Below are 55,517 nucleotides of genomic sequence, written 5' to 3' on the forward strand. Positions count from 1 at the left end.
GTCGCAGCGTCGCGATGTTCGCCTCGCGGGTGAGGTACATCGAGACGCCGGCGGAGGCGACCAGGGCCGGGCGAGTGGGGTCGAAACCGGCCTCGATCAGTCGCCGCCACCACGCGTCCACCTCGAAATCGACCGGTACCAGCCGCAGCCACGGCGGGATGTCGAAACCGAGTTCGGTCAGACGCCGCCGTTTCCACGCCTGGGGGCCGGGCTGGTCGACCTCGAAGACGGTGAACCGTGCGGCGAGGTCGGGCCTGCGCTGGGCGAAGGTGTCCAGCCCCGCGCCGAGTACGACGTACTGATCCACGCCGCGTTCGGCTTGCTCGGCGAGGAGATCCTCCAGGAAGCGGGCGCGGGACACGATGCCCGCGCGCATCGGCGCGGTGGTCTGCGGATCCATGTCGGGCCGGTGCCGCCAGCCCTCCTCGGGCGCGGCCAGGCGCAGACCGGTGAGATCGTCGAACACGTGCGGGGGCGGGTCGTCCAGGACGTGCAGGGCACGCCACAGTGCCACCCGGACGGCGGTGCTGTCCGGCGTGAGCGTCTCGTGTGTCATTGCCTCACTCCTCGCCCGGCGCCTGCAGGCTCCACAGTCGCCCGTCCGGGTCGCGGACGGTCATCTCCTGGGTGCCGTAATGGGTCGGTTCGAAGCCGGTGACGATCTCCACGCCGTCGCCCGGAGATTCCCGCGAACTCGGAACCTTCAGCACCAGTCGGGTGCGCGATTGCTGCGTCGGCGGGACCTCGGCGACGAAGACGTATGGGCCGTCGCCGTTGCGGAACTGGCCGGAATGGTGATCGGTCTCGAACTCTATGGCGAAACCCAACCCCTGCAGGAACTTCGCCATCCTGCCCCAGTTGTGGGTCTCCAGGAATACGGCCTCGATGCCCTCGGTCGTCATTGTCGATCCTCTCCAGACGGTGACTGCTCGTCGGCGAGGTAGGCGCGCAGCGCGTCGGTGACCAGCGCCGACAACGACATCTCCGACTCGATCGCCCGGTACTTGACCTGCTTGATCAACTCGACCGGCAGATAGACGTTGAACTGCTTCACTTCCTCGCCCATGGGACGATGCTAGCAAGGTAGCATGCTAGCAGCAACTCGGTCGACCGGTCGCACAGCGCCGAGGACGCTGCTGTCAGACGACGGTCAGGCCTGGACCCGGAGTGATGAAGCCTCGCCGACGATCGCGTCTACGCACCCACACGGACCGGCTCGGTTTCCCGGCTCTCGCCGAGGGGTGGCTCGGCGACCGGACGCACTCGATGCAGCGCCGCGTATCCCAGCGCGGCAAGGACAAGGGCGACGAAGATGCCGAGGTTGCTGCTGCCCAGGCCGCTCGCTCGGGCGGCGGGGGTGAACAGATATCCGAGAAGGGGGCCGATGTGCGGATCGGGGGAAGTGATCAGGCCGAACCCGACGATCACCGCCAGGCAGAGGCAGCCGATCCCCGCGCGGTTCACCCCGCCGTAGCCGCCGAGCGGACTGAACAGCGCTGTCCGGTCGTAGCCGACGCGGCGGCGCTGCCAGAGGTCGACCACGAAGATCCCGGACCAGGCGGCCATGACGACCGCCGTGGTGGTCAGGAAGGCTTGGAACGGGGCGAAGAAGCCCGGAGCGGCGAAAACGACATATCCGCCCGCGCAGGCGATCAGAACCGCGTCGATCAGCACGGTGTAGTGCCGAGGCATCCGCACGCCCAAGGTCTGCAACGCGAGCCCCGAGGAGTACAGGCCGATGGTGGAGCCGGACACGAAGCCGACCAACGCCAGGATCAGGTACGGCACCAGGAACCAAGTGGGCAGATGTGCCGACAAGGCGCTGATCGGATCGGTCTCGGCCAGTGCCGCGACTTCCGGATCGCCCGCCGCCAGCAGTGTTCCGAATCCCATCAGCACGATCGCGGGGGCGGTGCCGCCGAAGGTGACCCACCCCACCAGCGCGCGTTTGCTGGTTTCGCGAGGCAGATACCTGGTGTAGTCGGCCGCGCAGTTGACCCAGCTGAGACCGAGCAAGCTGGCGATCAGCAGGACTCCACCCGCGAATGTGCCCAGGCCGCCGTGGCCGTGCGTGGCGAACGAGATCCGGGGCAGAGTCAGAGCGATGTAGACGACGGTAAGGGCGGTGAAGGTCAGGGCGAACCACTTCTGGATCCGCAGAATCACGTGACAGCCGTAGATTCCGAGCACCGTGCTCACCAGGATGACGGTGAGAAGAGTGAAGACCATCAGCGGTCTGGTATCCGCCGCCGGGGCAAGTCGTCGCATCACGGTGCGAGCGGCGAGCGTCGCCAGCACGGCCGAGAAGGTCTCCCACCCGACCAGCGCCAGATAGCTGATCGCGGTCGGGACCTTGTTGCCGTGGAATCCGAACGCCGCCCGACCGGCCACCATGGTCGCGGCCCCGCCTTGCTGTCCGGCCAACGAGACCAGCGCCAGCAGCAGGAAGGAAAGGACCGCACCGATCGCCGCGGCCAGGGCGGCCAGATGCCAGTCGAGACCGAGCGCCGTCACGTACGGACCGAACGAAACCAGGAGCACATTGCAGCTGGTACCGGCCCACGGCCAGAAAAGGGTCCTGGGTTTGCCTCGGCGCTCTTCATCGGCGACCCACTCGGTGCCTTTGCGCTCGAAGGACCAGTCGGAAGGTTTCGCCGGAGCCGCCACCATGTCGATATCCATTCGTCGAGGGCGGCGAACGAGCCGTTCACGCGCACCTGGATAACGTGCCGTTATATAACGGCTCAGTGTAAGCGTGATGTTGATCGCATGGAACCTTCATTGACATGACAAGTTATTCGGCGGCCTGGGGGCGGGTGAACTGCGGTGAAATGGGCGAGGCGAAGGTGATAGCCCACAGGGGGACACCTTCATTCACGTGCCTGGAGGGGTTCCTGCGCACATGTGACCTGTATGGCGAGCCATTGTCTGACGGTGTAGTGCGTCCCGTCACCCGCCTCGAACGACTACCGCGAGATCAAAGCCCGGGGCGGCGTGCACCGCGGCGCCGCGGGCGCAACTGGTACAGGCGGTACCAGGCCAGGGCGAGAAAAACGGCACCGAGGCCGGCGACGACTCCCATATCGAGCAGCCAGGTGCCGAGGGTGTGTTTCCACAAGGGGTCCGGTCCACCATCGTGCGGCGAGAGGGTGTCGAGGTCGAGTGTGGCGGCTCCCGCACCGAACCCCCAGCGGGACGGCGAGATGTAGGACAGTTGCTCGAGCACGGGTGTGCCGGGGAGTCGCACCAGCCCGCCCGTGAGTACGAGTTGCGCCATGGAGAGCACGATCAGCAGCGGCAGCGTCTTCTCCGAGGTGTTCACCGCCACCGACACCAGCAAGCCCAGAGCCAGTGACGCGATGCCGAGCAGCGCCATCGCGAGGATCAGCTCCAGCTCGACGGAGGTGAAAAGCCCTTTCGGCGGCATGCTCACACCGATCGTGCCGACCAACACCAGCACCGCCGCCTGCAAGGTGGTGATCACCCCGAGCACCAGCAGTTTCGACATCAGATATACGCCGGCCGACAAACCCGCGGCGCGTTCTCTGCGGTAGATCGTCTGCTCCTTAACGATCTCGCGAATCGAGTTGCCGGTGCCGACGAAGCAGGCGGCGAAGGCCAGGACCATGAGCTTGGTCGGGGCATCGACGTTGGTTCCCGGCGCCCCGATGAACCCCTCGCCCGATGGCACCGCGGCGATCAAGCCGCCCAGCAGTACGGGCATCACGCCGAGTAGTGCCAGATAGCTGCGATCCGAGGCGATCACCGCCAGATATCGCCTGCACAACGTACTGAGCTGGCTGAACTTGGACTGCGGCGCCGGCGGTGGGGCAGGTGCGTGCACTTCCGCGGGGCCGACATCATCGGTCGGTGCGACCGCCGCGTACTGCTCGAAGCGTGGCGAAGCCCGGAATTCACCGGCCCAGTCGCGCTCCTCGTCACGGTCGAATGCCTGGAAGACCTCGGCCCAGGTGCGCTTCCCGAACTGCTGCAAACCCTCGGCGGGCGGTCCGTAATAGGCCAGTTTGCCGCCGGGCACCAAGACCAGCAGACGGTCACAGGAATCGAGGTTCGCCACGCTGTGGGTGACGACGATGACCGTCCGTCCGTCGTGTGCCAGTTCCGACAGCATCTCCATGACCGTCTTGTCCAGACCGGGGTCCAGACCGGAGGTCGGTTCGTCGAGGAACAGCAGCGACGGTTTGGTCAGCAACTCCAGCGCGACGCTCACCCGTTTGCGCTGACCGCCCGAGAGCTTGTCGATGCGGGTATCCGCGTGCCGTGCCAGGCCCAGTTCTTCGAGCACTTCGTCGACCCGCTGCTCGCGCTCCTCGCGTCCCGTGTCACCGGGGAAGCGCAGCTCGGCAGCGTAGAGCAGCGCGCGCCGCGTCGGAAGCTGGTTGTGCAGGATGTCCTCCTGCGGGACCAGTCCGATCCGGTGCCGGAGCTCGTCGTAATCGGTGTACAGGTCGCGTCCGTCGTAGCGGACCGTCCCTTCGGTCGCGGGCCGCAATCCGGTGACCGCGCCGAGCAGAGTGGACTTGCCCGCCCCGCTCGGCCCGATGACGCCGACGAGCGAGCGCTGCGGGATGGGGAACCCCACCCCGTCCAGGAGCACTTTGCCTTCCGGTGTCCGTACCGTGAGGTTCTGCACCGAAACCGACACCTCACCGGTGTCGACGGACTCGCGCAGCTCGTCGCCGACCAGCCGGAATGTGGTATGCCCCAGACCGATCGAATCGAAGTCGGTGAGGTCGGCGGCCTCGACTCGGGAGCCGTTGACGTAGGTGCCGTTGTGGCTGTCGAGGTCGACGATCCGGTACTTACCCGCGCCGATCGTGCGCAGCTCGGCGTGATGGCGGGAGACCATGAGGTCGGGCGTGACGATGTCGTTGTCGGTGGACCGTCCGATCCGGAGCGTGGGTTCGGTGATCCGGACGACCGCGGTGGGATGGGCGGTCGGAGGCGAAACTCGCCGGGGGAGGCCCGGAAGGAACTTCGTGACCGTGGCTTCGTCGTCGAGGTCGTAGCCGGGATCGGGGACGAGCATCGTGTCTCCACCGGCCTCGCCACCGGACTCGGGTGCGGGCCGCCCGTCTTGTCCTTCCAGAGAACAGGCCAACTGCTCGCCGTCGATCGCGTGACCCAGCTGGAACGTCTCGTCGTGGTCGATCACCATCTCCTCGACGCGGTGACCGTCGAAAAAGGTCCCGTTCAGACTGCCCGCGTCCTCGATTTTCCAACCTTCCGCATCCCGTTCCAGAACGGCATGCAAGGAAGATACGCGCGGATCGGTGACGACGACGTCGGCCTCTGGATCCCTGCCGACGTTATATGCGCCCCCGGCACGTAGCCGATAGACGCGTTCCCTGGTCTGCACCACGAGAACCGGCGCATCGGGAAATTCGGTGGAGGACGATTCATCCGCCATATTGCGAGTATACGACCGGGCCGTGCTACCACCGCAAGAGTTGTTCATCGCCGAGACGTCAGGGCGAGATCGGCCGCATCGGGCATCGTCCGCGCTACCGAGCTATCCCATCGGACCCGGTTCGAACAGCTCATACCCACCGGACGGGCCGAAGAGCTACCCCATCCGTATCGGTGCGAACCCGGCGCACGATCTGGCGTGTTTTCGTCACTCGGCGTTATTCGGCGAAGACGACATCATGCGGGTCTGAAATGCCGACGGGCGCCGAAAGATACGGCTTCGCTGCGAAAGATGGAACCGAACTCGAACCATCGGAAAAATTCGGCACATTGTGCTGAGAGCGGTTCTGCTTCGATAACTCGGCCTATCAGACGCTTCGAAAGAGGTATCGCGCCGCGCATGTCCCTCGAATTCGCCGACGCATCACCCGCCGACGCTTATCGACGATTTCGGGTCGCTCAACGAATTCGTGTTCCGGGGCACTTCGGCTCGGCCGGATCGACCTCCGGTGAGCGCCGTTTCGAGCAAAATCCTTGCGGAGGTGTCTGATACGGCCGGATCGAGACCCGATCCACTGGCGGGAAGATGCCTGCTGTCGCCGTCACGGTAGGAAGTTGCGCAGGGCCTTCATGTGAGTGTCGGTGTCACCGAGCGCTCAGCCGGCGAATGGGGGTAGGGCCGCGAATTCCGGGGCCAGCCGGGCGGTCGGGACGGTGTGTGCGATCCAGCGGCGGGCACGGCTGAGAGGATGGTCGGGAAATTTCGCGTCCCATCGGATGTCGTCGGCCAGGGTGAACGGCAGCCGCCCCCGCACCTCGGGAGCGTAGGGATGCGGCGGATACATGTTGTCGAAACCTATCTCCGTCGCGAGTACGGCCTCGCGCACACCGGTGGTGCCGGACTCGGGACAAAGGATCTGTAGCACCGCGCTGCTGTCGGCCTTCGGGACGATCACGGACGCGGCGAACACCAAGCCTTGCGGCTGGTTCGGCAACGGCAGCTTCTCCATTCGCAACAGCGCGGGCCGAGCGTCCAGCCACACCACGAAAGCTTCGATCAGGCAGCCGTTCTCGGCGCTGCGCTCGGCCAGGCGACGACGCAGGGTCGTCAGGTCCTCGAGCGGTGCGGGCAGGTCCGGGACGAGGCCGAAGTACGTCACGTTCACCATGTCACCGGTACGGGGATCGCGCCAGGTCGCGTTGTCGACCTGCTGCATCCGACCGGTGTCGAACGAAATGGGCACCGGGTCAGCGTATCCGCGACCGGCAGGAACAGGCGTGCGAGCCCGGTGCTAAGGTGGCCGCGTGCTCATCGAGGTCGACAGACTGTAGCCGCCTGTTCGAAGGCGGCGTCTCCGGGTCGGGCGTTCATCACTGCGATGAACCGCCGAGTCGCGCGTGTGCGTATCGCGCGGACACCCTTGTGCGCACCCGCACCATGTCGTCGACAGGTCGTGGAATCGGCCTCGGCGCACGGTGCCCGTCGCCCCAGCCTTCGAAGATCTCATCGCGCGGTAATCGTCCGCGGGCCTGACGTCTCCGATAGTTCCACGGTGATCGTCGCTGCCCGCTGCCGCGTGCGCAGCCCGCAAACCGGGCTTCGAACGCAAAGCTTCCCTCACGGGCACAAGGAGAACCACACATGCCTACATCCACGCATTCGCCGATCACGCTGCACGATCTGTCGTTCGAATGGCCCGACGGCAGCGTCGCGCTGGCGCGGCTCAACGGCGTCTTCGGCGCCGGACGAACGGGACTGGTCGGCCGCAACGGCGCGGGCAAGTCCACCCTGCTGCGCCTGATCGCGGGAATCCTGACGCCCACCTCGGGCCACATCGAGGTCGCGGGCGAAGTCGGCTACCTACCCCAGACGCTGACCCTCGGCCACGGCACCACCCTCGCCGAACTGCTCGGCATCGCGGGTACGCTCGCCGCATTACGCGCGATCGAATCCGGAGACACCGACGAACGGCACTTCGAGGCGGTGGGCGATGACTGGGACATCGAAGCGCGCGCCGACGAGGCGCTGCACGAGATCGGCTTCACCGCAGCGGATCTGGACCGGCGTGTCGACGAGATCTCCGGCGGGCAAGCCGTGCTCGCGGCCGTCACCGGGCTGCGGATCCGCCGCACTCCGATCACGCTGCTCGATGAACCGACGAACAATCTGGACCGGGCGACGCGCGCGCAACTGGGCGCGTTCGTCGACACCTGGCCGGGCACCCTCGTCGTGGTCAGCCACGACCTCGAACTGCTCGAACGCATGGACAGCACCGCCGAACTACACGCGGCGGCGATGGAAGTGTTCGGTGGCCCCTACAGTGCTTGGAAACAACATCTCGAACAGCGACAGTCCGCGGCCGTGCAGGCGGCCCGGACCGCCGAACAGGCACTGAAGACCGAAAAACGGCAGCGGATCGAAGCCGAGACCAAACTCGCGCGCCGCGAGCGCACCGCACGAGCGACGCAGCAGCACGGCGGCATCCCGCGCATCCTCGCCGGCAACCGCGCCAGCAGAGCACAGGCCTCGGCGGGCGCGATGCGCACCGGTCTCGACGCGAAAGTCCGAACCGCTCAGCAACTTCTCGATGACGCCGCGTCTCGCGTACGCCGCGAGGAACACATCCACCTCGACCTGCCCGACCCGGACGTGCCACGCGGCAGGCGCATCGCCGAACTACGCGACGGCGACCACACCCTCGTCATCCAGGGCCCCGAGCGGGTCGCGCTGGTAGGACCCAACGGCGCCGGGAAATCGACGTTGATCGAGAACCTGCTGGGCATCGGGACGCACACGCCAGGGCGCGTGACGGGCGCCCTGTTCACCGACCGCGTCGGCTACCTGCCGCAACGCCTCGACGGACTCATCGAGGACGCCGGCGCGGTGGACAACGTGCACGCCGTCGCCACCACCACCCCACCGGCCACCATCCGCAATCAGCTGGCCCGGCTGCTGCTGCGTGGCGACAGCGTGGACCGGCCGGTGTCGACGCTCTCGGGTGGTGAACGCTTCCGCGTCTCGCTGGCCCGGCTGCTGCTCGCCGACCCACCCGCCCAATTGCTGATTCTCGACGAGCCCACCAACAACCTCGACATCGCCAGCGTCGAGCAGCTCATCGAGGCGCTCGCCGGTTACCGGGGCGCGGTCATCATCGTCAGTCACGACCATCCGTTCCTGGCGCGAATCGGCATCGACACCATCGCCGAACTCGGAGCGGACGGCCATCTGCGGCGGCTCGGCACGCTCGAGGAACTCGGCCGCTGACGAACCGGCCCGGCCACCATGCGCGATACGCGTTGCGCACCACCCATCGGGCGGACCGGCATGGTGGCCGCCGCGGCACCGGCATTCGCCGCCTCTGCGCCGAGGCGCTGATCACAGGGGGCCGGCGTCGATGATCGCCTGGGCGAACGGGTGCGGCGTTTCCTGGCGGAACGTTGTGGCCGATGCTGTAGAGGACTCGGTGCTCGTATTTGCCGACGAACCTGTCCCGGTAGGGCTTTCCGTCTCTGGCCGCACCGTCGAAGTCGCTGGTGTTCGTCTGCGGGCGGCGGCTGGGTGCGAGCCCCCCGGCCGCGCCCATGACGCTAGGCATCGCGGGGTGCTGCCGCGACCGTCGGATGACGTACGCACTGTCCGTCATCCGGCGCGGAGGGGTTATGCGGTGGCGTCGTCTCCGGCCGGTAGGAGTCCGGCGAGATCGGTTCGTGAGCTGACGCCGAGCTTGGGGAAGATCCGGTGCAGGTGGGTGCTGACGGTGCGGTGCGACAGGTACAGCCGCTGCCCGATCTCGCGGTTGGTCAGGCCCTGAGCCGCCAACCGCGCGATGCTCAGCTCGTGCGGGGTGAGCTGCTCGCGGGCGTCCGGGCTCCGGTTGGGGCTCGATTCGCCGGCGCCACGCAGTTCGAGGCGCGCTCGTTCGCTCCAGGCGGCGAACCCCAGCGCGTCGAAAGCCTCTCTGGCCGTGCGCAAATGGGTCCGGGATTCGACGACCCGGCGTTGCCGCCGCAGCCATTCACCGTAGGAAAGGTGCAGTCGCGCGCGTTCGGCAGGCCAGCCGCTCAGGTCCGCCGCCAGCGCACCGGTGAAATGCTCTTCGGCGGTGTCCGTCGCGAGCAGGGCCTGTGCGTAGCGCAATCCGATGTGCAGGGCGGGTGCGGGTGTGGACGCAGCCGCGGGTTCCAGTTCGCGCAGCAGCTCCCGCAGGGCGTCGGCCTGCCCGGCCCGGATCGCGGCATCGGTGAGTTCGGCGAGAAAATACGCGCGCAGGGCCGGCGAGTGGGACGGATCGCCGGGGTCGTGCATCCGCCGGAGATCGGCGAAGGCGTCGTCGAATCGTCCCTCACCGAGGGCTGCGATCCCGCGAGCGAGCTGGACGGTGGCCAGTACCGGCCGTGCGCCGGAGGCGAGGCCGATCCGTTCGGCGTCCGCGCCGAGGGCAGCGGCGTGCGGATAATCCCCGTGCAGTGCCGCGATCTCGGCTTGCACGGCGACGGCCAGTCCGTGCATGAAGGGTTGTCCGGTCTCGCGGGCGAAGGTCGCGGCTTCGGCCGCGACGGGCGCCGCGGTGGCGAGGTCGCCGAGCCGGGTCAGGCTCCAGGCCCGCACCGTGAGCGCGCGTGGCAGCAGCCCCAGCTTGCCCGCGGCGCGCAGGCCGGGTGCGGCCGCGGTGGAGAAGTGGGCGGCGAGGTCGAAGGCGCCCACCTGGAGGGCCGCGCTGCCCAGGAAACGATCGGTCTCGGGGTCGCGGCCGATGCCGGAGGCCAGTGCGCGCAGGTGGTGGTGAACGTGTTCGCCGCGTTCGAAGGGGGCCACATACGCGGCGACGGCGACCAATCGCGGGTCGTCCTCGGAGATGGGGAGTTCGTCGGCGACGGCGAGGAGCGCGCGGCGGGTGGCGAGGCCGGGTTCGGACCAGAAGCATCGCATGGCCGCACCCCACAGAATCCGCATCGCCGCGTCGGCGTGGCCCTCGGCGGCGACGGCTGCTGCCAGCGCCGCCAACTCGGCGATGCGCGAGGGATCTTCGCGTACTCCGTCCTCGAATCCGCTGAGCAACCAGGCCGCGGTGGCGTGGTGGCGAGGTGTCGAGGGGAGTGCGCGCGCGGCGTGGACGAGTCGCTCGGCGGTGGCGCGGCGGCCGGAGTCGACGGCGAGTTCGGCCGCGCGCAGCAGACGGTCCGCCTGCCGGTCCGGGTGGTCGGTCAGGGCGGCAGCCCGCTCCAGCGCCGCGATCGCGCCGGTGCGGTGGCGGGCGCGTTCGGCGACCTCTTCCAGTTCGAGGGCCACCTGTTCGTCCGGACCCACCGTGGCCGCGGCGCGCTGCCAGGCGCGCCGGTCCGGCCGTTCGATGATGTCGGCCAGCGCGTGGTGCGCGCGCCGGCGTTCGTCGGCCGTCGCCGTGGCGGCGATGGCCGATCGCATCAGCGGGTGCCGGAAGGCCATCGTGGCGGTGCCGAGTTCGATCAGCCGGGCCTCGACCGCGGGGGTGAGGATCGCGGGCTCGGCCGTGGATCCGAGCAGAACGCTTGTGGCGGCGAGCGTTTCCGCGAGGGAGTCGCTGTCGTTGAGCGCGGCGACGAGTAACGCGGATCGGGTCGGCGCGGGAAGTGTGGCGCCGCGTGCGGTGAAAGCGCGTTCGAGCCGTTCGGTCAGCGGGAGGGCCGGGGAGGGTTCCTCGAGGTCACCGGCCACCGTGGGCAGTTCGGTGAGCGCGAGCGGGTTGCCGTGGGCCGCGGCCAGCAGCCGCCGACGCGTCGGCGCGGACAGCCCGGGTGCGGCGTGGTCGAGTAGTGCCGCCGCGTGATCGTCGGGCAACGGCTCGAGTGGCGTGAGAGTCAGTTCCGCGTCGGCGAGCGGTGAGTGGTAGTCGTCGCGGAGTGTGGCGATCATGGCGATCGGTTCGGTGTCGATGCGGCGGGCGACGAAGGCGAGGACCTCGACGCAGGCGTGATCGAGCCAGTGCACGTCTTCGGCGACGATCAGCAGCGGCCGCTCGACCGCCGCGTCGGCCAGCAGCGTCAGCGCCGCGAGCCCGACCAGGTAGGTGCTCGGCTCCTCCTCGGAGTCCGACAGGCCCAATGCGGTTGTCAGCGCCTCGTATTGACGTGGGGGCAAGGCGTCGAACCCGTGGCGAAGCGGGTACAGCAGGCGGTGCAATCCGGCGTAGGCGTAGTTCTGTTCGGCTTCGACGCCCGCGGTCCGCAGCACCCGCAGCCCCGCGATGGCCGCGGCGGCGACCGTCTCGTCCACGAGCGCCGACTTTCCGATGCCGGCCTGCCCTCGGAGGAGGATACCGCTGCGTTCGGCGGGACCGTCGACGAGCGCGCGCAGGTCCTTCAGCTCGGTGTCTCGGCCGAACAGCGGCATGACGCGGCACTCCTTCTCCGGGTCGCCCGCCGGATGCGGGCCCTGCCGAGACCCTACCCACGCGGGTGAACCCGGAGCCGGTGGAGCGGATGGTGCCAGGTGGTGGCCGGGATGACCCGCCTGCGGTGGTCGATCACCCCGGACAGCTACGGTGAGGTCCGTAGCCAATCGGTGAGCGCTGTGAAGTCCGTATCGAGCAGACCCAGAACGCCGTCGACACGATGCAGCAGGGCGCGGCCGTGGTGGTTGCCGCAGACCCAAGCCGAATCCTGCTCCCTGACCTCGTCATCGATCCAGATGAACGAGCGTCCGGCGGCCGAGGCGACCACAGCTCTGGTCTTCCAGTGCAACTCGTCGTCGAAATAGTCGCCGCCGGGATAGCCGGGCAACGCCACCACCGGCAGCCGCGGCAGACCGAGGATCGGCGCGAGCACGCGGTTGGCGTCCTCGCCCCACCCGGTGGCCCACCTCAGCTCGCAGTCCAGTGCCAGCAGTCGGTCGCCGAGGCGTCGGGTCAGCCCGGACAGGAGCGGATTCGATGGCTGCTGCCATGCCGACCAGTCCACCTCGCTCACCGCTGGAGCGGCGGTGCCGTAGGGCAGCAATGTCCCATCGACGTCCAAGAACAACAACGGTCGAGTCGAACCACCGGCCACGGCGACAATTCTGCGTACCGCAGCGGCAGGACGGCAACCAGGTCGGGGCAACTCCCCGCAGTTGCTCGAACTTGCCGCATCGGCTGTGCTGACATTCGAGGTGAATCCTTTGGTGATGTCCGGCCCTCTCATATGTGTGCCGGCAACCGGGTCGGCGCGAATCGAGGAGGTTGTCGTGATCATTGCCGCCATCGCAGTGGTGACCGTGCTGGTGGGCTGGTGCAGCGTTACCGTGCTCCGCCGCTGGAGCCGCTCGCGTGACTGACCACACCTGGCCGGACGAGCGTTTGGTCGCCGCGGCTCGCGAAGGCGACGCCGCGGCGATCGCCGCACTGGTATCCGGTTCCTATCCGCATGTGCGCCGGTTCGCGCACACACTGTGCGCCTCCGCCGAAGACGCGGAGGACGCCGCACAAGAAGCGCTGATCATCCTCTACCGCAAGATCGGGACGTTGCGGGCCTCCGGTGCGCTGGCGTCGTGGATGTTCCGCATCGTCCGCAACGAGTGCGTACGGCAGTGGCGCATGGTGACAAGGCAATTCGAGCCGATGCCCGATTCCGTCGTGGCGTCGGCCGAGGACGAGGCCGTGCAGCGACTCGAAGCCGCCCGAGTGGCGGCGGTGATCGCCGCGCTGCCCGCCGACCAGCGGCGGGTGCTGATCATGCGAGACGTTCAGGGGTACAGCGGCCGGATGGTCGCGAGCATGCTCGGCCTGAGTGTCGCGGCGATGAAGTCACGGCTGCACCGTGCCCGGGCAACGGTGCAGCACCAGCTGCGGAATACACCGCACCCAACTCCGGAGAGGAGCGGACAGAATGACTGACGAGCAGAACTTCGCCAGCGCCTCGGTGCCCCGGCATCTGGTACGCGGCGTCGTGGGATTCGGCGCGCTGATCGGCGCTATCGCGTTGCTGCCGGTATTCGGGATGTTCGCATTGCTGCTGGCACCGGTGGGGCTGCTCGCACTGCGCGGGTGTCCGACCTGCTGGGCGATCGGGCTGATACAAACCATCTCGCGGGGGCGGCTGCAACGTTCGTGCGTCGACGGTCGGTGTCGCCTGACCGGTGCCGAGCACGTCGGGCTAGGACACGGCACCCGGGCGCCTGATCGTGTGGTGACAGCAGTCGGCGGCGATGTGCGACGAGCGTCACACTCGGGAGATGGCGCCGTCATGTAACGCTGAGCGCTGCCGTGACGAATAACAGCCGGGTACAGATGTTTTGGTCACCACTGGGGGTGGCCGGTACCCGCTGTCGGATACGCGCGCTGCCGCCGGACCAAGCACTTTCCCCCTGCCCGGCGGCAGCGCCCGCCGGCGCGAGTCGTCACATCCCGCTCACCGAGCCGGCTGGTCTTCGGCGGCTACCGACCTCCGACGGGCCGTGGACAGTTGTCAGTGGTGCGGCTGGTGGGTGGTGGCTCTGAACAGCACGCGATCCAAGGATTCTCGTAACGCTTCCATGTCTCGAGGTGCGCCGATCTCGGGGAGTTCCTCGACCACCGCGGCCGCGATGTCGCGGAGTTTGATGTTGGTGTCCTGGGAGGCGGTTCGCAGGATCGCGAAGGCGTGGTCGGCGTCGACGCGGTAGACCAGCATCACCGCACCCTTCGCCTGCTCGATCACCTGTCGCGCGGCGGCGACCACTGCCTCATCGACCCCGTCAGGCGGCATGTTTCCCACTCCCGGCATCTACCCCGTCTTCCGGCATCGAAACGGCCTCCGTGCGCCGGTGAATCGGCTAGCGCACCCCGCCCTTTCGATGCTCCGGCAACGGCGGCACCCTGATCGCGTTTTCGAGCCCTGCTATACCGCGAAGGCGGTCCGCACGCCCCGGATCGTCGCGCAGACGGTCTCCGCGCCCGGTCGCGGTTCAGGGTTGTTCGTGCACAGTCAGCAGCAGGTGATCGAAACGGGTGCGGGTGCGGGTGTCGGCGCCACCGAAGGCGGCCAAGCCGGCGACGAGTTTCTCGGCCAACACGCGAAGTTTGGTGTTGGTCTCCTGTGAGCGCCACCGCAACACCGCGAAGGCCTGCTCGGCGTTGATGCCGTAGATGGCGCTCAACGCGCCCTTGGCCTGTTCGATCACCTCTCGCGCGGCCACCATCTCCGGCAACTGCTCGTCGATGGTCTCCTGGCGTTCGGCGGCCACGGTGTCGGTGACGTCGATGTAGAACCCCGCGGTGCCCACCAAGGCGCCGCCGGAGTCGCGTAGCTGGTCGCCGACCACGAGCACGTGGTGCATCACCCCGGCGGTGTCGATGATGCGGTGCCTGCTCGAGAACGGCAACCCGGTCTCGACCACCGTCTCCAAGGTGTCGGCGACTTCGTCGCGATCATCGGGATGCTTGTGCGCCAGTAGCAATTCCGTCGTCGGTTCCACCTCGCCGGGGCCGTAGCCGTGCAGGGCGGCGACCGCCTCGGACCACTCCCAGCGCTGATCGGCGAACCAGAACCGGAAACTACCGGTGTGCTGCGGAAACCGGGGCTCCAAGCCCAGTTCCATCGTCTCGTGTTCGTACACGAACACATTATTTCCGTTCCCCCCGCTCTCACACGGCAGGGACCCGGCGGTGCCGCTTTCCGGACCGTTGTCCCGCTGCGCGACCCGCTGACCGCCGCCTTCAGTGCGCGCCGAGCGTATCGAGGATCATCGGACGCGCCGTCGCGAGCGCTTGCTGCCAATAGGGCCAGGTGTGGGTTCCATCGATGATGTCGATGCGGGCGGTGATGCCGAGTTCCGCGAGCCGATCGCGGAACATCTGGGCGGAAGTGATCGTCATGGTCTCGAGCCCCATCGCGTTGACGGTGTTGCCGAATCCGAACGGCACATCGAGCGGGCCGGGCAGGCCGTTGCCGCTCGAGACGTAGATCGGCAGTCCGCGCAGCAATTCCGCCTGTTCGGTGGCATCGTTGCGGCTCCAGGCGGGGTCACCCGCCGGACCCCACATGTCGTCGACGTTGAAGTTGCCCTCATCCCACATGGCGGCGCGCATCGCTTCGTTCCAGAGCGGGAATGTCGGGTGCAGGAATCCGGAGAAGGATCCGGCGAACTTGAACTGATTGCGGTGGTAGGCGGCCAGCATCAGCGCGGCGTTGCCGCCCATGGAGGCGCCGACGATGGCGTTGTTGGTGCGCGACACGCCGTATCCCTGCAGGTAGGCAGGCAGTTCCTTGGTGAGGAAGGTTTCCCATTTGTACGTCGCCGCTTGACCGTTGGTGCTACTGGATCGGTACCAGTCGGTGTAGAAGCTCGAATGGCCACCGACCGGGAACACCACTGTGACGTTGTCGTCCGCGAATTGGCGCAGGGCGTCGGTATCGGTCGTCCACTGACTGTGATCGGCCGGGGCACGCAGGCCGTCGAGCACATAGAGCGCCGCGCTTCCGCCGCGGGCCGCCCACTGGACCTGGACTTTGATCGGCCCCATGCTGGACGGCACGGATAGCTCCGTGTAGCCGCCCACCGGTGCGCGCGCTATCGGTGCGTGGATCGGCGCGGCGGTCGCCACGGTCGCCCCGATCGACGACATGAGCACGGCTGTCGCCAGGACAGCGCCGGTCTTCCTCAGCCGACCACGAACAACCCGCTGCTTCCCGGATCGCGCTGCCGAACCCACCCGCATCCCTCCTCTTTCTTCCGGTTCGATGACCGAAGAATTCCGATTCGTTCGTCGAGAGCATGTCGTTCCCTCCGCGTTCGCGGCCCACCGTGCTCGGGATCGGGAAGATCATCCTAGGTCGCGCCGCAGCGGCTCCGGAGCGCCGAACTTGTCAGGTCTGGGAAATCCGGTCCCGACGACTTGTCCGGGTGACGCGGGCGGCCCGCCGGCTCCGGGCCGCTGCGGACCAGTTCGAGGGATGCGGATCACCGGCCGGGAACCATCGCTGAACGTGCATTTGCCAGATGGTAGCCGGAGTGTCCGCTTCGCGGCCCGGCCTGTGGCACCGATCAGATATGCGGCGTGTCACCGGCCGATCTCGGTGGAGTCACCTCGTCTTCCGGCTTCCTCACCCAGACCATCGCACCGCGGATGGCCGACGCGGGCGGCGGTGTGATCATCAACCTCAGCTCCTGGGTGGCTCGTCTCGGGATCCCTGTGGGTGCGCTCTGCAGCGTGGTCAGGCCTCTCGGCGGTACGCGCCCTCACATGACGTGCTCGCCTCGCCGCATCTCACCTGCCGCGGCCGCCTTTCGCGGTCATGCGCAGACCCCAGATCTCCAAGGTCGCCGCAACGCCCAGGTATTGCAGGTAGGCGGCGATCACCAGCCATGCGCCGTAGTCGTGCAACCATGCTCGCAACGGCAGCAGCGCCAGGAGGCCCAGGCAGATCATCAGGGCGCCCAGGACCAGCGCCGGGATTCTCAGCGGCGCGAGTTGCTCGTCGAAGCCGCGGGCGGACCGCGCCGGGTCCGTCGTGGCGCTGCGGCTCGATCGGGCGGCAGGAGGACCGCCGCGACCGGCCGTATCGAATGGGCTGGGCATGGACGCTGGGATAGCCATAACGTTCTCCGGGCCGACGCTCCGATCGACCGAGGTAGCGATTCGATATGGAACAGGACGCTCGATCGCCGTCACCGGCGGCCGAGTCGTCGCGTGAGGCGGGTACTAGAGCCGCTCTACGACGTTCATGAGGCTAACTATCGGTTACCGATAGTGTGGCGGTAATTCCAGTTCCTGAAAAGCCCGGTCCTGCTCCCGCGCGACGAGCGATCCGGCGTGACCGAATCGTGATATTTTGCCGGAACATCGCCGTGACCTCGGTCAGGCCATCCTCCGCGCGGTGCGGCCTGCACAGGATTCGCAGGGCCAGAACGCCGACGGGGTTACCGAACCGATATCTCGCGCCGCGAAGGAGCCCGACGCGCCGTTCAGATCCGTGGGCCTCGGAGAGAAACGCCGGTGCCGAGCAAGGTGAAGCCGGCGCCGGTCAGCAGGTGCTCGTCGAGCAGGTTGCGGGTGTCCACGACGACGGGCCGGTCGACGACGGTCGCGCATTTCGCCCAGTCGAGCGAACGGAACTCGGGCCACTCGGTGAGGATTACGAGCGCACCGGCGTCCTTGGCCACCAGGTACGGGTCGTCTACCACCCGAACGCCGTCGAGGCCGGGGGTGCCCGCCGGGACACACGGATCGTAGGCGGTGACCGTGGCGTCGTGCCTCGTGAGCTGCCGTGCGACCGCGAGCGCGGGGGAGTCGCGCAGGTCTCCCGTCCCGGCTTTGAACGCGAGACCGAGCACGCCGATCCGCGTCCCCGACAGCGAGCCGTCGACCGTGCCGGTGACCGCGCGGCGAATCTTGCGCAGCACCATCGCCTGCTGCCGGTCGTTGGCGCGCAGGGCATCACGGATCACGGCGAAATCCACCCCGGATGCCTCCGCGGCCCGCAGCAGCGCGCGCGTGTCCTTGGGCAGGCACGATCCGCCCCAACCGGGGCCCGGCGCGAGGAAGGCGGGACCGATCCGGTCGTCCATTCCCATCGCGTCGGTGACCTTCGTGATGTCGGCGCCGACCCGTTCGCACAGTTCGGCCAGGGTGTTCACGAACGAGAGCTTGATCGCGAGGAAGGCGTTGCTGGCGTACTTGGCCAGTTCCGCGCTGGCCGGGTCCGATCGCAGTACCGGCGCGCCCGTCACGGCGTACAGTGCCGCGACGCGGTCGGCCGCCTCCCGGTCGATCGCGGCCGAACCGACGAGGATGCGGTCGGGGCGCAGGAAGTCCTCGACCGCGTGGCCCTCCCGGAGGAATTCGGGGTTGCTGACGACCGGCGTGCCCGCGAGACCGGGCCGGCCGGGGATTCGCGCGGCCGTCCCCACCGGGACGGTGGACTTGGTGACCAGCACGCAATCCGGCGACAGGACGGTGGACAACGTCTCGAGCGCCTCCTCGATCACACCCAGGTCGGCCGTTCCGCTGGTGCCCATCGGCGTGGGCAGGCACAGCAGAACCACTTCGCATCGGTGCAACTCGCCTGGGTTCGCCGTGAAGACGAGCCGGTTCTCCGAAAGCCCTTCCCGAACCAGTTCCGGCAAGCTCGGCTCGGCGATCGACACGGTGCCCGCGCGAAGTTCCGCGATTTTGGCCCGGTCGTTGTCGACACAGACCACATGGTGTCCCCAATGGGAGAGGCAGGCGGCACTGGTGAGCCCCACGTAACCGGCACCCACCACACCGACGCGACTACCCATGGCGCACCTTCTCGCCGAGCAGCCCGGCCGCGGCGCTGAGCACATGCTCGGGTCGCAGCATGAGCAGCCCGGGATCCGGATGGTCGGAATGCGGATCGCCCACGGACCCAGCCCACAGCGGCACATGGTGTTTCGCGGCGGCGGGCGGTCCCCAGCGATGCGGCGGCGTGGGGCCGAACAGCAGCACCGACGGGGTGCCGAAGGCGGTGGCGAGATGCCCTACGCCGGTGTCGCCGCACACGACCAGTGCCGCGCCGGCCACCAGCGCGGCGAGCTGGGCCAGGCCGGTGCGTCCCGCGTACACCGCCGAGGGCGGTAGTCCGGCTTGTTCGGCGACGGCGTTCGCCAACGGGATCTCGCCGCGCGTACCGGTGATCACCACGCGGTGGCCGTCGGCGCCGAGTTCCCGCGCCACTCGGGCGAAGCGTTCGGACGGCCAGCGACGGGCGGGATAGGCCGCGCCGGGATGCAGCACGACCACGTTCGACTCGGGGGCGGGCTCCGGTGGCACGGGCAGCAACAGGGCGCTGGGATCGGTGTCGATGCGTCCGAATCGCAGCAGCCGGCACCAGCGATCCACCTCGTGCATGTCCTCATGCCACTCGGGGCCGGGTAGTTCGGGGAAATCCGGATGGTGGTGGGTCAGCACAGTGCCGGGACCTGCCGCCCGGAGGTCCCGGATGCTTTCCGGCCCACTGCCGTGCAAATTCACCGCCAGCTTCGGCGGCGCGCCGTGCCATCGGAGCGCACCCAGTTGCGCGGTCGGCAGCAGTTCGTCCACCGCATCGATGAGACCGACCAGATCGCGGAGCGCTTCGGGCGCGGCCAGTACCACCCGGTCGTCCGGGTAGGCGTTTCTCAGCCCGCGCAGGGCGGGCACGATGGTGAGTAGGTCACCGAGCCCGAGTGCGCGGAGCACGAGAACGGGGTGGCTCAGGGCCACGATCCCTCTTCCGAGGCGCACACGACCATCTCCCTGACCTCGCAGCCCGGCGGCTGCCGCAGTGCGAAGATCACCGCGTCGGCGACGTCCTGGGGCCGGTTGAGTTTCGCGTCGGGCGGCGGCTTGTACTGCTCGTCGCGGTCGTCGAAGAAGGCGGTGTGCATTCCGCCCGGGATCAGCAAGGTCACCCCGACGCTGCCGGCTGTTTCGGCGGCGAGCGCCCGGGTGAAGCCGACGACACCGAATTTCGAGGCGCAATAGGCGGTCGCGTCACCGACGGCCTTGATTCCCAGGGTGGAAGCGCAGGTCACCACCGTCCCCTGGCTCGCACGCAGGGACGGAAGGGCGGCGCGGATGACGGCGGCCGTGCCGAGCAGGTTGACCTGGACCACGTACTCCCACTTCTTCGTGGGCACCTTGTCCAGGGGTCCGCACGCGTCGATTCCCGCGGCGGTGAACACGCCGTCGATCCGGCCACCGGCGCGTTCGGCGAGTTCGCGCACGGCTTGTTCGGCGGCGAAGGTGTCGGCGAGATCGGCACACACGAAGTCGACGGGCGTCTCCGGCTCCACCCGGTCGATCACATAGGGGCGGCCCCCGTTCTCGCGGACAGCGGCGGTGACCGCCGCGCCGAGCCCGGAAGCGCCGCCGGTGATCAAGACATTGCCGAGGGTTCGCATCGCGCTCCTTACGTCGTGTCAGCCGCGGGCCTGGGTCGCGGCGACCAGTTGTGTTGTCGAGTAACCGCGAACAGTCGGAATCAGCGCGATCTCGCCGCCGTAACCGCGGACCACCGCGGCTTCGGGAAGGTCGACGCCGGTGTAGTCGCCGCCCTTGACCCACACATCGGGGCGAAGGCGGTCCAGCAGTGTGCTCGGTGCGGCTTCGTCGAACACGACGACGGCGTCCACCGAGGACAGGGCGATGAGCAGCCTGGCACGATCGCGCGCGGGCACGATCGGGCGGTGCGGACCTTTCAGACGCCGCACCGACGCATCGGAGTTGAGGCAGACCACCAGCGCGTCGCCCATGGCCCGAGCCCGGCGCAGCAGGCTCACGTGGCCGGGGTGCAGCAGGTCGAAACAGCCGCCGGTGGCAACGAGCCTGCCGCCCGCCGCCCGCACTCGCGCCGCCACCTCGAACGCCGACCCGCCCGTTTCGGTGGTGTCCGACTCCGCGGCAGCGGTGCTGTCGCAGATGGACAACGTGGCCGCGCCGCCCGCCGCGACGAACCCGGCCGCCGCGTCCACGGCGTGCGACACCGCCTCGGCCACCGTGGACCCGTGGCACAGTGCGGCGGTCGCGGCCGAGGCGAATCGGTCGCCCGCGCCACAGGTGTCGGTACCGGTGTGCCCGGCGATCCGTATCTCGGCGGGCACCGGCACCACGGTGAGACGCTTCCCATTGGCCAGCACCGCCCCGGCCGAACCGGTGGTGACCGCGACCGAATCCGCGGCCCACTCGTCACGGAGTACTTTCGCCAATTCGTCGGCTTCGACATATCCCGGTGCGAACTGGCGCGCCTCTTTCAGATTCGGCGTAACCAGCGAGGCACCGGGCGTCGGGGCGGGGCCGCGGGGGTGCGGATCCCACACCACCGGCACCGAGCGGGCCAGCTCGGTCAGCATGTGCCGGATCTGCGGATGCGCGGCGACGCCTCGGCCGTAGTCGGCGACGAGGATCGCGCCCGCCGCCCGCAGGGTCCTGGTGACCGAAGCGCTCAGCTGGCCGCCATCCGCCGTCCCGTCACCGGTGTCCAGCCGAAGCAGGGACTGACCGGCGGCGCGGATGCGGGTCTTGCGTACCGTCTCGCCCCGCAGCGGCATCGTGACGAATCGAACGTCCCGGCCCAGCAGCCGCGCGAGGGTGTGGCCGTCCCGGTCGTCGGTGGTCGCGGTGACGAGGGAGACGTCGGCGACCGACTGCGCGGCCAGCGCCGCGGCCAAACCGGCGCCGCCGGGACGTACCCACTGGCGTTCGACGTCCACCACGGGCACCGGCGCTTCGGGAGACAACCGGTCGGCGACGCCCTCGATGTCGACGTCGAGAATACTGTCGCCGACCACGACCAAGGGCTTCACGTCGGTACCCCCAGTGCGTCGTCGAGTGCCGAGCACAGGGCATGCACCAAGACCAGATGCACTTCCTGCACGGTGGCAGTGGTGGCCGCCTCCACGGCAACGGCGTCATCGCACAGTGCCGCGAGCGGATTGGGCGCGGGGCCGGTCATCGCCCACGTGGTGACGCCGATGTCGTGCGCCGCCTTCGCCGCGGCCACCACGTTGGGGCTGGTGCCGCTCGTGGACAGCAGGATGAGCACGTCGTCGGGCCTGCCGTGCGCGCGAACCTGCCGCGCGAACAGTTCGATTCCGCCGTAGTCGTTCACGATCGCGGTGCCCGCCGAGGTGTCGGCGTGCAGGGCGATCGCCGAGAACGGGCGCCGCTCGTTGCGGAAGCGGCCGACCAGTTCCCCGGTCAGGTGCTGGGCTTCGGCCGCGCTGCCACCGTTGCCGCACGCGAGCAACCTGCCACCGTTGTCGAGCACGGTCGCCAGTTCCCTTCCCCACCTGCGGATATTCGGTGCGAAGCGACTGGTGCGCTCCAGTGCCGTTGCCAGAGCCGCGAAATGCTCCTCGATCACCGCGCACCTCCTGTCCGCAGACGCTCACGCCTGCCCGCACCGAGTTCTTCCGCCACCGTGACGACCTGCTCCGGGGTGATCGAATCGAGGCAAGGGTGCCCCGGCACCGGGCACTCGCGCGCCCTGCTGCCGCGGCAAGGGGCGCGCTGATCACCGAGCATGGCCACCGGAACCCCGTAGGGAGCCCACCGCTCGGCGGGCACGACCGGTGCGAAGAGCGAGACCACGGGCGTCCCGACGGCCGCGGCGAGGTGCGCGGGCCCGGTATTGGGCGCCACCACCACGCTCGCGTCGCGGAGCACGGCGGCGAGTTCGGGCAACGTGGTGGCTCCGCCGAGGTCGATGGCGTGCCTACCGGCGACCGCGTGGGTGAGCGGTCGGTCGGATCGGTCGCCGGTCACGATCACCCGGTGTCCGGCGCCGGTCAGCGCGGCGACGATAGCCGCGGAACGGGAGGACGACGGCTGCCGCGCCGGGACCGACGCGGCCGGATGGACCACCACGTACCCCGGTTCGCCGGTGAGACCACCGACCTGCGGCAACGGTTGCCGAACGGCGAGTTTCCCGTCGTCGCCGGGCGGCAGCCGGAAACCCGCCGCCTGCGCGAGCGACAGCGCGCGTTCCGCTTCGGGCGGATCGCCGTGGACGCGATGACGCAGGTCCAGCAGCGAACCGGGGTAGTCCTCGGAGATGGCGCCGATCCAGGGGACGCCGGCCATCCTGAGCAGCAGCGCCAGCGGCAGTGGCGACTGGTGGAAAGAGGTGGGAATCAACGCCAGATCCACCTCGAGAGCGCGTATCCGCTCGATGAACGCGGTGGTGTCCGCCGAGGTGACCGGGGGCGGCTCCGGGTCGATCCAGGGCGCGCACCAGTTCGAGACCTGGTGCACACCGGGCAAGAGGTCACCGGCGGCGCGGCCGCGAGGCCCGGTCAGCAGCGTCACCGAATCGACGTGCGCCGCTACCGCGCGCACGCACGGACCGGCCAGCAGCACATCGCCGAAGTTGTCCATGCGTGCCACCAGCGCCCGGCCTGTCACGGCACGCCCGCCATCGCCAGCCGGACGGCTTCGGCCAGGTCTCGCGCCACGGTCGCATCGCGACGCGCGCGCTGCACCTCTTCGGGGCGAGTTCTCGCGGTGGGCACCAGGATCGCGCGTGCGCCCGCGCTCATCGCGGCGGCGACGTCCGCGCCGGTGTCGCCGATGACCACGCACCTGCCGACGTCCACGCCGAGGTCCGCGGCGGCCTGTCGAATCAAGCCGGGCTCGGGTTTGCGGCACGCGCAGCCGTCGTCCTCGCCGTGCACGCACACCTGCCAGGTGGCGAACGGTCCGAGCAACTCCTCGACCCGGGAGTTGACCGCGGCGAGCTGTTCGGGACTGATCAGCCCTCGCGCGACACCGGACTGGTTGCTCACGACGCCGAGCTGGACGCCGGCCGCGCGCAGCTTCCGCAGTGCCTCGACCGCTCCCGGCACCGGTTGCACTCGGCCGGGATCGGCGAGGTAGGGGATATCGATGATGAGGGTGTCGTCCCGGTCGAACAACAACGCCAAGGGCGAGGTGTGGGTGGCGTTCCGGTGTCGCAGCTCACCGCGCAGTCGGTGCCAGCACGCGGCCGGTGGTATGAGCGCGCTGGTCACCGTCATCCGGCCGATCTCCGCCGGTGTGCGGGGCCCCGGCGCGATCCGGCGCGCGGCGAACACACCGGTCAGCGCCGTCCATGCCGCCGCGAGCAGGATCGCGGACCGGTACCGGCCCGCGACGCCGAGCGCCATGGCCGCCGCGCCCGCGGCCGTGGTGAGCGCGTGGCGGGGCAGCAGTCCCTGGTCTTCGCCGATGCGCCGCCGCCATCGAGCGCCGTACTTGCGCCGCAGCAAGGCATTGTCGGCGTTTCCGCGTTGCGCTCGCACACTCGCCATGGGCCCCGATTCGCGGACCGGGTGGCGCGTGAGCCGATTCCCGGACGCGATGGCGAACCCCGCCAGACAGACCCGGAGCGCGAGGTCGGCGTCCTCGCGAAAGGCCCTCGGGAACCGCTCGTCGAAGCCGCCGACCGCGACCAGCGCGGACCTGCGGTAGGCCATGTCCGCGGTGATCCACCGCGCCGTGGCCAGCCGGGCCGTCGCGCGTTCCGCGTCGGTCGGTGGCCGGTGCTTCGGCAGCGGAACCTCGATGCGGGCCGTGGACGCCGCGGTGTGCTGGTCCAGATCCCGCAGGTCGTCGGCAAGGCGGGCGGGCCAATCCGGCGCGGTGATCACGTCGTCGTCGAGGAAGGCGATCCACGTGCCCGCGGCGTGCCGCCACCCCGCGTTCCGCGCCGCGGCGGGCCCGCGGCCGCCCGATCGGATGACCCGCGCCGGAGGCGCTGTCTCGGGCAGCGTCAGCTCCTCGCCGCCTGGCCGATCGTCCACCACGATGATTTCCCGTGGCTTCGGACCCGACGCGGCGGCGAGCGACTCGAGCAGCAGGCGAAGGCTTTCCCGGCCGGTAGTCGGGATCACGATGCTGTAGTCCACGGTGTGGGCTTTCATGAGCGGCGGACCACGAACGAGCCGAGGGCGAGCAGATCGATCGGGGCGGAACCGAAGCATTCGAGCGCGTCGCGTGGCGAGTCGACCATCGGCCTGCCCGCGGTGTTCAAGCTCGTGTTGATCACCACGGGCAACCCCGTGCGCTTGTCGAACTCCGACAGCATCCGCGCCAGGACCGGGTTGTCCGCGGGATCGACGGTTTGCACCCGGGCGGTGCCGTCCACATGCGTCACGGCCGGGATCCGCTCGCGCCACGCCGGATCCACGTCGTGGACGAAAAGCATGTAGGGGCTCGGCAACGGCCCGCGTCCGAAGATCTCGGACGCTCGGTCGGTGAGCACCATCGGTGCGAGCGGCCGGAACTGTTCACGCCCCTTCACCTCGTTGAGGCGTTCGAGATTCGCCGACCGGCCGGGATGTGCCAGCAGCGAGCGGTGCCCGAGGGCGCGCGGGCCGAATTCGGCGCGGCCCTGGAACCAGGCCACCACGTGGTCGTCGGCGAGCGCTTGCGCCACTTCGGCCGCGATGTCCTCGGACCTGGTGTATTCGACCTTCGCCGTACGGAGAACGGTCTCCAGTTCCTGGTCGGTCCACTCGCGGCCCAGGGCGGCCCCCCGCATCGGGGTGGCTCGCTCCCCGAACTCGGCCGCCAACTGCAGTGCGGCGCCCAGCGCGGTGCCCGCGTCACCGGCGGCCGGTTGCACCCAGATCCGTTGGTAGGGGCCTTCGGCGTGCAGCCGGCTGTTGGCCACACAGTTCAGCGCGATGCCACCGGCCAGCGTGAGGTTCTGCTGTCCGGTCTGGCGATGCAGCCAGGAGCTGAGTTCCAGCAACACGTCCTCGAGCCGCCGCTGGACACTCGCGGCGAGGTCGGCATGGTCGCGGCCGAGCGCACCGCCGGTCACGGCGGGAGCGAATTCCTCCCAGTCCACCTTTTCGGTATGGAAACCGCCGTCGCGGACGGAATACAGCAGTTCGCGGAATCGGTCGAGGAAGCGGGGCGTGCCGTAGGAGGCGAGAGCCATCACCTTGTATTCGTCACTGGACCGGGTGAATCCGAGATGCTCGGTGAGGTCCTCGTACATCAGCCCGAGTGAGTGCGGCAGCCGCTGTGACGCCAATTCGACGAATTTGCCGTCCCGATATTCTCCGGCGAGATAGGAATGGCTTTCGCCGCGCCCGTCGGCCACCAGAACCGCGGAGTCGCCGAAAGGGGCCGCGAGAGCCGCGGACGCGGCATGGGCGAGATGATGTCGCACGAAGCGCACGATCGAGGGATCCAGGCCGGGTAAGGCGGCGGCGAGGAATGCGGGCGCGCGGAACGCGTAGTCCGTCCGGGTAGGTTCGCTGTTCTGATCGAGACCGCCGAGCGAATGATCGACCAGATTCGGATCATACGAATAGCCCACCGCGTCGAGCTGATCGGCACGTAATCCCGCGCGTTCCAGGCACCACGCGGCCGCCTGCCCGGGCACCTCCCACGCCGAGAACGGCACCGGCCGCTTGCCGTGTTTGCGCCTGGTGAACCGCTCTTCCTCGGCGGCCGCGACGATTTCTCCGTCCACGATCAGGGCGGCCGCAGGGTCGTGGAACACCGCGTTGATTCCGAGAATGCGCACGGGCCGCCTTTCTGTCGGAGACGCGGGACCTGTCGGTCTGCCCGCTGACATATGGGTGGCGCTACCCGCTGAAGTCACCACTAAACCGATTCATGCACGTTGGCTATCGTGGTAGCAACTTCTCAGCAGACTCGCTCGCGCGCCCCGCGAACCATTCGATCGTGCGGCGCAGTCCCTCCGCTCTGCCGACCGACGGCTCCCAGCCCAGCGCCCGACGGGCCAGCGTGATGTCCGGGCAGCGCCGCTTCGGATCATCGATCGCGCCCTCGACATAGGTCACCTCCGACCGGCTGCCGGTTACCGATCGGATCTCGTCGGCGAGGCGGCGCACGGAGATCTCGTGCGGATTGCCGATGTTGACCGGGCCCGGGTGGTCGGTGGCCGCCAGCGCCAGCAGGCCGCGCACCGTGTCGTCGACGTAGCACAGGGAGCGGGTCTGCTCGCCGGTTCCGGCGATGGTGAGCGGTGCGTCCGACAACGCCTGTGCGATGAATGTGGGCACCATCCGGCCGTCGTCGGCACGCATGCGGGGACCATAGGTGTTGAAGATCCGGGCGATTCCGGTATCGAGGCCCCGTTCCCGGCGGTGCGCCATGGTCAACGCTTCGGCATACCGTTTCGCCTCGTCGTAGACGCTGCGCGGACCGACGGGATTGACGTGTCCCCAGTATCGCTCGGGCTGCGGGTGCACAGTCGGGTCGCCGTAGACCTCGCTCGTCGACGCGAGGACGAATCGCGCGTCGGTCCGCTCGGTCAGCTCGAGGGCGTTGGCAGTGCCGAGTGCCCCGGCGCGCAGCGTCTCGATCGGCAGCCGAAGGTAGTCCGGAGGCGACGCGGCCGACGCGAGGTGGAAGACGACGTCGAAGAAGCCCAGCGCCGGCCACCGCTCGGTGACGTCGTGCTGGATGAGGTCGAACTCGGGGCGGTCCAGCAGCCGGGCGACATTGTCCACCGTGGAGGTGGCGAAGTTGTCCAGCGCGACCACGGCCGTGCCCGCGTCCAGCAACTGTTCGCACAGGTGCGATCCGACGAATCCGCAACCGCCGGTGACCAAGGCGCGTTCGTATTGTCCGGACATGGTCTCGCCTACCCGTTGCCGTTCGCGGGAATGCCGTGATCTATCGAGGACGACCCGGTGGCAAGCCCGTCACCGTCCCCGGCGCGGCCGTCGGTGGGCCCGCTTTCGTTCTGCGCCCGTACGGTCGCGGCGGCCACCCGACGGTACGCGTGCAGGGTCTCGGTGGCGATCCGGTCCCACGAGTAGCGCGCTTCGACGCGTTCGCGCCCGGCGCGACCGTAGTTCTGCCCGATCGCAGGCGTGGCGAGAAGTTCGCCGACCGCTTCGGCCAGCTCCGCCGGTGCCCGGGGTGGGACCAGCCTGCCGGTCACCCCGTCCACGACGGTGTCGATGAGACCTCCGACCGCGGTCGCGACCACGGGAACCCCGCAAGCCATCGCTTCCAGCGGTGTGATGCCGAAGGGTTCGTACCACGGCGTGCACACGACCACGTCCGCCGACCTCAGTAGCGGGGCCATCCGAGTCCGCGGCACCTGGCCCAGTAGATGGAGCCGGTCGCGCACACCGAGTTCCGCCGCCAGTGCGAGCAGCCGCCTGCCTTCGGGATCATCGGCCACGTCGCCGTCGTCCGGGCCGCCCACCAAAATCAACTCGGTGTCGGGCAAGCTGGTGAGCGCGGTGATGGCGATGTCGAAACCTTTGCGCGGCACCAATCTGCCCACACTGACCACCCGGTGCGCGGCCGACCGCGGTGCGCGCGGTCCGTCGGGCGTGAACTGCACGAGATCCACGCCGCACGGAATCACCGAGGTCCGCGATCGTGGCACACCCATCCTGGCCAATTCGAAGATCTCGTCGGTGCAGGTGGCGATGATGCGGTCGGTCTGTGCGGCGATCAATCCTTCGAGGCGCACCCGGTCGGCCGGGCTGGTGTCGTTCGCCCCCTGATGGCGGCGTTTCACCACACCCAACGCGTGAAAGGTCTGCACCACCGGCAGGGTGGCGGGGCGAGCGGCTCGCAGCGCGGCCAGGCCGGACATCCAGAAATGCGCGTGCACCACGTCTGGGCGCTGATGCCGCCAGTGCGCTCGCAGGAATGCGCCGAAATCGCCCATGTGCGGTAGCAATTCGTCCTTCGGCAGGGGATGGGCTGGCCCGGCCGGGACGCGGATCACGCGATAGCCCTGTTCGGTGGTCACAGTGTGCGGCGCCCGCGCCTCCTCCCGGCGCGTGTAGACGGTGACCTCGTGCCCCTGTCGGCACAGGGCCGCGGACAGTTCCGCCACATGAACGTTCTGTCCGCCGGCATCGACCCCGCCCAGCGCGGCGAGTGGGCTGGCGTGCTCGGACACCATCGCGATCTTCATGATTCCGCCTTCTGTCTCCGGGACACGGCCTTCATCGGGTGACCTCGGCGAGGAGGGAATCCCACCGGCGCAGGAAGACCTCGAGGCCGTAATGTTCCAGCGCGAACTGCCGTCCCGCCTTGCCCGCGAGCACCGCCAGATCGGGTTCGTGGAGGAATTCGTGGAACTTCGCGGTGAGCGCCGCGACGTCGGAAGAGAGGGCACCGGCTTCCGGCGGCACCGCGCGGACGGCCTCGGTGGTGGCGAGGGCGACCACCGGCATGGCCAGGTGCATGGCCTCCAGGAGCGACAATCCGAGGGAGGTCCACCGCGCGGTGTGCAGATACACCCTCCTGCGCGCCATTTCCGGATGCAATGCCGACTGCCGGAGGTCACCGATGCCGCGAATCGGATGAGCGGTGGGCCGGTCGGCGGTGAAGGTGTCGGCTCCGATGCCGTAGACATCGACCGGTCCCGCCATCGCGAAGTCGGGCAGCAGATCGCTTCCGGTGATTCGTCCGCGCCGCATCGGTTCGTTGATCAGGGCCACGCCGTGCGGCAGTTCGCCGGTGTACAGCGCGCCGGGGTCCACGATGCCGTGCGGCACAACCCGGGTGGGCGCGCGTCCGCTGTCCCACATCAGGTTGTTGAAATGCGTGACGTGCACGATCGGGATATCGGTGCGATCCGCCAGCGGATGCCTGGTGGTGGCCGCCCTGGGACGTGGCGTGTTGTGCTCGACGTAGACCGCCGGAATGTCGGCGCCGGGACGACGCCCGAGCCATCGCTCGGCGAGGTCGATTTCCTCCGGGCGCTGGAGAACGACCACGTCCGGCTCGGAGTCGCGCAACGCCGTCGCGGGCACCTCCTCGATGGAGGGCCAGTCGCGGCCGCACCGTCCGCGCCCCCACGGGCCACCGCCGTCCACCACCGGCACCAGGTATCGGTGCGGCCCGCGGACGAACGACGTCGTCCATGAGCCGTGCACGTGCCACAACAGCACGGTCAGCCGTTCGGTGATTGCGGCCATGCCGGTAGCTCTTGCCGATAACTCCCGCGACCAAACCTGGTTCCCGCACCTGTTAGCAATCTGTCAGCTATCGACATGCGCGTGCCGTCGCTTCCCGGGGCCGCTGAAGCGGACCGCGGTGCCGACGAGTTTGAACAGGGGGTGCCAGGCAATGGCTCGCGATATGAGCGCACCGAACGCTGTCACGTTTCCCCCCGAGAATCGGGCAACCGAAATCATCGAGATACTCGATCCCGCCACCGGTGCCACCGTCGGCCGTGTGCCCATGACCGGCCTCGCGGAGATCGATCGGCAGGTCGAGCTGGCCAATCGGGTCCAGTCGGCGTGGGCGCGCACCGCGTCGGCGGAGCGGGCCGCCGCACTGCGTGCCGGTGCCGCCTCGCTGCGCGAGCGCGCCGACGAGCTGGCCGAGCTCAACTGTGTCGAAACGGGACGCCCGCGGTGCGAAGGCGAACAAGGTGTGCTGACCGGTGCCGCGACGTTGGAGCAGTACGCCGAGCTTGGGCCACTGCACCGGGGAAAGACCCTGCAAGGAGACTTCGGGGCGACCGACCTCATGGTGTGGGAGCCGTGCGGCGTCGTCGTCGCGCTGACACCGTGGAACGACCCGGTCGCGGTGTCCTGCGGCTTGCTCGGCGCGGCGCTGGCCACCGGGAACACGGTCGTCTACAAGCCGAGCGAACGCGCACCGCATACCGGCGGTCTGCTCGGTGAATTGCTCGCCCGTGCGCTGCCCGAGGGGGTGTTGCAGACGGTCCAAGGCGACGGGAGGATCGGCGCGCTGCTCGCCGCGCGCACCGATGTGGACGTCGTCGCGCACGTCGGCAGCACCTCCACGGGGCGGTCGATCGCGAAGAGTGTGGCGGCTACGGGCGCCAAGGCGTTGCTGGAAAACGGCGGCAACGACGCGCTCGTCGTCGACGCCGGCGTGGATCCCGTCTGGGCCGCCGGGCAGGCGGCGCTCGGCGCGTTCGCGAACTCCGGCCAGATCTGCGTGTCCGTCGAAAGGATCTTCGTGCACCGGGATGTCGCGGAGGCCTTCCTGGCGGCGCTGGTCGCCGAAGCCGAGTCCTGGAAGACCGCGCCGTTGGTCGACCGGCGTCATCGCGATCAGGTCCACGCCCACGTGCGCGACGCGGTGGACCTCGGGGCCGATCTGCTGACCGGCGGAGCGGTGCCCGACGGCGCCGGTGCGCACTATCCGGCAACCGTTCTGGCGCACTGCGATTCGACCATGCGCATCATGCGGGAGGAAACCTTCGGTCCGGTCGCGCCCGTGCGGCGGGTGGACACGTTCGAGCAGGGCATCGCGGAGGCCGCCGCCGACGACTACGGGCTCGCGGCGACCGTACTCACTCCATCGATGGCCCATGCCCAGCAGGCCTGGCGGGAATTGCCGGTCGGCACGGTGAAGATCAACGCTGTGTTCGGTGGGGCGCCCGGCGGAGCGGCGCACCCCCGGCGGGCCAGCGGGTCGGGCTTCGGCTACGGACCCGAATTGCTCGACGAGATGACTCGGACAAAGGTCGTGCACCTGCGCCCGGCGCCCCACTGAGGAATGCCCCACGGTGCGGCCACCGAGCCGGGAGATCGCGCGCGGCCGGTCGCCCTGCGGGGCAACGGGTATGCGCCGACGCGGTCACCGGGTGGGCCGGACGTGCTCCCTGAAGCGTTATGTGGGCTGACGCTCGTCTCGCCGGGCCGGTCGATCCCCGGCGCTGCGCCACGGCAGGCGCAGAGAAATGGCCGGACGGTTGTACGCCCATTGGGCGACGGCGGTGACGGCCGAGCCCAGCGAGGTGACGCCGGCCAGCAGGGGCCAATGGGTGAGTCCGGCGGTGTCGTAGGAGACCTGCCGGATTCCCGGCGCGATGAGGCTGCCATTGCCGAAGGCCCAGCTCGTCACCATTCCGATCTGCCCACCCAGGTCGGTGGTCCGGGCGAGCATGGCGCGTAACTCGGGGGCCTTGCTGTTGATGTAGAGCACCGTCAGCAAGACGAGAGCCGCGGTGGTCACGGTGGAAACCGTCGCCCCGTGCGACAAAGTGTCGGTGCGAAGCCGGAGGTTCGCCGCGACCAGGCAAACGGTGACGACGACCGCGGCGGCGGAAAGCAACGCCAGGGCTCCGCTGATGCGGGCGGTAGGCGGTTGCTCGGACGACCAGGTGTTCAGGAACGAGGTGGTCGCGGTGATCCGGCCGAAGGCGTTGGCACTGGCTTTGCCGTCCGCCCCCGCGGCGCGCAGCCACGGCTGGAACAGCAGGATCAGTGTGACAACGCTGCCGACCGCTGCGCTCAGATAACCCCAGTGGCCGTCCAGCGTCGACAGGTCCGCCCGGAGACCGGCGAGCCTTCCCGGCGCCGTGCTCGGTACTCGTTCGAGCCGAGTGTCCTTCGCTGACCACGGGGTTGGCTGCACTTCGCTCCGAATCGAGGATGGTTCGGCGTCGAGAACCGAGGCGGATATGGCGGTCCCCGACCGCGGTCGTCCGCGAGCGCGGCCCGGCAGAAGGGGGTATCCGGACATTAAGAGGCGGGCAGCGTTCGATGAATGATTGCGATCAGCGCGATCCGATTACCAGCACCGCCACGCCGCGAGTTCTCGCTGCCAGGGTCCGAGCGGACTCGATCGCTCTGCTGTGCGCAGGTGTCACATCCTGCTGACTTCCGTGCTGGCGGGAGCCGGTTGGCGGCACCGGTCGATGTGGACTTCCGGAGCTGGGCGGTCGCTCGGTGGGATGAGCGCACAGCCGATTGGATGGCCATCAGGATCAGTGTTGTCACGTATCACGCTGAGACGGGGTATCTTTCGGCGGCTTTCGTCTGGATCTGTTCCAGGCGGGTGTTCGGCCCTCGCGTTCTGGCGGTCCGCTGGGTGCGGGGCGGATGGCAGCGGGTGGCAGAGCGAATGAATACGCGGGCAACCGAACTGGGTGTCGCGATCGAGACCGGATCGCGTGTCGACCGGTTGCCGACCGGCGGCCCGGTGATCGTCGCCACCGACTTGCACTCTGCGCGAAGGCTGCTCGACGACCGGTACCTCGCCTGGACCAGCGGTCACGCCGTGCTGCTCGACATCGCCGTCCCTCGGCCGGGACAGACCGAAGCCCCGTGTTCGGCTTCGGCGAAGGTGGCTTCCCCGAGAGCTAGAGCATGCAGGACGACACAACCGCGCCGCGGGACCAGTCGCTCTACCAACTCCGAATTCCCGTCCGCGCCGAGGAGTCCGCCGCTGACGCACAGGCGCGGCTGGCGGTGTTCGCCGAGGACGTCGTGCCCGGCTATCGCGAGCGCGCCACCTTCCGGCGCACGGCAACCGCGAAGGGGTACGCGCGAGTGCGGGAACGGGGTGGGGTGACCGACTCGACGGAGGGGAGCGCCGGTCATCCGGCCCTTCGCTGAAACCCGTTGCGGCGCAGTGCCGGACCTTGCATGTGCCGGGCCGGCGACGCGCGGGAGTGCGCAACGCCGTGCGATCGACCGGTGGAACGGCCGAAAGATGAACCCGGGGAGGTAGGGGAGATACAGTACGGCCGTGACTGAGCACCGATCGCCCATCGGCGGGGATCGCTCGCAGGACCTCGGAGTGCCGCCTTCGCTGGACCTCCGATCCGCCGACTGGTCGAGTTCCGATGAGACCCTTGCCCGGCTGTTCCAACGTGTCGAGGCGTATGCCATAGACGCGCGCGATTGGTACTCGAGGGACAGCCTAACGAAGCGGCGAACCAGCCTGGCCCTCACCGCGACGACGCTCGTTCTGGGCCTACTCGGAATATTGGTGCCGTTACTGACGACCGCCGGAGTGCACGCGATCGACCCGAGCTGGGGATACGTCTTGCTCGCTTGCGCGGCCGGAGGCGCCGGATTCGACCGCTTCTTCGGCGTCTCCACCGCGTGGATGCGCGATCTCCGCAGCGCGCAGTCGATCAACGCGATGTTGTGCGACTTCCAACTGGAATGGGCGTCCGTCTCGCGGGCCGCCGCCAATTCCAACGGGGAGATAGACCGCCGGATGGGACTGCTGAGGGATTTCTCCTACCGGGTCAACGAGGTGATCGCCCACGAAACGGACAGCTGGGCCGGCCAATCGCAACCCTCGGTCACCGCGCGGATGGGCAGATTCGATCGGAGGTAGACCCCGGCGGTGCCGACGGTGGGCGCGCGGCGGCAGCTGTCCCGCAGCCTGAATCCGTTGATCAGCTGAAATGTACCAATGAGGTGACATAAATGAACTCATCGGTTAAATTTCGGTCCATGAAGCATGTCGTGATCGCGGGTGGGACCGATGGGATCGGCCGGGCTGTCGCGCTCGACCGCCTGGCCGCAGGGGACGTCGTCGTGGTGATCGGGCGAGACCCGCTGAAAGGCAAGGAATTTCTCGCCGCCGCCGAGGCGCTCGGTTCGGTCGGCCGCGCGCACTTCGTGCCGGCTGATCTGAGTTCGATCGCGGCGACTCGCGCCGCGATCGACGCTATCCGCGCCCGGTTCACCACGGTGGATGCCCTGGTGCTGTGTGCTCGGCACTACCGGTCCGACCGGCTGGTGACCACGGAAGGCTTCGAATACACCTTCGCGCTGTTCTACCTGAGCCGGTTCGTGCTCAGCTACGAACTCGGCGATCTGTTGAGCACCGCGGCGAACCCGGTGATCGTGAATGTGGCCGGTCCGGGCAGCGGCACCGGTGAGATCCGCTGGGACGACCTCGGCCACGAGCGTGATTACCACGGTATGCACGCTCTCGCCCAGGGCGGACAGCTCAACGACCTGCTCGGCATCGAGTTCGCGCGCAGACCGGCATCGGCCCGGGTGCGTTATGTACTGCTGCATCCGGGGGTGGTGAACACCGCCCTGTCCGGAGACTACGACGCCGAGATGGCGGCCCGGATCGAAACGCTGCGCCGCACCGCGCAACCGATCGACGTGGCGATCGGCCCGATCATCGAAGTGCTGGACGATCCGCCGGCCGAGGCACTGACCGCGATCGTCCAGGGACAACCCGTGGACGTCCACGGACCCGCGTTCGATACCGCGGCGGCCGCGAGACTGTACGACGAGACAACGAAGTTGCTCGGCCGTCTGCAACCGGCGGCGCTCGGCGTTTCCCCGGCCAGGTTGCGGCAGGTCCTCGACTCACCGGTATTCGGCATCGTGTCCACCGTCCAGCCCGACGGCAGCCCACATCAGTCGGTGGTGTGGATACTCCGCGACGGCGACGACGTCCTCTTCGCGGTAGCAGCGGGTAGCCGCAAGGAGCGCAACCTGCGCCGCGACCCTCGCGTCAGCGTGCTGGTCACCCCGCCCGAACAGCCCTACACCTACGCCGCGATCCGCGGCACCGCCACCCTGGACGAAGGCGGCTCGGAAGTGCGAGATCGGCTGGCGCTCAAATACACCGGGATGACCTACGCCGAGCACAACCCGGAAGCCGCGGCCGCCTACGGCGACATCCCGATCGTCACCGTACGGGTGACTCCCGACCGAGTCGTCGGAAGGCTCTGAGCCGACGCGACCCGCGGACGGGCGGCCGTCGGCGCGATCCGGGGACCGCATCGAGCCGACGCGAAGGTGCGAACGGTGGGTCACAGTCCGTTGTGGACGGTCTTCTCCTCGGTGTCGGCTTCGATGCCGCTGCGGCCGATTCCGCGGCCGATTCCGCTGCCCACACGCACACCCCAGGGCAGGGCCGGATCGGGGACTCCCCAGCCGTTGACCCGTATCGGGCGAGTCCGCGGCACAGCGGGACGGGTGTTCGTCATGGGCTGGTCTTCGTCTCCGGGAGCTGGGTGGTGGGCCGGGGTCAGGCCAGGGCGACCAGTTCGTGCAACGTGGAGCCGGTGCGCGTCTCGATGCCGGTCCCGGTGTGGACGGTCAATTCGAACGACGACTCGAACCGGAAGTAGCCGGGATGGCCGACCAGCCGATGCACCAGCGGTTTGATCAGTCGTGATCGAGCGACGGGGATGTCGTCCAGCAAATCGTGGGCATGGATGACCTTCTCGACGACCAAGCGCAGATCCACGCTCTCCGGCACGCGCAGTTCGATCCATTCCGGGTACGTTCGACCGGCGATCGGGTGGAATCGCGCCGGACCTTCGGTGAGCACCGTCTCGCCGGTGGACAACACGATGTCACCGTGCCGGGCGAGCATCAGCGGACTGATCTCGTGCCCGCCCTGCCGCCGCTGGGTCAGCACCGAGGCGTAGAGCAGCGAATAGTCCTCGACGTAGAGCCGCCCCCAGTGCCAGCGGTCGATGATCTTCTTCATATCGCCGACGCCCCAGTTGTGGTCGTGATACCCACGCCCGGTGACTTCGTGGCGGACGCCATCGAGTTCGATGGCGCCGCTCACCCGGGCGCGCGGCGCCGCGACGACCCACCCGAACGAACCCCGTGTCCCGAAGCGTGTCTCGCCTTTGCCCGGCATCCAACTGGGGGTCTCGTTGTGGAATCGCAGGTCGAAGACCAAGCCGTCCTCGGCCATGTGCAGGTGGTGAATCGGCAGCCCGTCCGCCGGGTACTCGGTGCGGGCGTGGTTGGCGCCGATGCGCACGTCGCAGGTGTCGGCCGAGAACACCGCCGCCGCCCGCGGGTACCGCCGCGACACCTGGCGGCGGGTGCCGTCCGGGGCGTACACCATCATCTCCACCCATGGTTTGGCGTTGGGCAGATCCTCCGGTCGCCGCTTGGTCAGGAAGCCGATCACCACGTGCCCGGTGTCCAGGTGAGCGTCGAAGTACCAGTGCTCGAACGCCAATTTGCTCGGCGACGGGTGAAGTCCGTTGTGCTGGGGCTCGACGGAAGTCAGTACCCCGTCCCGGCGGCCGGGCCCATTCCACACTTCGACGATTTCTGCGGTGCTCATAACTGCTTTCGGTGTCGGTGGACATGACGGTGACGCATCGGGTCCGGGGTCGGCGCGGACGCGGCGGCGCGCGGGGCGACCGCCGCGGAGGTCATCGGCGTAGTGCCCCGCCGGCGTCGAAAGCCGCTTCGCGGCCCTGCATCTGGGCGCGGTACCAGTTCTCGCGGTGCCAGAGCATGAACTTCTCGTGCGCCCGCGCGAAGGGCGGGAAGGTTCTGCGCACAATCTCCATCGCCGTGATGAGGGGGAAACGCAGGAGGGGAATGCCGATCCAGGGAAACGCCGGGGGCATGGTGTACCGGCGGCGGGTCCACGGAGCCATGTACATCGCGGAGTACACGGAGTTGATGCGGAAGTTGTACGCCTCACGCAGTCGCGTGAGCCCGCGGTGGCCGTCGCGCGGCGCGAACGCCACCGGGTAGGACTCGATCAACTCCGCGCCGTGCTTACCGGCGTCGTAGGAGCGGGACGCGATGGTCATGGCGAGAACACGCAGCGAGTCGAGGACCGTTTCCGGGTACCAGCGCAGCCGCACACCGAGCAGGTATCCCATGTACTTCTGGAAATGCAGCAGCGCGCGGATTTCCGAGGGCGTGGTCTGATAGCCGAGCGCCCACAATCCGAGGCCGGGGGTGACGCTGCCGCCCAGGAGGGTCAGCATCTGGTAGGTCTGGCTGATCGGCAGGCCCCACCTGTCCATGTCCCACTCCGGATGGCCCGCGACCTTCGCGCGGATCGAGACATGCATGATGCGCACCTTCAGTGCCGTGGCACGTCCCGCCGATCCCGGAGTAAGCAGTGCGCGCGGCTCGGAGACATCGATCCAGAAGCGGGTGGTCTCCAGGAAGCGGCGCAGCGCGCTGTCCCCGGCGTAGCCACCGGCCAGCGACAGCGGGGTCGCGACGGCGGCCTCGGTGTACATCTCCAGGGTTTCCGCGCCGGCGAAGCTGAACAGCATCGTGCCCCACCGTCGCCAGATCGCCGCGCCTTGCTCGACCAGGTCGGGCACCACCCACTCGGGCACCGTCTCGAATTCGTCGAACAGCGCGCGCATCGACTCCGGTGCGTCCGGTACGGCGTCGATGCCCGCGGCGATGGCGGTTTCCAGCATCCGTCGTCCGGCCTGGGGGCCTGCCGCGCCGTGCATCACCTCCGCGACGAACCGTTCCGCGACCGGATCGCCGGTGAACAAGTCCTCGCACAACGCGACTGCTTGCGCGTCGGTGGGAAACAGCTCTTTCCCGGTGACTTTCACGAACAGACGCTCGAGGCGCCGAACCTTGGGGGACCGGCGCGCTTCCCAGTACCGGAACGCGGTCGGGCACTTCACCGACGGCTGTTGCGCGACGACATCCGCGCCCGCGGGCGGGACTTCCACTGACATGGGTGACCTCTCCTGGTATCCGATGCGGTCCGGGTCGTTCGGCCCGGCCTGCTCAGCCCACCAACTCGCGCCGGACCAGCCAGGACCGCGAGTGCTCGATGATCTGCCCGAGACCCTCGGGCTGGTCGACCAAGTAGTGGGTGAGATGAGGTATTTCGATCAGCTCCGCGTGTGGATCGGCGCTGGCGGCGTGCATCTCCCTGGATTCGCCGACGAAAGTTGCTCCGCAGTCTCATCGTCGAACCCTTCTCGGGCGGCCTCGTCGCCACCCCACGCCAGGTGACCATACCATTGGGTATAGTTATCGGTACCATTTTGAATGGAAGAATCGCGTCCGTGCGGAATGATCGCGAAAGGAACTCGGTGACCGGCAGAGACGGCACCATCGCCAGACGGGTGCAGCGGACAGTCACCGCGCTGAAGTGGCCCCGTGACGGGGTCACCTACCATCGAGTGGTGATTTCCACCGACATGGGGCCGCACCGATGACAGCCGACGGCCTACCGGCCGGCGACAGCATCCGGCCTCCCGACGTGGACACCACGAACTCCGCACCGCGGCGCTCCCGGAAAGCGGCGGCGCAGCAACGCGGCCGCAGCCGCGCGCCGCGGCTTTCGTACGAGGCATGGGTTGACGGCGCTCTGGCACTGCTCGCCCGAGAAGGCGTCTCCGCCATCAAGATTCCCCGGCTGTGCCGGGAACTCGGTGTCACCAAAGGCAGTTTCTACTGGCATTTCGACGATATCGAACAGCTCATGGAGGCGATGGCCGACCGTTGGAGCGCGCTGCAAACCGAGATCATCCGCGCGCTCGGCGCGATCGAGTCCGTTCCGGTCGAGCAGCGCATCGCCAACATGGCCGCCAATCTCATCGACCAAGGCACCTGGGCCACCGAAGCCACTGTGCGCGAATGGGCACGGAGCGATGCGAAGGTTGCCGCGACGGTGCGCGCCCTGGATCAACAGATCTTCGAAACGGTGCAGAAGGCGATGCTGGAACTGGGCTTCGCGCCGGAGGAAGCACGGCTGCGCGCCGGTGCGATGGTGTACTTGGGCATCGGCTTCATCCACGGCCGCGGCAGCCTGCCCACGCCGACCGCGGAGCAGGCTCGGGCGATTCTCGGCCTGTTGACCATCCCCGCCCCGACAGAGAATCGGGCGTAGCTAACGGGCGTAGCCGGTGATGCCGCGAATCCAGGCGATGAAGTCCCCGGCGTCTTCGTTGCTGCCGTGGCCCGCGTCCCAATACATGGCGGCGTTCACGTCCGCGCCGAGATTCTCCAGCTTGGCGGCGAGGTTGCCGACGACGGTGAGGGAGGTGTCGGAGTCTTTGGTGCCGACGCGTATCCACCAGTGCCGGGCGCGGCCGGGATTGTCCCGGCCGAGGAAGTACATGGGGTTCATCAACTCGATCTTGTCCGGCAGGTCGCTGTCGAGCCGCGCGTTCGCATCGCCGGTGGCGTGGCGCAGGCTGTAGAGGGTGAAGTGGCGCGCTTTGGTGGTGCCGTTGCCGAATTCGTTGTTCTCGCCAGAGGACAGGTCGAAAGCGTCGAAGGCGGGCACGTTCTTCTTGCGCGCGCCGACGTGGGTGAGGTAATCGGCCCAGGTGAAGGTCGCGGTGTCGTTGTCGAAACGCAGCCATGGGTTCGCGGCCAGGTAGGCGCCGCGCTCGGAGTCCGGCAGTGCCTTCAGGTACTTGCCCGCCGCCGGTCGCAGATAGGTGCGCAGCAGGTGGTCGGCGTAGTTGTCGGCGGTGAGCGCTCCGGACCCGTTGCGCCCTCGCAGATTCAGTGACGTTTGATAGGCCGGAAAGGCTGTGGCGAGTTCCCGCGACACCGTCTGGTCGAGCTGTTCACCGGACGGCGGCGGGTTGGCGCCCCAGTTCCATTCGTAGGCCATGTCGGCGTGCTCGAGGTCGGTGATCGGGCAGTAGCCGGCGCTGGCGAAGATGGCGTCGGAGGCGTCGGCCGCGCCGAGTTCGGTGAGGTAGGAGTGGTAGCGGTCGCTGTCCCCCGAGGCGCCCAGCAGCGCCGACATCGCGCCGCCCGCGCTCACACCGGTGGAGATGATCCAATCGGTGTTGCCGGGCACCCGCCCGCTGTTGTGCCGCAGATACCGCACCGCCGCCTTCAGATCCACGATCGCCGCTGGCGCGACCCCGTAGTAGACGCCGTCGGAGCCGACCAGATCGCGCCCTCGCACGCCCGGCTCGACGACCACATAACCGGCGGCCAGCGCGAGGTCGGGGTTGCCGGTGCGATTCGTGTCCTCGTCGAATCCGCCCGATCCGCCCGGCGCCGCGCCGCTGGGCGGGGCCGCGCCGGACGGCAGGCCACCGGGCGTGCCGCCGGACTTGGTCACCGAGGACGACATGTATCCGCCGATATTGTTGCTGAGCAGGATCGGTGCCCTGCTCGCGTCCACGGCCCTGCCGTCGATCTGCACTGGGACGCTGACGGTCAGGCTCTGGTATTGCTCGTCCACCGGTTTCGCGATGTAGACGATGCCCTTGTACTGGTGGTAGGTGATCCGCCGCTCGCCATCGGCGGTGGCGACCGCCTTGGCTTCGATGCTGTACCGCTCGGGGTCGAAGCGCAGGGCGTCCGATTCGCCGGACTCGGTGTCCTGCTCTTGTCGCGAGTCGCACCCCGAGGCCACCAGTGGGGTCGCGGTCACCGCGGCCAGTGCCGCCAGCATCGTTCTGCGTCGCACGAACATTCCTTTCGGGTCGGAGAACCGGGTCTTCACCAGGGCGTGTCACCGAATGCCGTAGTTCGTCGTGCCACCGGGTGGTCGGTCTCGGTCAACTGACCGGGATGGCGCGCCAACCTGCGGAGCGCGGATCCGAGGTCGGTGATCGGTTCCGCGTCTTCGCCGGGGCCGGTCATGGCGTCTCCTCGCGGTAGGCGTCAGTCCTCCGACGGGCGGTCGCCGCTCGGATCGGTCGATTCCGCGGCGGCGGGATCGTGCTGCCACGTCACGCTCAGCCGGTCGCGCTCGCCGAACCGGACCAGGTGCCTCGCGAGCACGTCCTCGAGGCGCGGCAGGTCCTCGGCGGCCGCCTCGATTCGCAGATGCAGTTCGCCCCCCTGCGCGGTGACCATCGCGCGACCGGAGTCCAAGTCGATCCAACCCGACGAGGACTGCGCCGACCACTCGCCGCCGTTGCGCCGCCCCAGATGCGACACCAACTGCTTGCCGTACCGCTCCGGCCGATCGGTGCGAACCACCGCCCGGGACGCGGTGGACGAGCCGCCCGCGGTCATGACGCGGCCCGCGAGGGGGATCCGGTGTGCGAGACGGCACGGGCATCCAGAATCTGCGAGACCATGACGGCACCAGCCTTCGGATTGCTCAACATTTGCGTGAATCTGTCGCCCATGGGGAACGCGACACATCGTTGGGGCCTCGGGCAGTGTCGACGCAGCGACGACATGGTCAGCACTACCCGGGGCCGCTGCCGTTCACACACCCCGTCGACGCCAACAGCGAACCCTCAGCACACGCTGCGACCGCGCTGTACGACCAGCCGCCGGTTTTCCCCGGTACTCCATCGGGCAGGCGGCCCGTGCCGTGTTTCGGGCCGCCGTGCCGACTCGACTACGTAGACTTCCGGCGTGACCGATCTCGCGGACTTCGCCCGGCTGATCACCGGCGACCACGGACTCTGTGTCGTCTTCACCCTGCGAGCCGACCGCACGATGCAATCGTCCGTGGTCAACGCCGGGGTGTTGCGACACCCGGTGACCGGTGCGGACGCGGTGGGCATGGTGGTGCGCGGCGCTGCCCGGAAATTGGACAATCTGCGCGCCCGGCCGCGTGCCACGGTCGTGGTTCGCGTCGGTTGGGAATGGTGCGCCGTCGAGGGGCCGGTGTGGATCTCCGGTCCCGACGACCCGGCCCCCGACGTCGATGCCGAGCGGTTGCGGCTTCTGCTGCGCGAGGTGTTCACCGCGGCCGGTGGCGTGCACGAGGATTGGGACGAGTACGACAGAGTGATGGCCGCAGAACGCCGGGCAGTGGTCTTGGTCCTGCCGGACCGCATCTATGGCAACGGCTGATATTTTTCGCAGCGCCCGGTAGTGCGCTGCGCCGACCAGTGTCCCGTTGCGCCGAGGACCGGTCCTCGCGCGGCTTCCGGAAGTGCTTGTCTCTCCGCCCGGCTGTCAGCGCGGCCGGGTGTGGCTCGCCGATACGCTACGCGTGGGGCGCGACGTCCAGGACGTACTCGAGGTCCCTGATTTCGTCGGCGGTCTCCGGTGAGCAGGAGATGACGACGCGATCCGCGCCGCAGAGCTCGACGACCTCGGCGTCGGTTCGCAGCCAGTCGAGAAACTTCCCCCGCACGCCTTTCGATGTCGCATTCTCGCCGCGCAGGGAGGGGTCGAGGCGGACGAGGTAGGTGCGGTGTAGCACCGGCATGGCGCTCTCCTTCGATCGTCCTGGCGGTAGCCGAGTTGCGGCGCTTCGCGCCGCGTTCGGGTGGTCGTGCACGTGCGATGGTCGCTGTGCGAGCGTCATACCCGGCTTGGGCGACCGCACGCGATGTCGAGGGTTATTCGCGGCAGAACTCGTCGGAGGTCGAGTGAGAGCGGGACAGCGGCTCTGGGCACCGGTATGGGTCCGAGGCGCACCCGGCGCGCAAGGTGGTGGCCAAGCATGGGACGAGTGCCGGTGGCTGCGCAGGATCGGCGGGGGCGCCCGGCGAACTCCGGTCTGTCGAGGTGGTTCACCGGCTCTGGGGCGGGTAATTCGGTATCAACCGCAACCCTCGCGATCAGCGACCGGCCACCACGGTCGAGGTTCCATCGGAGCAGTTGCTGTCGGCAGTGGTATGCGGGATGTGTCCACATGGCGAGGACGACGAATCATGGCTGAGTTGAGCGAGGGTGTGTATCGGATCGTCAACGTCGGCACAGGCCATGTGCTGGCGCTCGACAGCGCTGACCAGGTCACGGTAGTGGGGGAGGCAAGTGTCGAGGACGGCTGGCAGCATTGGCTGTTGTCGAGCGCGCCGGAATTCGGCGGAGGGATCTGGTATATCACCAACGGGCGCACCGGGACCCGGCTCGGACTCGGCGACGGCCTGGTGTCCGAGGGGGTTCATGTCGAATGCAGTGGGACGCCGATGGGATGGCAGATCAGCACCGACGAAGTCCATCCCGCCCGCTACCGCATCGCCGTTTGGCCCGCCGCCGAGTTCGTTCTGGCTCTGCCGGGCCACGAGATCGGCACCGAGCAGATCGGGTTGACGCGCTACGCGGCCACCAGCGATATCCAGCAGTGGCAGTTCCACCGTCCATGACCAGGTCCGATACAGGGACAAAGATCAGCGGCACGCTGCATCAGCGGCTCAGCTGGAGCAGGGGCCCGGCCGGAGGAGCGGCGACCTCGAACCCGCGACGAGGTGGGGGAGCATCCGGCGCTGCCGGTGGGTTGTGCGGCCGTCGGCCGATGCGCCCGCGTCGCTATGGCTCGACGGGGCGGTGCTGTTCGATGAGCATTCGCGCCATGAGCTTGGCGCGGTGGGCGGCCAGCAGATCTCCCTCGGCGGCGGAGATGATCGAGCCCTTCATCAGGATGTGCCAGGACCGGGCGAAATCGTCGGGGTCACACAATCCCGCCGCCTCGGCCCGGCCGCGCACGATAGCCCGGATATTATCCAGGTATCCGATACTGGCCTGCCCGGCCGGATGCGCGGCGCCCAGCTCGAGCAGCACGTTGATGAACGAGCAGCCGTCGAAATCCTCGCGCTTCTGGAACCAGTCGTGGAAGACGTCGAAAATCGCCAGCAACTGTTCTTCCGGTGTGTTGCCACGCGCCCGCGACTGGGTTTCGACCAGGCCGAGCGTCCACAGCTGCTCGCGACGCTGCAACACGGCGAGCACGAGATCGTCCTTGGATGGAAAATGCCTGTACAGCGTTGCCTTGGCCACACCGGACAGCGCGATCACTTCGTCGGTGCCCACCGCTCGGATACCGCGACGCGTGAACAGCGCGTAGGCAGTGCTGAGGATTCGCTCGCGCGCGGGCGCGGCGGGTGCGACGCGTGGAAGGTTCGGCGTTTCCATCTCCCTGTCACCATAGCGCTGTACAGACCGGCCTGTCTCTGTTAGTAAAGAGAGACAGGTCTGTCTTGAGGATGCAGGGTGGGCCCGACTGTCGAGCGCCCTAGGCGCGAAACGAATCGAGTGTGCCCATATGAGCACAGCACTGCACGGTCTCAGCAATCCCACCCGACAACCGGCCGATGAACCGGAAGGCAGTCTCCCCGGCCTGAACGCGACCGTCGAACGTCGGGGCAACGCGGCCATCGTCCACGTTCACGGCGAGGTCGACGCCTACACTCTGCCGACGTGGCGCAAACTGCTGCGGGAGGTTGTCACAGCAACCGTGGCGCCGGGCTCCATCGTGATCGACACCGGCGGCCTCGGCTTCATGGCCTGCCGTTCCATGCTGGCCTTGGCCGAGGAGGCCGAGGCATGCCGGCTCCGGAATGTTCGGCTGTGCGTGGTCGGCAGCCCATTGGTGGTGACCCGCATCGTGGCCCTCCTCGACCTCGAAGCTCTCCAGCCCATCTACGCCTCGGTCGAGGACGCCCTGGCCGGCTCCGTGCCGAGCGGGGGCTCCTTGGGAGGCCGGGTCGCCGGATAGCGCGGGAGCCGAATCATATCGAGTCCCGGCGGGCCGATGGTTCGCCGGGACTCGGCACGATGGGGGTCGATAGCGATCGCCGCCCGTGCCGGACGGCAGGAGTTGCTGCCTTCTCTGCACCTCCTAGGCGGAGGTCGACTCGGCGGGCGTGTTTCCTCCGGCTTCGCGCCGGTGCGTGACATTCGCTGGTCACCCGGCGGCATCCCCCGCTCCGGTGGATCGGATCGCGTCCGCGAGCGCGTGCAAGGCCGCGGTGAGTACCGCGCGTTGACTGGCGGGTAGCCGGTCGGTGAGCGTGGTCTCGTGGTTCAGCAGGGCGGGCACGACGCGCTCGGTGAGCCGATGACCTTCCGGGGTGAGGGTGACCAGTACACCGCGCCGGGTGGCCGAGGTGGGTGCCCGGGTGATCAATCCGGCCGTTTCCGCGCGCGTCAGGCGCTGGGAGATGGCGCCTGCCGTGACCAGGCTGCGGGCGGCGATCTGGCGGGTGGTCAGCTGGTAGGGCGGGCCGGACCGGCGCAGGGTGCTGAGCAGGTCGAGAGTGGATTCATCGATGCCCAAACGCTGGAGGGTGCGCTGCCGTTCGTCGGTGAGCAGCTTGGCGACTCGCCACAGCGGGGTGAGTATCTCGATCGACTCGGTCCGCGCGCCGGGCAGCTCCCGGCGCCATGCCGCGGCTATCTGAGTAGCGGACGGTATCTCGTCCCGCAGTTCGTGCGTCATTGCCGGGAGTGTCTCCTGTCGGTACATTTAGCGCTAAATATACCGAGAGGAGAAGAGAATGCGCGGAACGGTCGTCGTCACCGGTGCGAGCGGGGGAATCGGGCGCCGGGTGGCGCAGCGATTCGCCGAAGGCGGTGCGGAGGTGGTGATCACCGGGCGCTCGCAGGAGCGGCTCCAGCGGACGGCACGTGAGCTCGGGGTGCGGGGGATCGTGTGCGATGCCGCGGTGCCATCGGCGGTGCAGCGGTTCGCCGAGTCGGTCGGGCCCGAAGTCGATGTGCTGGTGAACATGGCGGGCGGGAACACCGATCTCGCCGGCGGGGGCCCCGAAGAGAAGTCGTTGGAGGAGCTGGCCGCACAGTGGCAGGCGAACCTGTCGGCGAATCTGCTGAGCGCGGTGCTGACCACTTCGGCGCTGCGAGAACGGTTGCGGCCCGGCGGAGCGGTGATCAATGTCGGCTCGATCGGCGCGGAATACGCTGCGGGCTCCTACGGGGCCGCGAAGGCGGCGTTGGCGGCATGGTCGGCGGGGTTGTCTGCGCAGCTGGCGCCGCGAGGCGTCACGGTGAACACGGTCGCACCGGGGTATATCGCGAACACCGATTTCTTCCAGGGGCAGCTGAGCGAGCAACGACGCGCGCAGTTGATCGACTCCACACACGACAAACGCGCGGGCGATCCGGACGATGTCACCGGGTTGATCGAATTCCTGGCGTCGCCGCACGCCCGGCACATCACGGGCCAGACGCTGCATGTCAACGGCGGTGCGTACACGACCAGATGATCGCCGGCATACGGGCGGCTGGTTCTGCCGCCCAGGTCCCACGGTGGTGCTGAACCATTGCTGCCGTGAAACTCTCGGTGCGGATCGACGAGACCCCACATGCTCTCCCGCGAACCGATCACCCGATCCCAGCGTTGCGTGAGAATGCCGTGGCGCGGAGTATCCGTGGCGGTGCCCCGGCCCCGGCTGCGCACCGGGCCGGTGCGTAGCGGTTGTGTTCGCGCTGATCGCAATCCTGTGCGCGGGCGCGAGTACCCGATTGAATCAGGTATCACCGGCGTTCTTCGCTGCCTGAGAGGAGCCGCCGACGCCTCGACCGGAGACGTGTCGGCCTCGGACTGCCGAGAGCGGCGCGACCGAGGCGCCGGTCTTCGACAGCGCCGACCCGGGAACAGGCAGAGCCTCAGACCAGGAGCACCACATGACAGCGCAGGCCACCGCCGCAACTCCGACCGACGCCTTCGTCGCCGACTGGCAGGACTGGCACCGCACGCAGGAGTCGCGACTTGCCGACCCGCACGGATTCCTGGCCATCACCGCGCTGCACTGGCTCACCGAAGAGCCACAACGATTCCCCGACGCGCCGGGCGCTTGGTCCACCGGCGCCGACGGCGTCGCAGTGGTTCTCGATGACGGTGACGAGTTGGTGGTCGACGGGGTATCGGTGCGCGGTCGGCATGTCTTCGGCGCCATCCCCGAACGCGGTGGCGTGAACGCCGTATGGGGTGACGCGGTGATCGAGGTGGCCAAGCGCGGCGGGTACGACATCGTTCGCCCGCGCCACCCGGACAACCCGCTGCGCACGGCATTTCACGGCACGCCCGCCTACTCGCCGCACCCGAAGTGGGTGGTCACCGGCCGCTATGTCGCCTTCCCCGAGCCGCGGGCCACCACGGTCGGCGCCGCCGTCGAAGGACTCGAACACGTTTATGACGCGCCGGGCCAGGTGGAGTTCGAGCTGGACGGCCGGGCGCTGCGCCTGACCGCGTTCCCCGGCAAGGATCCCGGCAGCCTGACCGTACTGTTCACCGACCAGACCTCGGGGGTCACCACTTACGCCGCCAATCGCGTCCTGCACCTGCCCCCGCCCGGTGACGACGGATCGGTGCGGCTGGACTTCAACCGATCCGCGAACCTGCCGTGCGCCTACACCGACCTGGCGACCTGCCCGTTGCCGCCGGCGGAGAACCGCCTGCCGCTCGCGATCGAAGCCGGTGCGAAGCTTCCCTACGAGCGCGGCGGAACCCGATGAGCGACAACACATCCGGGATCAGGACGTTGTCGTTCCTGACGCCGGGCAACTACCCCGACGACGATCCCTACGCGGGGCTCGAGGACACGCTGCGGCTGTTCGAGTACGGCGAGAGCCTCGGCTTAGACGGTGCGTGGATCCGGCAGCGTCATCTCGAGCACGGCGTCGGGTCGGCCGCGGTGTTCCTGGCCGCGGCGAGTCAGCGCACCAGCCGAATCCAATTGGGCACGGCCGTGATTCCCATCGGTTACGAGAGCCCGTTCCGGCTGGCCGAGGATCTGTCACTGGCCGATGTGCTGTCGCGGGGCCGGTTGCAAGCAGGCTTCAGCGCGGGCACCCCGCCGCATGCCGACTTGATCGGCGACCTGGTCTTCGACGGAGACTGGCGCTCCTACGACCTGTCCTACGGACGGATCACCCGGCTGATCGAGAACCTGCGCGGTGACTTTCTCGGTGCCGCGGACACGGTGATCCACTCGCCGGGCAACACTCAGCGTCCCCGGTTGCAGCCGCACAATCCCGGCTTGATCGATCGGCTCTGGTACGGCGGGGCGAGCATCCGTTCGGTCCGCTGGGCGGCGGAGAGCGGGCTGAACCTGCTCACAGGGAACATCGTCTTCGGCGACCGCAGCGACGATTTCGCCACCACCCAATCGAGCTTGCTCGGCGAGTACCGCCGACTGGTGGATCCGGCCCGGCCCGCCCGGGTCGCGGTAGGGCGGGTGATCGTCCCGTTCGACAGCGCCGACCGCTCGACTCGCGAGCGGTACCGGCAGTACGCGGCGAGCAGGTACGAGCGCACCCTGGCGCCACAGGGGGAGCGGCGTGTCCTGTTCGCCCCGGACCTGGTCGGCCCCGCCGAGGAGATCATCGACCGGCTGCGGGCCGATCCGGTGCTCGCGCAGACCTCGGAGCTGCGGCTGGAGCTGCCCTACGAGTTCCGCCGTGCCGACTACGAACAGATCTTGCACGACACCGTGGAGCTGATCGCCCCGGCCCTGGGGCATCGGCCCGCGTCGATCCGCTCCGGCGTCGAGCGCGACGCCGGTGAGGTGGCCGCACCCGCTTGATCCGAGCGGCGCCGGTCGCTTCAGGCCGTGCCGAGTGCGGCGGCGAACCCGGGCCACGAGCTGTGCAGGTCTTCCTGCCAGTACGACCAGGAATGGGTGCCGTTGCCGCGCAGCTCGAAGGTGGCGGGAATGGCCAGCTGATCCAGCCTTTCGCGCAGCTGACGGGTGCAGCGTTCGGCGAATGTCTCCAGGGCGCCGCCGATGAGGAGCTGGTCGATCAGCTTGCCGGGGCTGTGCTCGATCCCGGCACTGTCGAGGGTGTCGTACGGACCGGGCGCGCCGGTCCCGCTCGCGACATAGATCGCGGTACCGCGCAGCTCGTCCGCGTGCAGATACGGGTCGTTGGCCGCCCACGCGGGATCCGTCGGCGGGCCCCACATGTTCACGACGTTGCCCCGGCGTCCGCCCACCACCGCGCTCACGATCACTTGACCCTGCGGATCGCTGGTGCGCACACACCCGGAATACGAGCCGATGGCCCGATACAACCCGGGGGCGGCCAAGGCCAGCTGGAACACCGAGGTGCCCGCCATCGAGATGCCCGCGATCGCGTTCGTCCCGTTGCCCCCGAACTCCGCGTCCACGATCGGCGGCAGTTCCCGAGTCAGGAACGTGGCCCACCGCTGCCGTCCCAGCATCGGATCATCCGCACGCCAGTCCGTGAAATAGGAGCTGGCGCCGCCGAACGGGATCACCACGTTGACTTGCTTGTCCCGGAAGAACTCCACCACATCCGTGCGGCTGAGCCAGTTTCCGTCAGCCCCGCCGTCGATCCCGTTCAGCAGGTACAGGGTGGGCGCGGGCGCCGATCTGTCGGCGGCAGGCAGGACACGGATGGTCACCTCGTTCGCCATCGCGGCGGAGTGGACCCTCAGCTCGACCAGCCGTCCCGGGCCGGCGGTCGCACCGGCGATATGCGGTCGATCGGGAAGCATGCCGATCGGCGACGGAAGTTCCGGTTGGGCGCTCACCGGTCCGGCCGCACCGGTCGCGAACCCGAGGACGACGATGCTCAGCGCCGCCACCAGCCGCGCGGTCCGCGCCGCGCCACGGGGGTAGGACGGCGGGGCAGGGGAATTCACACACGGCCTTCCTGGGGAGGCTGGACGAAACAGGCCCACGGTAGGCCGCGCGTGCCCGGCGGGCAAGGCGGCGTCGCGCTTGTTGGGGGCGATGGCCACTGCGCCCGGGGTCTCGCTGGGAACGGCCACAAAACGTCATCGCCTGGACCGGGCCACGAACGCCGATGGCCACGGTCAGTGGTCGGTGATCCAGGTATCGGTGAACTCCGCCTCCGTGGCCAGCATGTCGAGTAGCCGGGTCACCATGGCTGCCTCGATCTTCTTGCCGAACAACGGGATACCGACTTCGGCGGCACCGGCCACCACCGCCTCGGCCGCTGTATCGCTCTCGGTGAGCCGGACGGTGCCGCTCACCTGGGCGGGCACACCCTCGACGCGGGCCTCGAAACTGCCGCCCTCGCGGGTGTAGGTCTCGGAGCGGGTGATGACCAGGCCCTCGGGCCGCACCGCGGTGACGGCGTTGGGCAGCTCCGCCGCCGGAACGGTCTGCACCATCCGCACGTGCAGGCGGTCCTCGGCGGCGTCGAACTCGACGAGCTGTGCGTCGGCCCCGCCGACCTCCTCGATGCGGTCTTTCCAGTACTGCTCGTCGGCCAGCGCCGCACGAAGCGCGTCGGCCGAATGGGAGTAGGTGGCCGTATACGCCAAGGGGGTCGCCATACCGGCACACGCTACCTGCTGCCAGGCCCTTCACCACCGGTGAACCGCCGACGCCGCCGCGCCGGAAACCCACTGAAACGCCCTGGGAAACAAAAGGTTCGGCAGCAGGCGCTACCAGATCGGTGTCCGTTCGGCCGACAGCGGCGGCAGCCTTCAGGGGAGACGCATCAGCTGCCGGGACAGTGTGAACAGACGGCGGGCGAGTTTGATGACCGGGATGCCCAGCGGAAGCAGGATGATCGTCACGCACAGCACCGCGCCGACGAGCCACAGCACAGCGGCGACCAACCCCAGAACCGTGCCGAGCACGGCCGTGAGGATCCCCAGTATCGGACCGAGTAGACCCTGTAGCAGTCGCATGATGACCTTCCGGTTTCCATTCTGCGCCTCTCGAGGCCCGCGCGCATCAGCCGATTTCCACCGGCGAGTTCGGACGCACCGTGAGTCACTCCCGTGTCGTCGCGCCTCGCCCGACTACATCGGCTGCGCGGTACCGTCCCTGGTATGAGCCGAGCGATCGTGGAGCTGTCCCATCCTGTCTCGGACGGCATGCTCATCGATCCGAGCCTGCCCGCACCGCGTGTCACGACGGCTGTGGCACGCGACCGATCGCCGCTGATCGACATGAGCTACCACATCGCCCGCGTGGACATGGTCGGCCCCACGGGCACCTACATCGACGCGCCTTTCCATTTCCACGCCGGCGGCGCCGACATCGCCGAGCTCCCGTTGGAGCGGTTGTTCAACGTGCCGATCGTGATGATCCGCGCGTCGGGCCGCCGCGCGGTCGGGCCGGACGTGCTGGGCGATCCCGCGCGCTTGTGGGGCAAAGCGGTGCTCGTGCACACCGGTTGGTCGGGGAGATGGGGATCGTCCGCGTATCGAGGGCCCGGCCATCCCTTCCTGGTCGGGGAGGTCGCCGAGGCGCTGGTCGCCGCCAATGCGGCACTGGTGGGAATCGACTCGTCCGACGTCGACGACACGTCCTTGCCGACGCGGCCGTGTCACCACACGCTGCTCGGTGCGGGCATTCCGATCATCGAGCAGATGACGAATCTGGACGCGGTGCCCGACACCGGCGCCAGGCTGGTCGCGCTGCCCGCGCCGGTGCGCGGGACGGGCTCGTTTCCGCTGCGCGCCGTGGCGTGGATCGAGCACGGCGCAGTGGGCGACTGAGGAACCTTTCGATTCGGTACCCGCCGACGACCGGATCGCGCACTCCGAGTCACCTTTTACCGCTGAGGATCTCGAGGCCGGAACGGCGGGACCGCCAGATCGTCGCCGAAGATGTCCGGGAGGTCGCGCGCGACGCTGTCGGGGAATCGGGCGGGCCGCTTCTCCAGGAAGGCCGTCACGCCTTCCCTGGCGTCGGCGGCGGCGCCCCGGTGGTAGATACCGCGAGATTCGATGCGGTGGGCGATCATCGGGTGCTCGGCTCCGAGGTTGCGCCACAGCATCTGCCGCGACAGCGCCACCGACACGGGCGCGGAATGTTCGGTAACCCGGCGGGCGAGTGCGCGAGCCTCGTCGAGCAGTGTCTCCGCGGGATACAGCGCGGAGAACAATCCCGCGTCGAGCGCTTCGTCCGCCTCGACGAGACGGCCCGAGTACACCCAGTCCAGCGCGGTCTGCATCGGCACCAGGCGGGGCAGGAACCAACTGGAACAGGACTCGGGAACGATGCCGCGGCGATTGAAGACGAACCCGATGCGGGCGTTGTCGACGGCCAGCCGGAAGTCCGCCGCGAGCGTCATGGTGATTCCGACGCCGACGGCGGGTCCGTTGACGGCGGCGATGACGGGTTTGCGGGATTCGAACATACGCAGGACGACCTCACCGCCGGTGTCCCGGAAGGATTCCGCCGCGTCCGCATCGCCCGCGACGAAGGTCTCCGCACCCGCCGACAGATCCGCGCCCGCGCAGAAGGCGCGTCCGGCGCCCGTGATGATCACCGCTCGAATTCGATCGTCGCGGTCGCAGGTGTCGAAGGCCGCGATCAACTCGGTCCCCATGGCGGTGGTGAACGCGTTGAGCTGCTGGGGGCGGTCGAGGGTGATGGTGGCGATGGCGTCGGAGACGTCCAGGCGAATATCGGCCATACCGGACAGCTTGCCATCTCGCCGACATCCCTGCTCCTGCCGGGGGTTCGCACCGCCCGGGACGGCGATAGTGCCGACTCGAATGAGAATGGCTGTTTACTTAGTGCGCTGTGGACGGTTAGCCTGTCGCCGTGTGCCGATTGGTGACGACACCTGGCTCCCCGTCCCGGGGCGGCAGCGGAAACCAGTCGGCCGGCGTTTCGCGCCGTTGTTCGGCAACCCGGAGAAGAGGAGTGGGATGGAGATCAGCAACGCGGTCGCGGCGGTGACCGGTGGTGCGTCGGGACTCGGCTTGGCGACTGTGCGGGAGCTGCACGGCAAGGGCGCGAAGGTTGTGATCGTCGACCTGCCGTCGTCCTCCGGCGAGGCCGTCGCCAAGGAGCTCGGCGACGGCGTGGTCTTCGCCGCGGCCGACGTCACGAACGAAGAGCAGGTCACCGCCGCCCTCGATGCCGCGCAGGAGCTGGGCGACCTGCGCATCGCGGTGAACTGCGCGGGCATCGGCAATGCCATCAAGACCGTGGGCAAGAACGGGGCATTCCCGTTGGCGGACTTCACCAAGGTGATCAATGTCAACCTGGTCGGCACCTTCAACGTGATCCGGCTTGCCGCCGAACGGATCGCCGAGACCGATCCGGTGGGCGAGGAGCGGGGCGTCATCATCAACACCGCGTCGGTGGCGGCGTTCGACGGCCAGATCGGGCAGGCGGCGTACTCGGCCTCCAAGGGCGGGATCGTGGGCCTGACCCTGCCGGTGGCGCGTGACCTCGCGGCGATCAAGATCCGGGTGGTGACCATCGCGCCCGGACTGTTCCACACTCCGCTGTTCGCCACGCTGCCCGACGAGGCCATCGCCTCCCTGGGCGCACAGGTCCCGCACCCCTCGCGACTCGGCGATCCGGCCGAATACGCCGCGCTCGCGCGGCACATCGTGGAGAACCCGATGCTCAACGGCGAGACCATCCGCCTCGACGGTGCCATCCGGATGGCACCGCGCTGAGGTAGGTGCTGCGCAAGGGCGTGAACCGGGCGAGTGCGGCCTCCCTCTCGCTCGGTCAGCGGGTTCGTCTGGGGCCGGGTGATATACGGATACCGACGACAGTGATGACTGTGACCACCAAGACCGTCATGAGCCTCATGAGGTTCCATACGGCAGGGTCTCGGGGCGGTTCGGCGGCTTGCACGTCCTTCCCCCGTTGACGGTTGGGTGGGTACGAGGGCAGCGCGGCGAGGGGGCGTTCGGCCTGTTGCGGTGTCTGCGTCGCGATAGCGGCCGGTGACGGAACGATACGGAATTCGGGGGCGGGCGGGCCGAGTTCGAGTGGCCTCATTGGCACCGGCGGCGGGGTGGGAAGCAGCAACAAGCAGGTCAGCAACGCGCTGCCGGAGAAGGCGCTGCCGACGCCCGCGCTGCCGAGGGCCGATCCACTCGACCCGGTACCGACGAGGCTCGATCCCGGGCCGATGAGGCTGGACCCGAGGGAGCCGAAGCCGCTGCCGGTCGCGAGCCCGAGCACGAGTAACGCGCTGCCCGTCGCGGCACTGCCGGTGCATGCCGACTGGACGCTGCCCGTGTCGAGTTGCAGCGACTCGGCCGGACTACTCGCCGTGATGCCCGGGTGGGCCGTCGTGTCCGCCGCGCGGGATGCGCCGTCGTCGAGTTGCGCACGCCCGGTGGCGAGAAGCCCGCCACGAGCGCCACCGGTCTCGGCGCTGCCGCTTGCCGGACGACCGGCGCTGCCGGAAGGCAACCGAACCGGACCGAGAGCCAAAGACCCACCGCTGGTCGCGCCCTCGGCATCGAGGCCCGAGGCACTGCCGGATGACGGGGTGCCTGCGTCGAGGCTGGAACCATTGCCGGGCAAGGTGCCCACGGGGTAGGAGCCGGGGGCTGCGCCCGAACTCCCCGTCGCCAGGTCGCCGAGGGGCAGCCAGGGCAGCGGGTCCGCTGATGCTTCCAGCGGTGGAGCCGCGAGTGCCGCAAGGGTCAGCGGCAGCATCGCGGTGGCCAATCCCCGTGCCAACCGATGTGTTCGAGTCGCATCGCGGTTGTGTCGCATGTGCAGTCGCCTCGTCGTAGTCGAAACCGGGCCGGAAGGTCACGTGGTGTGCTGATACCGGGACAGAGCGAGTTCGAAGGCTTCCTTCGGGACCACGTTGCCACCGGAGAACGGCTCGTCGAGGTTGTAGATCGCCCGGATCACCACACCGACGATGGCGCCGAGCAGCGCGGTGGTCACGACACTGCGCTTGGTGATCTGCACACCGGAGAGGACCACGCTGAACAGCAGGAGGACCGTGCAGATCCACATGGCCAGATAGAGGAACCCGGGAACCCGGTAGCCTGCGTCCAGCGCACGATCGGCGCGCGCTTGGGCCACGGCGTCGAGGCTGGTCAGGGCGCTGGTACGAAGCGTGTCGACTTCGGCGTCCGCGGTGTCCACCGCGCCCACCGCGTCGCGCAGGGCGTCGAGGGTGTTCTGGGTGGATTGACTGAGATGACCGTCGTCGGCCATGACGGTCCATTCCTCGGTGAGGACTTGCTCGGTGTAATCGCGCACCAGGCCCTGGATTCGCGTGTGGTCGGGCTCGGGCATTCCATGCGCGGCCCAGTAGGTATCGATGAGCGCCTTGGCTTCGGCGATGGTGTGGTTGCGCGCGTTGTCGTACTGCTGCCAGGCGATCACCACGATGAACGCCACCACCGCCATGAAGATCGTGTTGATCAGGTTGAGCACCAACGCGCCGACCGTGTCGTCGTCGGTCTGCCGCCAGGTCTTCGGATGTAGGCGATCCCCGGCCACGAAGACGATCACCGCGACGAGCGCGGTGAGAGCGGGCACGAGAAATTCGAAGGCCATGCGGGGACTCCGTTCTGTCTGAGAGGTTCTCGCGACCGCCGCGTCGGCGACGTTCCGCAGGCCTGTCGCACTACAGGGGTTGGTGCATGGTGTGTATCGAGCACCGCCGGGTCGGCCGGATCCGAGGTCGGATCGTGCGCCGGTCCTCAGTTGTTCTGCGTCGGTTCGTATCTCACGAGCGGGGTCGTCTCGGAGCTGATCGGGTTCTCAGTCCCGCGGATCGGACATGACGCGATCCCGCGAACTCGTCGAGACGCACATCAGGTATCCGTCAGGAGACGAGCCGGAACTGTCTCGACCCGAGCACT

General features: G+C 68.6%; 56 protein-coding genes and 1 pseudogene (1 of these 57 cut by a window edge). 16 read left to right on the plus strand and 41 right to left on the minus strand.

Annotated features, from left to right (window positions below):
* The 6 genes from ABZ803_RS20480 to ABZ803_RS20505 form a co-directional block, all read right to left on the minus strand.
* Positions 1–556: the 5' portion of a class I SAM-dependent methyltransferase gene (locus ABZ803_RS20480; protein ID WP_357040351.1), read on the minus strand. It extends 296 nt beyond the left edge of the window; 556 of the gene's 852 nt are visible here — the first part of the coding sequence; the start codon lies at positions 554–556; its stop codon lies beyond the left edge, outside the window.
* A 4-nt stretch (positions 557–560) separates the two neighbouring features.
* Positions 561–902, minus strand: a complete 342-nt coding sequence (locus tag ABZ803_RS20485) for a VOC family protein (protein WP_357040354.1) — start codon at positions 900–902, stop codon at positions 561–563.
* Positions 899–1,066, minus strand: coding sequence for a CopG family transcriptional regulator (locus ABZ803_RS20490; RefSeq protein WP_357040357.1), 168 nt, complete (start codon positions 1,064–1,066; stop codon positions 899–901). Before ABZ803_RS20490 ends, ABZ803_RS20485 begins: the two co-directional genes overlap by 4 nt.
* Before the next feature lie 128 nt (positions 1,067–1,194).
* A complete protein-coding gene (locus ABZ803_RS20495; protein WP_357040360.1) occupies positions 1,195–2,670 on the minus strand; it encodes a cytosine permease in 1,476 nt (491 codons plus the stop codon).
* Positions 2,671–2,977: 307 nt separating this feature from the next.
* Positions 2,978–5,431: an FHA domain-containing protein gene (locus tag ABZ803_RS20500; RefSeq protein ID WP_357040363.1), complete on the minus strand. Its 2,454-nt coding sequence runs from the start codon at positions 5,429–5,431 to the stop codon at positions 2,978–2,980.
* Positions 5,432–6,086: 655 nt separating this feature from the next.
* Positions 6,087–6,674 carry a hypothetical protein gene (locus ABZ803_RS20505; RefSeq protein WP_357040366.1) on the minus strand — a complete coding sequence of 196 codons (588 nt, stop codon included), beginning with the start codon at positions 6,672–6,674 and terminating at the stop codon, positions 6,087–6,089.
* Positions 6,675–7,072: 398 nt separating this feature from the next.
* Between ABZ803_RS20505 and ABZ803_RS20510 the strand changes: the two genes are divergently transcribed.
* On the plus strand, positions 7,073–8,695 hold the full coding sequence (locus ABZ803_RS20510; RefSeq protein ID WP_357040369.1) for an ABC-F family ATP-binding cassette domain-containing protein: 1,623 nt from the start codon (positions 7,073–7,075) through the stop codon (positions 8,693–8,695).
* A 111-nt stretch (positions 8,696–8,806) separates the two neighbouring features.
* Here ABZ803_RS20510 and ABZ803_RS20515 read toward each other — a convergent pair.
* The 3 genes and pseudogenes from ABZ803_RS20515 to ABZ803_RS20525 all read right to left on the minus strand — a co-directional run.
* Positions 8,807–8,963: pseudogene (locus ABZ803_RS20515) on the minus strand (alpha/beta hydrolase); the annotation flags it as partial.
* A gap of 125 nt (positions 8,964–9,088) precedes the next feature.
* Complete coding sequence (locus tag ABZ803_RS20520) at positions 9,089–11,800, minus strand: AAA family ATPase (RefSeq protein WP_357040371.1); 2,712 nt, start codon at positions 11,798–11,800, stop codon at positions 9,089–9,091.
* Between the two features lie 146 nt (positions 11,801–11,946).
* Positions 11,947–12,456 (minus strand): hypothetical protein, encoded by a 510-nt coding sequence (locus ABZ803_RS20525; RefSeq protein WP_357040374.1) that lies wholly within the window; start codon positions 12,454–12,456, stop codon positions 11,947–11,949.
* 257 nt (positions 12,457–12,713) lie between these two features.
* Between ABZ803_RS20525 and ABZ803_RS20530 the strand changes: the two genes are divergently transcribed.
* Both ABZ803_RS20530 and ABZ803_RS20535 read left to right on the plus strand, forming a co-directional pair.
* On the plus strand, positions 12,714–13,280 hold the full coding sequence (locus tag ABZ803_RS20530; RefSeq protein WP_357040377.1) for an RNA polymerase sigma factor: 567 nt from the start codon (positions 12,714–12,716) through the stop codon (positions 13,278–13,280).
* Positions 13,273–13,635 (plus strand): hypothetical protein, encoded by a 363-nt coding sequence (locus ABZ803_RS20535; protein ID WP_357040380.1) that lies wholly within the window; start codon positions 13,273–13,275, stop codon positions 13,633–13,635. Before ABZ803_RS20530 ends, ABZ803_RS20535 begins: the two co-directional genes overlap by 8 nt.
* Positions 13,636–13,851: 216 nt before the next feature.
* Here the strand turns inward: ABZ803_RS20535 and ABZ803_RS20540 are convergent, their stop codons facing one another.
* The 15 genes from ABZ803_RS20540 to ABZ803_RS20610 all read right to left on the minus strand — a co-directional run bounded on the left by ABZ803_RS20540 (position 13,852) and on the right by ABZ803_RS20610 (position 29,779).
* Positions 13,852–14,130 (minus strand): ANTAR domain-containing protein, encoded by a 279-nt coding sequence (locus ABZ803_RS20540; RefSeq protein WP_357040383.1) that lies wholly within the window; start codon positions 14,128–14,130, stop codon positions 13,852–13,854.
* Positions 14,131–14,329: 199 nt separating this feature from the next.
* Positions 14,330–14,962 carry a PAS and ANTAR domain-containing protein gene (locus ABZ803_RS20545; RefSeq protein ID WP_357040727.1) on the minus strand — a complete coding sequence of 211 codons (633 nt, stop codon included), beginning with the start codon at positions 14,960–14,962 and terminating at the stop codon, positions 14,330–14,332.
* Positions 14,963–15,080: 118 nt separating this feature from the next.
* Positions 15,081–15,989: an alpha/beta hydrolase family protein gene (locus ABZ803_RS20550; protein ID WP_357040386.1), complete on the minus strand. Its 909-nt coding sequence runs from the start codon at positions 15,987–15,989 to the stop codon at positions 15,081–15,083.
* A 642-nt stretch (positions 15,990–16,631) separates the two neighbouring features.
* Positions 16,632–16,943: a hypothetical protein gene (locus tag ABZ803_RS20555; RefSeq protein WP_357040389.1), complete on the minus strand. Its 312-nt coding sequence runs from the start codon at positions 16,941–16,943 to the stop codon at positions 16,632–16,634.
* Positions 16,944–17,329: 386 nt separating this feature from the next.
* Positions 17,330–18,646 carry a UDP-glucose/GDP-mannose dehydrogenase family protein gene (locus tag ABZ803_RS20560; RefSeq protein ID WP_357040392.1) on the minus strand — a complete coding sequence of 439 codons (1,317 nt, stop codon included), beginning with the start codon at positions 18,644–18,646 and terminating at the stop codon, positions 17,330–17,332.
* Positions 18,639–19,589: a glycosyltransferase family 9 protein gene (locus ABZ803_RS20565; RefSeq protein ID WP_357040395.1), complete on the minus strand. Its 951-nt coding sequence runs from the start codon at positions 19,587–19,589 to the stop codon at positions 18,639–18,641. The genes ABZ803_RS20560 and ABZ803_RS20565 overlap by 8 nt, the downstream gene beginning before the upstream one ends.
* Positions 19,580–20,269, minus strand: coding sequence for an SDR family oxidoreductase (locus tag ABZ803_RS20570; RefSeq protein WP_357040398.1), 690 nt, complete (start codon positions 20,267–20,269; stop codon positions 19,580–19,582). Before ABZ803_RS20570 ends, ABZ803_RS20565 begins: the two co-directional genes overlap by 10 nt.
* Before the next feature lie 18 nt (positions 20,270–20,287).
* Entirely contained in the window at positions 20,288–21,670 is a 1,383-nt protein-coding gene (rfaE2, locus tag ABZ803_RS20575) for a D-glycero-beta-D-manno-heptose 1-phosphate adenylyltransferase (RefSeq protein WP_357040401.1), read from the minus strand.
* Positions 21,667–22,230, minus strand: a complete 564-nt coding sequence (locus ABZ803_RS20580) for an SIS domain-containing protein (RefSeq protein ID WP_062970204.1) — start codon at positions 22,228–22,230, stop codon at positions 21,667–21,669. The genes rfaE2 and ABZ803_RS20580 overlap by 4 nt, the downstream gene beginning before the upstream one ends.
* Positions 22,227–23,270 (minus strand): glycosyltransferase family 9 protein, encoded by a 1,044-nt coding sequence (locus tag ABZ803_RS20585; protein ID WP_357040404.1) that lies wholly within the window; start codon positions 23,268–23,270, stop codon positions 22,227–22,229. The genes ABZ803_RS20580 and ABZ803_RS20585 overlap by 4 nt, the downstream gene beginning before the upstream one ends.
* The gene (locus ABZ803_RS20590; protein ID WP_357040407.1) at positions 23,267–24,766 is read right to left on the minus strand and encodes an HAD-IIIA family hydrolase; all 1,500 of its coding nucleotides are present in this window, start codon (positions 24,764–24,766) and stop codon (positions 23,267–23,269) included. Before ABZ803_RS20590 ends, ABZ803_RS20585 begins: the two co-directional genes overlap by 4 nt.
* Positions 24,763–26,385 carry a carbamoyltransferase C-terminal domain-containing protein gene (locus tag ABZ803_RS20595; protein ID WP_357040410.1) on the minus strand — a complete coding sequence of 541 codons (1,623 nt, stop codon included), beginning with the start codon at positions 26,383–26,385 and terminating at the stop codon, positions 24,763–24,765. The genes ABZ803_RS20590 and ABZ803_RS20595 overlap by 4 nt, the downstream gene beginning before the upstream one ends.
* A gap of 103 nt (positions 26,386–26,488) precedes the next feature.
* Positions 26,489–27,463 carry a UDP-glucuronic acid decarboxylase family protein gene (locus tag ABZ803_RS20600; RefSeq protein ID WP_357040413.1) on the minus strand — a complete coding sequence of 325 codons (975 nt, stop codon included), beginning with the start codon at positions 27,461–27,463 and terminating at the stop codon, positions 26,489–26,491.
* A gap of 8 nt (positions 27,464–27,471) precedes the next feature.
* Positions 27,472–28,770, minus strand: coding sequence for a glycosyltransferase (locus ABZ803_RS20605; protein WP_357040416.1), 1,299 nt, complete (start codon positions 28,768–28,770; stop codon positions 27,472–27,474).
* A gap of 31 nt (positions 28,771–28,801) precedes the next feature.
* Entirely contained in the window at positions 28,802–29,779 is a 978-nt protein-coding gene (locus ABZ803_RS20610) for a glycosyltransferase (RefSeq protein WP_357040419.1), read from the minus strand.
* Positions 29,780–29,942: 163 nt separating this feature from the next.
* Here ABZ803_RS20610 and ABZ803_RS20615 point away from each other — a divergent pair, with 163 nt between their 5' ends.
* Complete coding sequence (locus ABZ803_RS20615; protein WP_357040422.1) at positions 29,943–31,334, plus strand: aldehyde dehydrogenase family protein; 1,392 nt, start codon at positions 29,943–29,945, stop codon at positions 31,332–31,334.
* Positions 31,335–31,451: 117 nt separating this feature from the next.
* Here ABZ803_RS20615 and ABZ803_RS20620 read toward each other — a convergent pair whose 3' ends face one another.
* Positions 31,452–32,198, minus strand: coding sequence for a hypothetical protein (locus tag ABZ803_RS20620; protein ID WP_357040424.1), 747 nt, complete (start codon positions 32,196–32,198; stop codon positions 31,452–31,454).
* A 734-nt stretch (positions 32,199–32,932) separates the two neighbouring features.
* Here ABZ803_RS20620 and ABZ803_RS20625 point away from each other — a divergent pair.
* The 3 genes from ABZ803_RS20625 (at position 32,933) to ABZ803_RS20635 (ending at position 35,278) form a co-directional block, all read left to right on the plus strand.
* On the plus strand, positions 32,933–33,181 hold the full coding sequence (locus ABZ803_RS20625; protein ID WP_357040427.1) for a hypothetical protein: 249 nt from the start codon (positions 32,933–32,935) through the stop codon (positions 33,179–33,181).
* A gap of 133 nt (positions 33,182–33,314) precedes the next feature.
* Complete coding sequence (locus tag ABZ803_RS20630) at positions 33,315–33,914, plus strand: SLATT domain-containing protein (protein WP_063049816.1); 600 nt, start codon at positions 33,315–33,317, stop codon at positions 33,912–33,914.
* A gap of 119 nt (positions 33,915–34,033) precedes the next feature.
* Positions 34,034–35,278, plus strand: a complete 1,245-nt coding sequence (locus ABZ803_RS20635) for a TIGR03618 family F420-dependent PPOX class oxidoreductase (RefSeq protein ID WP_357040430.1) — start codon at positions 34,034–34,036, stop codon at positions 35,276–35,278.
* Positions 35,279–35,358: 80 nt separating this feature from the next.
* On the opposite strand, the gene ABZ803_RS20640 is transcribed toward ABZ803_RS20635, so the two are convergent.
* From ABZ803_RS20640 to ABZ803_RS20655, 4 genes are all read right to left on the minus strand, one after another.
* A complete protein-coding gene (locus ABZ803_RS20640; RefSeq protein ID WP_357040434.1) occupies positions 35,359–35,535 on the minus strand; it encodes a hypothetical protein in 177 nt (58 codons plus the stop codon).
* Positions 35,536–35,576: 41 nt separating this feature from the next.
* Positions 35,577–36,641, minus strand: coding sequence for a lipocalin-like domain-containing protein (locus ABZ803_RS20645; protein WP_357040437.1), 1,065 nt, complete (start codon positions 36,639–36,641; stop codon positions 35,577–35,579).
* 91 nt (positions 36,642–36,732) lie between these two features.
* On the minus strand, positions 36,733–38,025 hold the full coding sequence (locus tag ABZ803_RS20650) for an oxygenase MpaB family protein (RefSeq protein WP_357040440.1): 1,293 nt from the start codon (positions 38,023–38,025) through the stop codon (positions 36,733–36,735).
* Between the two features lie 52 nt (positions 38,026–38,077).
* Positions 38,078–38,221, minus strand: a complete 144-nt coding sequence (locus tag ABZ803_RS20655) for a hypothetical protein (RefSeq protein ID WP_357040443.1) — start codon at positions 38,219–38,221, stop codon at positions 38,078–38,080.
* Positions 38,222–38,510: 289 nt separating this feature from the next.
* Between ABZ803_RS20655 and ABZ803_RS20660 the strand changes: the two genes are divergently transcribed.
* On the plus strand, positions 38,511–39,188 hold the full coding sequence (locus ABZ803_RS20660; protein WP_357040446.1) for a TetR/AcrR family transcriptional regulator: 678 nt from the start codon (positions 38,511–38,513) through the stop codon (positions 39,186–39,188).
* Here ABZ803_RS20660 and ABZ803_RS20665 read toward each other — a convergent pair whose 3' ends face one another.
* Genes ABZ803_RS20665 through ABZ803_RS20675 form a run of 3 tightly spaced genes read right to left on the minus strand, consistent with a single transcriptional unit; the run spans position 39,189 to position 41,290 of the window.
* Complete coding sequence (locus ABZ803_RS20665) at positions 39,189–40,736, minus strand: subtype B tannase (RefSeq protein WP_357040449.1); 1,548 nt, start codon at positions 40,734–40,736, stop codon at positions 39,189–39,191.
* A gap of 32 nt (positions 40,737–40,768) precedes the next feature.
* Positions 40,769–40,912: a hypothetical protein gene (locus ABZ803_RS20670; protein WP_357040452.1), complete on the minus strand. Its 144-nt coding sequence runs from the start codon at positions 40,910–40,912 to the stop codon at positions 40,769–40,771.
* 21 nt (positions 40,913–40,933) lie between these two features.
* Complete coding sequence (locus ABZ803_RS20675) at positions 40,934–41,290, minus strand: DUF2218 domain-containing protein (protein WP_357040455.1); 357 nt, start codon at positions 41,288–41,290, stop codon at positions 40,934–40,936.
* A 351-nt stretch (positions 41,291–41,641) separates the two neighbouring features.
* On the opposite strand from ABZ803_RS20675, the gene ABZ803_RS20680 reads away from it, so the two are divergent.
* Positions 41,642–42,085: a pyridoxamine 5'-phosphate oxidase gene (locus ABZ803_RS20680; protein WP_357040458.1), complete on the plus strand. Its 444-nt coding sequence runs from the start codon at positions 41,642–41,644 to the stop codon at positions 42,083–42,085.
* Positions 42,086–42,221: 136 nt separating this feature from the next.
* Here ABZ803_RS20680 and ABZ803_RS20685 read toward each other — a convergent pair whose 3' ends face one another.
* Positions 42,222–42,446 (minus strand): hypothetical protein, encoded by a 225-nt coding sequence (locus tag ABZ803_RS20685; protein WP_357040461.1) that lies wholly within the window; start codon positions 42,444–42,446, stop codon positions 42,222–42,224.
* Between the two features lie 448 nt (positions 42,447–42,894).
* On the opposite strand from ABZ803_RS20685, the gene ABZ803_RS20690 reads away from it, so the two are divergent.
* Positions 42,895–43,329 (plus strand): RICIN domain-containing protein, encoded by a 435-nt coding sequence (locus ABZ803_RS20690; RefSeq protein WP_168434088.1) that lies wholly within the window; start codon positions 42,895–42,897, stop codon positions 43,327–43,329.
* A 163-nt stretch (positions 43,330–43,492) separates the two neighbouring features.
* On the opposite strand, the gene ABZ803_RS20695 is transcribed toward ABZ803_RS20690, so the two are convergent.
* A complete protein-coding gene (locus ABZ803_RS20695) occupies positions 43,493–44,095 on the minus strand; it encodes a TetR/AcrR family transcriptional regulator (RefSeq protein ID WP_357040464.1) in 603 nt (200 codons plus the stop codon).
* 130 nt (positions 44,096–44,225) lie between these two features.
* On the opposite strand from ABZ803_RS20695, the gene ABZ803_RS20700 reads away from it, so the two are divergent.
* Positions 44,226–44,678, plus strand: a complete 453-nt coding sequence (locus tag ABZ803_RS20700) for an anti-sigma factor antagonist (RefSeq protein ID WP_357040467.1) — start codon at positions 44,226–44,228, stop codon at positions 44,676–44,678.
* Between the two features lie 189 nt (positions 44,679–44,867).
* Here the strand turns inward: ABZ803_RS20700 and ABZ803_RS20705 are convergent, their stop codons facing one another.
* A complete protein-coding gene (locus ABZ803_RS20705) occupies positions 44,868–45,401 on the minus strand; it encodes a MarR family transcriptional regulator (RefSeq protein WP_357040470.1) in 534 nt (177 codons plus the stop codon).
* Between the two features lie 58 nt (positions 45,402–45,459).
* Between ABZ803_RS20705 and ABZ803_RS20710 the strand changes: the two genes are divergently transcribed.
* The 3 genes from ABZ803_RS20710 (at position 45,460) to ABZ803_RS20720 (ending at position 48,507) form a co-directional block, all read left to right on the plus strand.
* Complete coding sequence (locus ABZ803_RS20710) at positions 45,460–46,185, plus strand: SDR family oxidoreductase (RefSeq protein ID WP_357040473.1); 726 nt, start codon at positions 45,460–45,462, stop codon at positions 46,183–46,185.
* A gap of 421 nt (positions 46,186–46,606) precedes the next feature.
* Positions 46,607–47,437, plus strand: coding sequence for a DUF1684 domain-containing protein (locus ABZ803_RS20715; protein WP_357040476.1), 831 nt, complete (start codon positions 46,607–46,609; stop codon positions 47,435–47,437).
* Positions 47,434–48,507: an LLM class flavin-dependent oxidoreductase gene (locus tag ABZ803_RS20720; protein WP_357040479.1), complete on the plus strand. Its 1,074-nt coding sequence runs from the start codon at positions 47,434–47,436 to the stop codon at positions 48,505–48,507. The genes ABZ803_RS20715 and ABZ803_RS20720 overlap by 4 nt, the downstream gene beginning before the upstream one ends.
* A 20-nt stretch (positions 48,508–48,527) precedes the next feature.
* Here ABZ803_RS20720 and ABZ803_RS20725 read toward each other — a convergent pair whose 3' ends face one another.
* The 3 genes from ABZ803_RS20725 to ABZ803_RS20735 form a co-directional block, all read right to left on the minus strand.
* On the minus strand, positions 48,528–49,442 hold the full coding sequence (locus tag ABZ803_RS20725) for an alpha/beta hydrolase family protein (RefSeq protein ID WP_357040730.1): 915 nt from the start codon (positions 49,440–49,442) through the stop codon (positions 48,528–48,530).
* Positions 49,443–49,763: 321 nt separating this feature from the next.
* On the minus strand, positions 49,764–50,249 hold the full coding sequence (locus tag ABZ803_RS20730; RefSeq protein WP_357040482.1) for a DUF2505 domain-containing protein: 486 nt from the start codon (positions 50,247–50,249) through the stop codon (positions 49,764–49,766).
* A 153-nt stretch (positions 50,250–50,402) separates the two neighbouring features.
* Complete coding sequence (locus tag ABZ803_RS20735; protein WP_040872248.1) at positions 50,403–50,609, minus strand: hypothetical protein; 207 nt, start codon at positions 50,607–50,609, stop codon at positions 50,403–50,405.
* Between the two features lie 144 nt (positions 50,610–50,753).
* Here ABZ803_RS20735 and ABZ803_RS20740 point away from each other — a divergent pair, with 144 nt between their 5' ends.
* Positions 50,754–51,425 carry a cyclase family protein gene (locus tag ABZ803_RS20740; protein WP_357040485.1) on the plus strand — a complete coding sequence of 224 codons (672 nt, stop codon included), beginning with the start codon at positions 50,754–50,756 and terminating at the stop codon, positions 51,423–51,425.
* 56 nt (positions 51,426–51,481) lie between these two features.
* Here ABZ803_RS20740 and ABZ803_RS20745 read toward each other — a convergent pair whose 3' ends face one another.
* The gene (locus ABZ803_RS20745) at positions 51,482–52,348 is read right to left on the minus strand and encodes a crotonase/enoyl-CoA hydratase family protein (RefSeq protein ID WP_357040488.1); all 867 of its coding nucleotides are present in this window, start codon (positions 52,346–52,348) and stop codon (positions 51,482–51,484) included.
* A gap of 238 nt (positions 52,349–52,586) precedes the next feature.
* Between ABZ803_RS20745 and ABZ803_RS20750 the strand changes: the two genes are divergently transcribed.
* Positions 52,587–53,348 (plus strand): 3-hydroxyacyl-CoA dehydrogenase, encoded by a 762-nt coding sequence (locus ABZ803_RS20750; RefSeq protein ID WP_357040491.1) that lies wholly within the window; start codon positions 52,587–52,589, stop codon positions 53,346–53,348.
* Between the two features lie 55 nt (positions 53,349–53,403).
* Here the strand turns inward: ABZ803_RS20750 and ABZ803_RS20755 are convergent, their stop codons facing one another.
* A complete protein-coding gene (locus ABZ803_RS20755; protein ID WP_357040494.1) occupies positions 53,404–54,372 on the minus strand; it encodes a hypothetical protein in 969 nt (322 codons plus the stop codon).
* A 75-nt stretch (positions 54,373–54,447) separates the two neighbouring features.
* A complete protein-coding gene (locus ABZ803_RS20760) occupies positions 54,448–55,209 on the minus strand; it encodes a DUF4239 domain-containing protein (protein ID WP_357040497.1) in 762 nt (253 codons plus the stop codon).
* Between the last annotated feature and the right edge of the window lie 308 nt (positions 55,210–55,517).

The organism is Nocardia sp. NPDC047648 (assembly GCF_040642815.1).
Classification (GTDB): Bacteria; Actinomycetota; Actinomycetes; order Mycobacteriales; family Mycobacteriaceae; genus Nocardia; species Nocardia gamkensis.

What these genes read in the sequence shown, in the direction of transcription:
- ABZ803_RS20705 (WP_357040470.1), bottom strand. Translation starts at nt 45,401, where the DNA reads ATGACGCACGAACTGCGGGACGAGATACCGTCCGCTACTCAGATAGCC.
- ABZ803_RS20610 (WP_357040419.1), bottom strand. Translation starts at nt 29,779, where the DNA reads ATGGCCGCAATCACCGAACGGCTGACCGTGCTGTTGTGGCACGTGCAC.
- ABZ803_RS20635 (WP_357040430.1), top strand. Translation starts at nt 34,034, where the DNA reads ATGAAGCATGTCGTGATCGCGGGTGGGACCGATGGGATCGGCCGGGCT.
- ABZ803_RS20660 (WP_357040446.1), top strand. Translation starts at nt 38,511, where the DNA reads ATGACAGCCGACGGCCTACCGGCCGGCGACAGCATCCGGCCTCCCGAC.
- ABZ803_RS20670 (WP_357040452.1), bottom strand. Translation starts at nt 40,912, where the DNA reads ATGACCGGCCCCGGCGAAGACGCGGAACCGATCACCGACCTCGGATCC.
- ABZ803_RS20490 (WP_357040357.1), bottom strand. Translation starts at nt 1,066, where the DNA reads ATGGGCGAGGAAGTGAAGCAGTTCAACGTCTATCTGCCGGTCGAGTTG.
- ABZ803_RS20730 (WP_357040482.1), bottom strand. Translation starts at nt 50,249, where the DNA reads ATGGCGACCCCCTTGGCGTATACGGCCACCTACTCCCATTCGGCCGAC.
- ABZ803_RS20750 (WP_357040491.1), top strand. Translation starts at nt 52,587, where the DNA reads ATGGAGATCAGCAACGCGGTCGCGGCGGTGACCGGTGGTGCGTCGGGA.
- ABZ803_RS20740 (WP_357040485.1), top strand. Translation starts at nt 50,754, where the DNA reads ATGAGCCGAGCGATCGTGGAGCTGTCCCATCCTGTCTCGGACGGCATG.
- ABZ803_RS20715 (WP_357040476.1), top strand. Translation starts at nt 46,607, where the DNA reads ATGACAGCGCAGGCCACCGCCGCAACTCCGACCGACGCCTTCGTCGCC.
- ABZ803_RS20615 (WP_357040422.1), top strand. Translation starts at nt 29,943, where the DNA reads ATGAGCGCACCGAACGCTGTCACGTTTCCCCCCGAGAATCGGGCAACC.
- ABZ803_RS20535 (WP_357040380.1), top strand. Translation starts at nt 13,273, where the DNA reads ATGACTGACGAGCAGAACTTCGCCAGCGCCTCGGTGCCCCGGCATCTG.
- ABZ803_RS20485 (WP_357040354.1), bottom strand. Translation starts at nt 902, where the DNA reads ATGACGACCGAGGGCATCGAGGCCGTATTCCTGGAGACCCACAACTGG.
- ABZ803_RS20605 (WP_357040416.1), bottom strand. Translation starts at nt 28,770, where the DNA reads ATGAAGATCGCGATGGTGTCCGAGCACGCCAGCCCACTCGCCGCGCTG.
- ABZ803_RS20555 (WP_357040389.1), bottom strand. Translation starts at nt 16,943, where the DNA reads ATGCCCAGCCCATTCGATACGGCCGGTCGCGGCGGTCCTCCTGCCGCC.
- ABZ803_RS20560 (WP_357040392.1), bottom strand. Translation starts at nt 18,646, where the DNA reads ATGGGTAGTCGCGTCGGTGTGGTGGGTGCCGGTTACGTGGGGCTCACC.
- ABZ803_RS20720 (WP_357040479.1), top strand. Translation starts at nt 47,434, where the DNA reads ATGAGCGACAACACATCCGGGATCAGGACGTTGTCGTTCCTGACGCCG.
- ABZ803_RS20590 (WP_357040407.1), bottom strand. Translation starts at nt 24,766, where the DNA reads ATGAAAGCCCACACCGTGGACTACAGCATCGTGATCCCGACTACCGGC.
- ABZ803_RS20710 (WP_357040473.1), top strand. Translation starts at nt 45,460, where the DNA reads ATGCGCGGAACGGTCGTCGTCACCGGTGCGAGCGGGGGAATCGGGCGC.
- ABZ803_RS20675 (WP_357040455.1), bottom strand. Translation starts at nt 41,290, where the DNA reads ATGACCGCGGGCGGCTCGTCCACCGCGTCCCGGGCGGTGGTTCGCACC.
- ABZ803_RS20640 (WP_357040434.1), bottom strand. Translation starts at nt 35,535, where the DNA reads ATGACGAACACCCGTCCCGCTGTGCCGCGGACTCGCCCGATACGGGTC.
- ABZ803_RS20700 (WP_357040467.1), top strand. Translation starts at nt 44,226, where the DNA reads ATGAGCACAGCACTGCACGGTCTCAGCAATCCCACCCGACAACCGGCC.
- ABZ803_RS20510 (WP_357040369.1), top strand. Translation starts at nt 7,073, where the DNA reads ATGCCTACATCCACGCATTCGCCGATCACGCTGCACGATCTGTCGTTC.
- ABZ803_RS20545 (WP_357040727.1), bottom strand. Translation starts at nt 14,962, where the DNA reads ATGGAACTGGGCTTGGAGCCCCGGTTTCCGCAGCACACCGGTAGTTTC.
- ABZ803_RS20500 (WP_357040363.1), bottom strand. Translation starts at nt 5,431, where the DNA reads ATGGCGGATGAATCGTCCTCCACCGAATTTCCCGATGCGCCGGTTCTC.
- ABZ803_RS20735 (WP_040872248.1), bottom strand. Translation starts at nt 50,609, where the DNA reads ATGCGACTGCTACAGGGTCTACTCGGTCCGATACTGGGGATCCTCACG.
- ABZ803_RS20550 (WP_357040386.1), bottom strand. Translation starts at nt 15,989, where the DNA reads ATGTCGTCGATCGGGGCGACCGTGGCGACCGCCGCGCCGATCCACGCA.
- ABZ803_RS20650 (WP_357040440.1), bottom strand. Translation starts at nt 38,025, where the DNA reads ATGTCAGTGGAAGTCCCGCCCGCGGGCGCGGATGTCGTCGCGCAACAG.
- ABZ803_RS20625 (WP_357040427.1), top strand. Translation starts at nt 32,933, where the DNA reads ATGCAGGACGACACAACCGCGCCGCGGGACCAGTCGCTCTACCAACTC.
- ABZ803_RS20695 (WP_357040464.1), bottom strand. Translation starts at nt 44,095, where the DNA reads ATGGAAACGCCGAACCTTCCACGCGTCGCACCCGCCGCGCCCGCGCGC.
- ABZ803_RS20690 (WP_168434088.1), top strand. Translation starts at nt 42,895, where the DNA reads ATGGCTGAGTTGAGCGAGGGTGTGTATCGGATCGTCAACGTCGGCACA.
- ABZ803_RS20655 (WP_357040443.1), bottom strand. Translation starts at nt 38,221, where the DNA reads ATGCACGCCGCCAGCGCCGATCCACACGCGGAGCTGATCGAAATACCT.
- ABZ803_RS20600 (WP_357040413.1), bottom strand. Translation starts at nt 27,463, where the DNA reads ATGTCCGGACAATACGAACGCGCCTTGGTCACCGGCGGTTGCGGATTC.
- ABZ803_RS20495 (WP_357040360.1), bottom strand. Translation starts at nt 2,670, where the DNA reads ATGGTGGCGGCTCCGGCGAAACCTTCCGACTGGTCCTTCGAGCGCAAA.
- ABZ803_RS20570 (WP_357040398.1), bottom strand. Translation starts at nt 20,269, where the DNA reads ATGCGAACCCTCGGCAATGTCTTGATCACCGGCGGCGCTTCCGGGCTC.
- ABZ803_RS20685 (WP_357040461.1), bottom strand. Translation starts at nt 42,446, where the DNA reads ATGCCGGTGCTACACCGCACCTACCTCGTCCGCCTCGACCCCTCCCTG.
- ABZ803_RS20540 (WP_357040383.1), bottom strand. Translation starts at nt 14,130, where the DNA reads ATGCCGCCTGACGGGGTCGATGAGGCAGTGGTCGCCGCCGCGCGACAG.
- ABZ803_RS20745 (WP_357040488.1), bottom strand. Translation starts at nt 52,348, where the DNA reads ATGGCCGATATTCGCCTGGACGTCTCCGACGCCATCGCCACCATCACC.
- ABZ803_RS20520 (WP_357040371.1), bottom strand. Translation starts at nt 11,800, where the DNA reads ATGCCGCTGTTCGGCCGAGACACCGAGCTGAAGGACCTGCGCGCGCTC.
- ABZ803_RS20725 (WP_357040730.1), bottom strand. Translation starts at nt 49,442, where the DNA reads ATGCTTCCCGATCGACCGCATATCGCCGGTGCGACCGCCGGCCCGGGA.
- ABZ803_RS20760 (WP_357040497.1), bottom strand. Translation starts at nt 55,209, where the DNA reads ATGGCCTTCGAATTTCTCGTGCCCGCTCTCACCGCGCTCGTCGCGGTG.
- ABZ803_RS20645 (WP_357040437.1), bottom strand. Translation starts at nt 36,641, where the DNA reads ATGAGCACCGCAGAAATCGTCGAAGTGTGGAATGGGCCCGGCCGCCGG.